The 56963-nt window shown below is 69.0% G+C and carries 51 protein-coding genes, 2 pseudogenes and 1 riboswitch (2 of these 54 cut by a window edge); of the genes and pseudogenes, 12 read left to right on the forward strand and 41 right to left on the reverse strand.

All coding sequences use genetic code 11. The features are described from left to right. From ctaD to FNH21_RS08780, 3 genes are all read left to right on the forward strand, one after another. A protein-coding gene (gene ctaD, locus FNH21_RS08770) for an aa3-type cytochrome oxidase subunit I (protein ID WP_152814419.1) crosses the window boundary here: on the forward strand, positions 1 to 445 show its 3' end. Its footprint begins 1283 nt before the window's first position; the window shows 445 of its 1728 coding nt (coding positions 1284-1728); the start codon falls outside the window, past its left edge; the stop codon is at positions 443 to 445. Further along, positions 442 to 843, forward strand: a complete 402-nt coding sequence (locus FNH21_RS08775; RefSeq protein WP_055771172.1) for a cytochrome c oxidase subunit 4 — start codon at positions 442 to 444, stop codon at positions 841 to 843. Before ctaD ends, FNH21_RS08775 begins: the two co-directional genes overlap by 4 nt. 126 nt (positions 844 to 969) lie before the next feature. Continuing rightward, positions 970 to 1761, forward strand: a complete 792-nt coding sequence (locus FNH21_RS08780) for a GntR family transcriptional regulator (RefSeq protein WP_152815056.1) — start codon at positions 970 to 972, stop codon at positions 1759 to 1761. Positions 1762 to 1885: 124 nt separating this feature from the next. On the opposite strand, the gene FNH21_RS08785 is transcribed toward FNH21_RS08780, so the two are convergent. The 5 genes from FNH21_RS08785 to ctaE all read right to left on the reverse strand — a co-directional run bounded on the left by FNH21_RS08785 (position 1886) and on the right by ctaE (position 6938). Then, positions 1886 to 2530 carry a phosphatase PAP2 family protein gene (locus FNH21_RS08785; RefSeq protein WP_241743142.1) on the reverse strand — a complete coding sequence of 215 codons (645 nt, stop codon included), beginning with the start codon at positions 2528 to 2530 and terminating at the stop codon, positions 1886 to 1888. 109 nt (positions 2531 to 2639) lie between these two features. Continuing rightward, positions 2640 to 4325: a cytochrome bc1 complex cytochrome b subunit gene (gene qcrB / locus FNH21_RS08790; protein WP_152814422.1), complete on the reverse strand. Its 1686-nt coding sequence runs from the start codon at positions 4323 to 4325 to the stop codon at positions 2640 to 2642. Position 4326: 1 nt separating this feature from the next. Further along, entirely contained in the window at positions 4327 to 5349 is a 1023-nt protein-coding gene (qcrA, locus tag FNH21_RS08795; protein ID WP_152814424.1) for a cytochrome bc1 complex Rieske iron-sulfur subunit, read from the reverse strand. Between the two features lie 72 nt (positions 5350 to 5421). Then, positions 5422 to 6213 (reverse strand): cytochrome bc1 complex diheme cytochrome c subunit, encoded by a 792-nt coding sequence (gene qcrC / locus FNH21_RS08800; RefSeq protein WP_191931786.1) that lies wholly within the window; start codon positions 6211 to 6213, stop codon positions 5422 to 5424. A gap of 86 nt (positions 6214 to 6299) precedes the next feature. Next, positions 6300 to 6938 carry an aa3-type cytochrome oxidase subunit III gene (ctaE, locus tag FNH21_RS08805; RefSeq protein ID WP_338403215.1) on the reverse strand — a complete coding sequence of 213 codons (639 nt, stop codon included), beginning with the start codon at positions 6936 to 6938 and terminating at the stop codon, positions 6300 to 6302. 148 nt (positions 6939 to 7086) lie between these two features. Here ctaE and trpD point away from each other — a divergent pair, with 148 nt between their 5' ends. Next, complete coding sequence (gene trpD / locus FNH21_RS08810) at positions 7087 to 8148, forward strand: anthranilate phosphoribosyltransferase (RefSeq protein ID WP_191931787.1); 1062 nt, start codon at positions 7087 to 7089, stop codon at positions 8146 to 8148. 50 nt (positions 8149 to 8198) lie between these two features. Here the strand turns inward: trpD and FNH21_RS08815 are convergent, their stop codons facing one another. Together FNH21_RS08815 and FNH21_RS08820 are read right to left on the reverse strand one after the other, a co-directional pair. Then, positions 8199 to 8480 carry an Lrp/AsnC family transcriptional regulator gene (locus tag FNH21_RS08815; protein ID WP_055771154.1) on the reverse strand — a complete coding sequence of 94 codons (282 nt, stop codon included), beginning with the start codon at positions 8478 to 8480 and terminating at the stop codon, positions 8199 to 8201. Between the two features lie 32 nt (positions 8481 to 8512). After that, a complete protein-coding gene (locus FNH21_RS08820) occupies positions 8513 to 8968 on the reverse strand; it encodes a DUF3054 domain-containing protein (RefSeq protein WP_152814428.1) in 456 nt (151 codons plus the stop codon). A gap of 104 nt (positions 8969 to 9072) precedes the next feature. On the opposite strand from FNH21_RS08820, the gene FNH21_RS08825 reads away from it, so the two are divergent. Next, positions 9073 to 9537: a VOC family protein gene (locus tag FNH21_RS08825; RefSeq protein ID WP_152814429.1), complete on the forward strand. Its 465-nt coding sequence runs from the start codon at positions 9073 to 9075 to the stop codon at positions 9535 to 9537. Between the two features lie 122 nt (positions 9538 to 9659). Here the strand turns inward: FNH21_RS08825 and FNH21_RS08830 are convergent, their stop codons facing one another. Beyond that, positions 9660 to 10097, reverse strand: a complete 438-nt coding sequence (locus FNH21_RS08830; RefSeq protein ID WP_152814431.1) for a VOC family protein — start codon at positions 10095 to 10097, stop codon at positions 9660 to 9662. A 176-nt stretch (positions 10098 to 10273) separates the two neighbouring features. On the opposite strand from FNH21_RS08830, the gene FNH21_RS08835 reads away from it, so the two are divergent. Continuing rightward, positions 10274 to 10828, forward strand: coding sequence for a cysteine hydrolase family protein (locus tag FNH21_RS08835; RefSeq protein ID WP_152814433.1), 555 nt, complete (start codon positions 10274 to 10276; stop codon positions 10826 to 10828). A gap of 195 nt (positions 10829 to 11023) precedes the next feature. On the opposite strand, the gene FNH21_RS08840 is transcribed toward FNH21_RS08835, so the two are convergent. From FNH21_RS08840 to FNH21_RS08890, 11 genes are all read right to left on the reverse strand, one after another. Continuing rightward, on the reverse strand, positions 11024 to 11593 hold the full coding sequence (locus FNH21_RS08840; protein ID WP_152814436.1) for an MOSC domain-containing protein: 570 nt from the start codon (positions 11591 to 11593) through the stop codon (positions 11024 to 11026). Positions 11594 to 11630: 37 nt separating this feature from the next. Then, entirely contained in the window at positions 11631 to 13061 is a 1431-nt protein-coding gene (locus tag FNH21_RS08845; RefSeq protein WP_338403216.1) for an acyl-CoA dehydrogenase family protein, read from the reverse strand. 2 nt (positions 13062 to 13063) lie between these two features. Then, entirely contained in the window at positions 13064 to 14644 is a 1581-nt protein-coding gene (locus FNH21_RS08850) for an LLM class flavin-dependent oxidoreductase (protein WP_152814439.1), read from the reverse strand. Then, a complete protein-coding gene (locus tag FNH21_RS08855; protein WP_191931788.1) occupies positions 14641 to 16380 on the reverse strand; it encodes a dipeptide ABC transporter ATP-binding protein in 1740 nt (579 codons plus the stop codon). The genes FNH21_RS08850 and FNH21_RS08855 overlap by 4 nt, the downstream gene beginning before the upstream one ends. Next, positions 16377 to 17294, reverse strand: a complete 918-nt coding sequence (locus tag FNH21_RS08860; protein ID WP_152814441.1) for an ABC transporter permease — start codon at positions 17292 to 17294, stop codon at positions 16377 to 16379. Before FNH21_RS08860 ends, FNH21_RS08855 begins: the two co-directional genes overlap by 4 nt. Then, positions 17291 to 18223, reverse strand: a complete 933-nt coding sequence (locus tag FNH21_RS17415) for an ABC transporter permease subunit (RefSeq protein WP_191931789.1) — start codon at positions 18221 to 18223, stop codon at positions 17291 to 17293. The genes FNH21_RS08860 and FNH21_RS17415 overlap by 4 nt, the downstream gene beginning before the upstream one ends. Beyond that, positions 18224 to 19915, reverse strand: a complete 1692-nt coding sequence (locus FNH21_RS08870; RefSeq protein WP_152814443.1) for an ABC transporter substrate-binding protein — start codon at positions 19913 to 19915, stop codon at positions 18224 to 18226. Positions 19916 to 20066: 151 nt separating this feature from the next. Further along, a riboswitch (SAM riboswitch) is annotated at positions 20067 to 20195 on the reverse strand. Between the two features lie 225 nt (positions 20196 to 20420). Next, positions 20421 to 21185 carry an SDR family oxidoreductase gene (locus tag FNH21_RS08875; RefSeq protein WP_191931790.1) on the reverse strand — a complete coding sequence of 255 codons (765 nt, stop codon included), beginning with the start codon at positions 21183 to 21185 and terminating at the stop codon, positions 20421 to 20423. Then, a complete protein-coding gene (locus tag FNH21_RS08880; RefSeq protein WP_152814445.1) occupies positions 21182 to 21904 on the reverse strand; it encodes a FadR/GntR family transcriptional regulator in 723 nt (240 codons plus the stop codon). The genes FNH21_RS08875 and FNH21_RS08880 overlap by 4 nt, the downstream gene beginning before the upstream one ends. After that, positions 21882 to 22820 (reverse strand): NAD(P)-dependent oxidoreductase, encoded by a 939-nt coding sequence (locus tag FNH21_RS08885; protein WP_338403217.1) that lies wholly within the window; start codon positions 22818 to 22820, stop codon positions 21882 to 21884. Before FNH21_RS08885 ends, FNH21_RS08880 begins: the two co-directional genes overlap by 23 nt. Beyond that, complete coding sequence (locus FNH21_RS08890) at positions 22810 to 24288, reverse strand: four-carbon acid sugar kinase family protein (RefSeq protein WP_191931791.1); 1479 nt, start codon at positions 24286 to 24288, stop codon at positions 22810 to 22812. The genes FNH21_RS08885 and FNH21_RS08890 overlap by 11 nt, the downstream gene beginning before the upstream one ends. A gap of 162 nt (positions 24289 to 24450) precedes the next feature. On the opposite strand from FNH21_RS08890, the gene FNH21_RS08895 reads away from it, so the two are divergent. After that, positions 24451 to 25956 carry a GntP family permease gene (locus tag FNH21_RS08895; RefSeq protein ID WP_152814447.1) on the forward strand — a complete coding sequence of 502 codons (1506 nt, stop codon included), beginning with the start codon at positions 24451 to 24453 and terminating at the stop codon, positions 25954 to 25956. Positions 25957 to 26028: 72 nt separating this feature from the next. Here FNH21_RS08895 and FNH21_RS08900 read toward each other — a convergent pair. From FNH21_RS08900 to FNH21_RS08910, 3 genes and pseudogenes are all read right to left on the reverse strand, one after another. Further along, positions 26029 to 27738 (reverse strand): annotated as a pseudogene (locus FNH21_RS08900) (amidase); the annotation flags it as partial. Next, positions 27738 to 28844 (reverse strand): agmatine deiminase family protein, encoded by a 1107-nt coding sequence (locus FNH21_RS08905; protein ID WP_422108762.1) that lies wholly within the window; start codon positions 28842 to 28844, stop codon positions 27738 to 27740. The pseudogene FNH21_RS08900 and the gene FNH21_RS08905, both read right to left, overlap by 1 nt. 52 nt (positions 28845 to 28896) lie before the next feature. Continuing rightward, positions 28897 to 30446 (reverse strand): annotated as a pseudogene (locus FNH21_RS08910) (APC family permease). Positions 30447 to 31028: 582 nt separating this feature from the next. On the opposite strand from FNH21_RS08910, the gene FNH21_RS08915 reads away from it, so the two are divergent. Continuing rightward, positions 31029 to 31868, forward strand: coding sequence for a helix-turn-helix transcriptional regulator (locus FNH21_RS08915; RefSeq protein WP_152814449.1), 840 nt, complete (start codon positions 31029 to 31031; stop codon positions 31866 to 31868). Between the two features lie 132 nt (positions 31869 to 32000). Further along, positions 32001 to 32930, forward strand: coding sequence for an SDR family oxidoreductase (locus tag FNH21_RS08920; protein ID WP_152814451.1), 930 nt, complete (start codon positions 32001 to 32003; stop codon positions 32928 to 32930). 409 nt (positions 32931 to 33339) lie between these two features. Here the strand turns inward: FNH21_RS08920 and FNH21_RS08925 are convergent, their stop codons facing one another. The 7 genes from FNH21_RS08925 to FNH21_RS08950 all read right to left on the reverse strand — a co-directional run bounded on the left by FNH21_RS08925 (position 33340) and on the right by FNH21_RS08950 (position 39424). Further along, positions 33340 to 33897 carry a carboxymuconolactone decarboxylase family protein gene (locus FNH21_RS08925; RefSeq protein WP_191931792.1) on the reverse strand — a complete coding sequence of 186 codons (558 nt, stop codon included), beginning with the start codon at positions 33895 to 33897 and terminating at the stop codon, positions 33340 to 33342. A 109-nt stretch (positions 33898 to 34006) separates the two neighbouring features. Next, positions 34007 to 34657 (reverse strand): nucleoside/nucleotide kinase family protein, encoded by a 651-nt coding sequence (locus FNH21_RS08930; protein ID WP_152814453.1) that lies wholly within the window; start codon positions 34655 to 34657, stop codon positions 34007 to 34009. A 73-nt stretch (positions 34658 to 34730) separates the two neighbouring features. Continuing rightward, entirely contained in the window at positions 34731 to 34853 is a 123-nt protein-coding gene (locus FNH21_RS17295; protein WP_277819741.1) for a hypothetical protein, read from the reverse strand. Positions 34854 to 34928: 75 nt separating this feature from the next. Continuing rightward, positions 34929 to 35696, reverse strand: coding sequence for an SCO1664 family protein (locus FNH21_RS08935; protein ID WP_152814455.1), 768 nt, complete (start codon positions 35694 to 35696; stop codon positions 34929 to 34931). After that, the gene (locus tag FNH21_RS08940; RefSeq protein ID WP_152814456.1) at positions 35696 to 36250 is read right to left on the reverse strand and encodes a DUF3090 domain-containing protein; all 555 of its coding nucleotides are present in this window, start codon (positions 36248 to 36250) and stop codon (positions 35696 to 35698) included. The genes FNH21_RS08935 and FNH21_RS08940 overlap by 1 nt, the downstream gene beginning before the upstream one ends. A 9-nt stretch (positions 36251 to 36259) precedes the next feature. Further along, on the reverse strand, positions 36260 to 36967 hold the full coding sequence (locus tag FNH21_RS08945; protein WP_152814458.1) for a histidine phosphatase family protein: 708 nt from the start codon (positions 36965 to 36967) through the stop codon (positions 36260 to 36262). Between the two features lie 57 nt (positions 36968 to 37024). After that, positions 37025 to 39424 (reverse strand): ATP-binding cassette domain-containing protein, encoded by a 2400-nt coding sequence (locus tag FNH21_RS08950; protein WP_152814460.1) that lies wholly within the window; start codon positions 39422 to 39424, stop codon positions 37025 to 37027. Between the two features lie 146 nt (positions 39425 to 39570). Between FNH21_RS08950 and FNH21_RS08955 the strand changes: the two genes are divergently transcribed. Then, positions 39571 to 40236: a peptide deformylase gene (locus tag FNH21_RS08955; RefSeq protein WP_206687050.1), complete on the forward strand. Its 666-nt coding sequence runs from the start codon at positions 39571 to 39573 to the stop codon at positions 40234 to 40236. Positions 40237 to 40267: 31 nt separating this feature from the next. Here FNH21_RS08955 and FNH21_RS08960 read toward each other — a convergent pair whose 3' ends face one another. Next, positions 40268 to 42310 carry a prolyl oligopeptidase family serine peptidase gene (locus tag FNH21_RS08960; protein WP_191931793.1) on the reverse strand — a complete coding sequence of 681 codons (2043 nt, stop codon included), beginning with the start codon at positions 42308 to 42310 and terminating at the stop codon, positions 40268 to 40270. An 80-nt stretch (positions 42311 to 42390) separates the two neighbouring features. On the opposite strand from FNH21_RS08960, the gene FNH21_RS08965 reads away from it, so the two are divergent. Both FNH21_RS08965 and FNH21_RS08970 read left to right on the forward strand, forming a co-directional pair. Next, entirely contained in the window at positions 42391 to 43248 is an 858-nt protein-coding gene (locus FNH21_RS08965; protein WP_152814462.1) for a putative RNA methyltransferase, read from the forward strand. 209 nt (positions 43249 to 43457) lie between these two features. Further along, on the forward strand, positions 43458 to 43805 hold the full coding sequence (locus tag FNH21_RS08970) for an RNA polymerase-binding protein RbpA (RefSeq protein WP_043445375.1): 348 nt from the start codon (positions 43458 to 43460) through the stop codon (positions 43803 to 43805). Between the two features lie 106 nt (positions 43806 to 43911). On the opposite strand, the gene FNH21_RS08975 is transcribed toward FNH21_RS08970, so the two are convergent. The 11 genes from FNH21_RS08975 to pafA form a co-directional block, all read right to left on the reverse strand. Next, positions 43912 to 44637, reverse strand: coding sequence for a glycosyltransferase (locus tag FNH21_RS08975; RefSeq protein ID WP_191931794.1), 726 nt, complete (start codon positions 44635 to 44637; stop codon positions 43912 to 43914). A 427-nt stretch (positions 44638 to 45064) separates the two neighbouring features. Next, entirely contained in the window at positions 45065 to 46705 is a 1641-nt protein-coding gene (locus FNH21_RS08980; protein ID WP_152814466.1) for an amidohydrolase, read from the reverse strand. A 59-nt stretch (positions 46706 to 46764) separates the two neighbouring features. Continuing rightward, the gene (locus tag FNH21_RS08985) at positions 46765 to 49587 is read right to left on the reverse strand and encodes a DEAD/DEAH box helicase (protein WP_152814468.1); all 2823 of its coding nucleotides are present in this window, start codon (positions 49585 to 49587) and stop codon (positions 46765 to 46767) included. A 216-nt stretch (positions 49588 to 49803) separates the two neighbouring features. Beyond that, positions 49804 to 50286 (reverse strand): AAA family ATPase, encoded by a 483-nt coding sequence (locus FNH21_RS08990; RefSeq protein WP_152814470.1) that lies wholly within the window; start codon positions 50284 to 50286, stop codon positions 49804 to 49806. A 111-nt stretch (positions 50287 to 50397) separates the two neighbouring features. Beyond that, the gene (tatC, locus tag FNH21_RS08995; RefSeq protein ID WP_152814472.1) at positions 50398 to 51183 is read right to left on the reverse strand and encodes a twin-arginine translocase subunit TatC; all 786 of its coding nucleotides are present in this window, start codon (positions 51181 to 51183) and stop codon (positions 50398 to 50400) included. Positions 51184 to 51252: 69 nt separating this feature from the next. Beyond that, a complete protein-coding gene (gene tatA, locus FNH21_RS09000; RefSeq protein WP_191931795.1) occupies positions 51253 to 51630 on the reverse strand; it encodes a Sec-independent protein translocase subunit TatA in 378 nt (125 codons plus the stop codon). A gap of 37 nt (positions 51631 to 51667) precedes the next feature. Then, entirely contained in the window at positions 51668 to 52018 is a 351-nt protein-coding gene (locus FNH21_RS09005; RefSeq protein WP_152814474.1) for a hypothetical protein, read from the reverse strand. A gap of 10 nt (positions 52019 to 52028) precedes the next feature. Further along, the gene (locus FNH21_RS09010; RefSeq protein ID WP_152814476.1) at positions 52029 to 54017 is read right to left on the reverse strand and encodes a WYL domain-containing protein; all 1989 of its coding nucleotides are present in this window, start codon (positions 54015 to 54017) and stop codon (positions 52029 to 52031) included. 122 nt (positions 54018 to 54139) lie between these two features. Beyond that, entirely contained in the window at positions 54140 to 54535 is a 396-nt protein-coding gene (locus FNH21_RS09015; RefSeq protein WP_152814478.1) for an FKBP-type peptidyl-prolyl cis-trans isomerase, read from the reverse strand. 45 nt (positions 54536 to 54580) lie between these two features. Next, complete coding sequence (locus FNH21_RS09020; RefSeq protein WP_152814480.1) at positions 54581 to 55543, reverse strand: FKBP-type peptidyl-prolyl cis-trans isomerase; 963 nt, start codon at positions 55541 to 55543, stop codon at positions 54581 to 54583. A 132-nt stretch (positions 55544 to 55675) separates the two neighbouring features. Beyond that, positions 55676 to 56963 carry the 3' portion of a Pup--protein ligase gene (gene pafA, locus FNH21_RS09025; protein ID WP_152814482.1) on the reverse strand. Its footprint extends 74 nt past the window's final position, so the window shows 1288 of its 1362 coding nt (coding positions 75-1362); its start codon lies off the right edge, out of view; it ends in the stop codon at positions 55676 to 55678.

Raw genomic sequence — 56963 nt, forward strand, 5'->3', positions numbered from 1 at the left:
CGAGCGGCTCGGGAAGATCCACTTCTGGATGCTGTTCCTCGGCTTCCACGCCACGTTCCTGATCCAGCACTGGCTCGGTGTCGAGGGTATGCCGCGGCGCTACGCGGACTATCTGCCCGAGGACGGCTACACGGCGATGAACCAGTTCTCCACCGTCGGGTCCTTCGTGCTCGGTGCGTCGCTGATCCCCTTCTTCTGGAACGTCTACATCACCTGGCGGACCGGGAAGAAGGTCGAGGTCGATGATCCGTGGGGCTTCGGTGCCTCGCTGGAGTGGGCGACCTCCTGCCCGCCGCCGCGCCACAACTTCACCTCCCTGCCCCGGATCCGGTCCGAGCGACCCGCGCTCGACCTGCACCACCCGGAGCTGCAGCAGACGCACACGCCGGACGACAGTGCCGCGAGCTTCATGGGCTCGGCGGACCGACAGGATGCCAAGTCATGAGGATCGAGAAGAACCTTTTCCTGATCGGCGTCCCGATCTTCGTCCCCATCGCCCTCGTCTACGGCTGGCTGACCGAATGGTCCGAATGGGTCGGATTCCTCGGGATCCTGCTGGTCGGCGGTCTCGCCGGGATGATCGGGTTCTACCTGGCGTTCACCGGCAAGCGGGTCGGCCAGCGACCGGAAGATCGTCTGGACGCAGAGATCCACGAGGGATCTGGCGAGCAGGGGCACTTCAGTCCCTGGAGCTGGTGGCCCCTGGTCCTCGGTCTGTCCGCAGCGACAGGATTCCTCGGCATCGCCATCGGGTTCTGGATCCTCTACATCGGCATGGGACTCGCCGTGATCGCTCTCGTGGGCTGGGTCTTCGAATACAGCCGCGGGTACCACGCCCACTAGGGCAGAACGATTGCATCACCGCTTCACAGGGAGCCCGCCACGAGCGGGCTCCCTTCGCGTTAACCCCGGTCGACCGTCGCAAGCCGGGCCGACGGGTCGCGCCCGGGAGGACAGGAGATGGACGGTATGACGATCCACCCGCGTCCCTTCGACGCCGAGCCGCTGGACCCGGCGTCGCAGGAGGCGAAGCACGTACAGGTCCGCGAGAGCCTGCGGCGATACCTGGAGACCTACGGCGACCCGGGGGCCGCCATCCCCTCCGAGCGGCAGCTGAGCGAGTACTTCGGCGTCGCGAGGATGACTGTCCGGCAGGCCATCGACGCTCTGGTCGCCGAGGAGGTGCTCGAGAGGATCGTGGGGCTCGGGACCTTCGTGGCCCGGAGCAAGATGGACCTCCACATGAAGATGACGTCCTACACCGAGGAGATGATCCGCCGTGGCATGGTGCCGGACGCGCGGGTCCTCGCCTTCGAACAGCAGGGTGCCTCGCCGCTCGTGGCACGGGAGCTGCAGATCGAGATCGGTCAGCCCGTGGTGCGGTTCCGACGGCAGCTCCTTGCCGATGGGGAACCGATGAGCGTCGATGAGAACTTCATCCCCGCGCATCGGGTCACCGGCATCCTCGACGACCCTCCACCGACGTCGCTGTACAACGTGCTGAGTGAGAAGTACGGACTGGTCATGGAATGGGGTGAGGACACCATCGAGGCGACGGCGGCCTCACCGTCGATCGCACGCCTGCTCAACGTCGAGCTGAATGCACCCCTGCTCAAGATCCAGCGACACGCCTACGTGGCCCGCTCGATGATCGACTATTCGGTGTCCTACTACCGGGCCGACCGCTACAAGCTGTGGGTTCCGCTGCAACGCCCAGGAGTGCGTACACCGCGCGCGTACAGCTCCAAGCGGCTCGGGTGACCGGCGTCCCGTCCCGGGCGTCAGGAGGGCCCCTGGTGGCCGCGGACGACTGTTCCGCCCCGGACAGCGTCGCGCACCGTGAACCCGTGTACGCCTGTCCCGCCTCCTGCGGGAGCGCGGTGTCCTAACCGCTGATAGCGAGGACGAAGGCGCTACCGATGACGGCGCCGACGACGTAGCCGGCGAGGACCTGTCCGGGCGTGTGGGCAGCGAGCGTGACGCGGGACCAGCCCACGACGAGAGGCACCACGAGAAGGGCGGCGAACCATCCGCCGGCGAATCCCATGGCACCGACGACGACGAAGACCGCCACGGCGGAGTGGGCTGACAGCTTCCACGCCAGGTTGACGACCAGGACAGCCACCACGCCACCGACGGTGCACAGCACACCGGCGACCAGCTCCTGCGGTGCACCGATCGTCGGTAGCAGCGCGAGACCCAGAGCGATGGATATCAGGGTCCCGGTGAGGATCGGCGCACGCTGCCGCCGGTCGCTGACGTGGTGGTCGGTGATCGTGCCCCACGCGACGAGCGTGATCACACCGGCCACGGGGAGCGCAGTGGTGAACCCCACGGCGACCAGCGCCGAGGGCAGCCCGGCGGGCCACCCGGCGAAGCGGACGGCCAGGACCACGAGGAACAACGAGACGAGAACGGCCGGTGCGAAGACCTCGCTCACGATCGTCGCGGCCCTGCGCAGCCTAGTGCGCCGGTGGAGACCGGAGAGCCGGGAATAGGACGTCGGGGGGAGGTCGTGGTGGCGGTGCATGGAAGCACCTCCGGTCGGGACGGCATGTACCACCCTCCGTGGACATGACGAAGGGCCCGGACGGTGACGTCCGGGCCCTTCGGTCGATCAGGTCGGGATCAGCAGCCGATCAGTGGCTGGCGATGGACTCGCGGTCCTTCGTGCCGGCGATCTCGCCATGGTGGTCGCCATGCGAGGCTGCGAGCTCCTTCGGGGTGACCGGTGCGACGCGGTCCTCGAAGAAGAAGCGCGACACGCGCCCGTGGACCTTGTCGACCAGACCGATCTTGCCATTCTCGTCCGGCGTCGGGACCATGACCTCGGGCGACTCGAAGGCGGTCAGCTTGTACCGCTTGTAGTCGTCGACCTGCTCGTGGACCTCGATGAACTCGCCGTGGGGGAGTCGGACGATGCGACCGGTCTCGCGACCGTGGAGGGCGATCTCGCGGTCCTTGCGCTGCAGCGCGAGGGAGATGCGCCGCGAGACCATGAAGGCGAGGATCGGACCGAAGATCACGAGGAACCGCAGCCAGTAGAGCACGTCGTTCAGCGACACCAGGAAGTGCGTGGCGATGAGGTCCGAGCTCGCAGCGGCCCACATGACGCAGTAGAACGTGATACCGGCGACGCCGATGGCCGTACGGGTAGGAGCATTGCGCGGCCGGTTCAGCAGGTGGTGCTCACGCTTGTCCTTCGTGACCCAGGCTTCGATCCAGGGCCACAGGAACATCGCCGTGAAGACGATGATCGCCGGGACCAGCGCGGGGATGAGCACGTTCAGCGAGAGCGCGTTGACGCCCCAGGGGAACGGGATCATGAACTCGAAGTCGAAGTTGTCACCGATGGTCCCGGGCATGAGCCGCAGCGCGCCGTCGACCCAGCCGATGTACCAGTCCGGCTGTGTACCGGCCGACACGGGGGAGGGGTCGTAGGGGCCGTAGTTCCAGATCGGGTTGATCGTGAACGCTGCGGCGATCGCTGCGAGGACACCGAAGACGATGAAGAAGAATCCGCCGGCCTTCGCTGCGTAGACGGGACCCACGGGGTAGCCGACCACGTTGGTGTTCGTTCGTCCCGGGCCGGGGAACTGGGAGTGCTTGTGCAGCACCACCATGAACAGGTGGATACCGATCATCAGCAGGATGACCGCGGGGATCAGCAGGATGTGCAGCACGTAGAGACGGCCGATGATCATGGTGCCCGGGAACTCGCCGCCGAAGAGGAAGAAGCTCAGGTAGGTACCCACCACGGGGATGGCCTTCATGACGCCGTCGATGATCCGCAGGCCGTTTCCGGAGAGCAGGTCGTCGGGGAGCGAGTAGCCGGTGAAGCCGGCAGCCAGGCTCAGGATGAGGAGGACGCAGCCGACGACCCAGTTGAACTCGCGGGGGCGGCGGAACGCGCCCGTGAAGAAGACGCGCAGCATGTGCACGGCGACCGAGGCGACGAACAGCAGCGCAGCCCAGTGATGGATCTGGCGCATGAACAGTCCGCCACGGATGTCGAAGGAGATGTCCAGCGACGATGCGTAGGCGACGGACATCTCGACGCCACGGAGCGGCAGGTAGCTGCCCTCGTAGTGCGTCTCCGCCATGGAGGGGTCGTAGAAGAAGGTGAGGAAGGTACCGGAGATCAGCAGGATGACGAAGGTGTACAGTGCCACCTCACCGAACATGAACGTCCAGTGGTCGGGGAAGATCTTGCGGCCGAATTCCTTGACGATTCCCGAACCGCCGACCCGGGAGTCGACGTAGTCGGTGACCTTGCCCACACGCGTCTTCGGCGTGTAGGTATGTGTCGCGGTTGAGCTGCTCATGTCAGCCTCGCTCCCAGAAACTAGGTCCTACGGGTTCTTGGAAATCGCTCGATGCGACGAGGTAGCCCTCGTCGTCGATCTCGATGGGTAGCTGTGGTAGCGGACGTGCTGCCGGTCCGAAGATCACCTTGCACTCTTGCTCGAGGTCGAAGGTGGATTGGTGGCAGGGGCACAGCAGGTGGTGCGTCTGCTGTTCGTAGAGTGCTACCGGGCAGCCGACGTGCGTGCAGATCTTGGAATACGCAACAATTCCGTCGTAGCCCCAATTCTCCCGGCCTGGGGAGGGATTGAGTTCCTCGGGGTCGAGGCGCATGAGCAGGACGACTGCCTTGGCCTTCTCCTCGAGCTTGTTCTCGACCTCGTTGAGTCCCTCGGGGATGACGTGGAACGCCGATCCGACGGTTACGTCCGAGGCACGGATGGGGGTGCCGCTGGGATCGCGGGTGAGGCGGACGCCGGTGTCCCACATGGTCTGCTTCAGCGTGTTGCCGGGCAGGGGGCCGAGGTCCCGGAAGATGGCGATCGCCGGCAGGGGAGCGAGGATCGCTGCACCGAGCAGGGTGTTGCGGATGAGGGGACGGCGCTTGATGCCGGATTCCTCGAGGATGTCGTTGACGATCTTCTCGGCATCCTGGCGGTCCTGCTCGGAGCGGACCTCGTGGCGGCTCTCCGTCACCTCGTGGTCCGGCATCAGCGTCTTGGCCCAGTGCACGATCCCGACGCCGATGCCGAGCATGGCGAAGGCTGTGCCGAGGCCCAGCATGAGGTTCTGCAGGCGGAGGCGCTCGATGGTCTGGTCGAGCGGGATGAAGAAGTATCCGACGAAGAAGAGCAGGGTCCCGACGACGGAGATCGCGAACAGCAGCGCCACCTGGCGCTCGGCACGCTTCTCCGCCTTCGGATCGCGGTCGGCCAGGCGCGGCCGGTGCGGGGGCAGGCCCGGGTTCTGGAACTCGTCGAGCTCTGCGCCCGGTGCGGCTACGGTGACCGACGTGCCGGGAGCGCCGTGACTAGAGTCGGCCATGATCCCTCTCATCCTTCTTTGGCTGGTGCATGCGCACTGTCTGTGATTCGTTGGCGGTGTTCCGTCGGATGGTCACGAGGACCTTGACGTGAGCCACACCGTGAAGGCGATGATGACGCCGAGACCGGCGACCCAGATGAACAGGCCCTCGGACACCGGTCCGAGCGAGCCGAGATCCGCTCCACCGGGGGAGCCCTGCTCCTCGATGGTCTTGAGGAAGGCGATGATGTCCTGCTTGTCATCCGGGGAGATGTTCGCGTCGCTGAAGACCGGCATGTTCTGGGGGCCGGTGACCATGGCCTCGTAGATGTGCTTCTCGCTGGTGCCGTCGATCGACGGGGCGAACTTCCCCCGGGTCAGGGCGCCACCGGCTGCGGCGGCGTTGTGGCACATGGCGCAGTTCACGCGGAACAGCTCACCGCCGTTGGAGGAATCGCCCTCCGAGGCGTTCAGGATCTCTTCGCCCGGGATGGCCGGGCCGGCACCGAGCGAGGCGACGTAGGCGGCCATCTGGCGGATCTGCTCATCGGTGAACTGGACCGGCTTGGCCTGGGCCTGGGGTCCGTCCATCTGCATGGGCATGCGGCCCGTGCCGACCTGGAAGTCCACGGAGGCAGCACCGACACCGACGAGGGAGGGAGCGGCGTCCGAGCCCGTGGCACCCATGCCATGGCAGGAGGCGCAGTTGGCGGAGAACAACTTGCTGCCCTCTTCGACGTCGTTCGCCGTGAACGTGGTGGTCTGCGCCTGCGCCTCGTTCGCGGTGCTGGCTGCGGCGTAGATCCCGCCGGTGACGAGGAGCGCCATCAGGAGCAGGGCGAACGCTGCTAGTGGGTGACGCCGCCTCTGGGAAAGTGCCTTCACGGAGTGTTTCCTACCTGTCGTGGTGCCAGAGCTGCTGGTGTTCTGCATTGAATTCTACCTCTAGTAGAAGAGTCTAGCGGAGGGAATCACTGAAGGAAGTAGATGATGATGAAGAGGCCGATCCAGACGACGTCGACGAAGTGCCAGTAGTAGGACGTGACGATCGCGGAGGTGGCTTCGAAGTGTCCGAACTGCCGTGCGATGAAGGCGCGGCCGATGATGAACAGGAACGCGATCAGCCCACCGACCACGTGGATGCCGTGGAAGCCCGTGGTGATGTAGAAGGCGGACCCGAAGGCGTTGGAGGAGAGTGCGACGCCCTCAGCGACGAGTTCGGCGTACTCGTAGGCCTGCACCGATACGAAGATCGCGCCCATCACGAAGGTGAGGAGGAACCACTCGACCATGCCCCAGCGGGCCAGCTGGAAGACCCCGCCGGTGCGGCGGGGTTGGAGGCGCTCGGCGGCGAAGACACCGAACTGGCAGCTGAAGGAGCTCGACACCAGGATGATGGTGTTCACGAGGGCGAACGGGACGTTCAGCTTCTCGGTCTCCATCGCCCAGAGCTCACTCGAGGTGGAGCGGAGGGTGAAGTACATGGCAAAGAGGCCGGCGAAGAACATCAGCTCGCTGGACAGCCACACAACGGTTCCGACGGAGACCATGTTGGGGCGGTTCAGGGCGGGATGCGGAGCGGCGCTGGGGGCTTGGGTCGCAGATGTCACAGACTCATTATGTCCCCAAGATCAGCGTGATCACCAACGCGAAACGGGCCCCGCAGCGCCGTCACCGCGCCGAAGTGGGCACCGACGCCCGTGTTTACGCGGAAGTTCCCCGTGATGACTTTCTACAATTCGTAGATAATCTGTGGGAGTGAGCCTGACAACCAGCCCTGACGCGGTGTACCCCACCTGGCCCTCGATCTTCTCCTCTCTCCTGGGTCGGAAGGATCTGAGCACCGGACAGAGCCGCTGGGCGATGGACGCGATCATGTCCGGTGAGGCCAGCAACGTCCAGATCGCCGGTTTCCTCGTGGCCCTGCGCGCGAAGGGGGAATCGGTCGACGAGCTCGTCGGCCTGGTGCAGGCGATGCTGGGCCGGGCCCACCGGATCCAGGTGTCCGGGCCGACCCTCGACATCGTCGGCACGGGCGGCGACGGACTGAACACCCTGAACATCTCGACCATGTCCTCCCTCGTGGCCGTAGGTGCCGGCGCGAAGGTTGTCAAGCACGGGAATCGCGGAGCCTCCTCCGCCTCGGGGGCCGCCGATGTCATCGAGGAGCTCGGCGTGCGCCTGGACCTCGCGCCTGCGGAGGTGGCCCTGACGGCCGAGCGGGCGGGGATCACCTTCTGCTTCGCGCAGGTGTTCCATCCCTCGATGAAACACGTGGCGGTCCCGCGGCGTGAGCTCGGCATCCCCACCACCTTCAACTTCCTCGGGCCGCTCAGCAACCCTGCCGGCGTCAGCGCCCAGGCGCTCGGCTGCGCGGACGCGCGGATGGCGCCGCTGATGGCCGGGGTGCTCGCGGCTCGCGGCATCCGCGCCCTCGTCTTCCGGGGCGACGACGGCCGGGACAAGATGACGACGAGCGGCTCCTCCACCGTGTGGGAGGTACGGGACGGCCGGGTCGAGGCCCAGGTGGTCCACCCCGGCGACGTCGGGCTCGAGGTGGTGCCCGTCGACGCCCTCCGCGGGACCGACGCGACAGGGAACGCCGCTGTCGTGCGATCCGTCCTGGCCGGCCACCCGGGTCCGGTGCGCGACGCCGTCGTGCTCAACGCAGCCGCAGGGCTGGTCGCCCTCGACGACGCGGCGGAGGGATCACTCGTGGAGCGCCTCCGGGCCGCCATGGTCCGCGCCCGCGCGTCCATCGATTCCGGTGCCGCCGAGAACGCCCTCACCCGCTGGATCGACGTCAGCCGGGCACTCTGACCCGACAGTCGCCACGGGCCCCGCGGGTGGCTTTCCCGGCGGCGTGGACGTCAGCTGTCGAACCCGAGGGAGAACGCGGCGTCGAGGTCGTGCTGGGAATAGGAACGGAAGGCGATCTGCGTCGTCGTCGAGCGGATGCCCTCGATCTTGGACAGTCTGTCCGCGATGACGTCGGCGAGATCCTCGTGACGACTGACGCGGGCGATCGCGATGAGGTCCCACTCGCCGGTGACGGAGTAGACCTCGCTGATGCCCTCGATCTCCGAGATGGCCTGCGCGCTCTCGGGGATGCGTGAGGCATCGGTCTGGATGAGGACGAATGCGGTGATCATGGAGTGCCTTTCGGGTGGGACGGGATCTGCTCCTACGCTACCGGCAGGCGGCGCCGCCGGACGGCGTGCAGGACGGCGCGGGGAAGGACCAGGAAGGTGCCGAGCACCAGCAGCGTGACGATCTGGAAACTGACCGCCACCCCTTCACCCGACGCCGCGCGCAGAAGGAGCCCGCCGACCACGGTCGCCAGCCAGAGCGCGACGGCGGTGGGCCACGGCGTCGATGGCGAGCGCCAGGCGCGCAGGGCCAGGCTCGCCAGGGCATAGGCGGTGAGGAAGGGCCACGCCGTGTCGAGCACGCCGAGGAAGGTCACCCCGTGCTCGTGGGTCCGGCGACCGGACACCGCGAAGGCGAGGATCAGGACGGTGTCGATGCCGGCCCAGACGAGCGCCGGCAGGGCCGGGGAGGTGCGGAGCCGCCCGGAGCGGTTCCTCGAGGGGCTGGTCATGGGGCGGGTCGTCGGGCTGGTCGTGGGGCGGCTCGGCATGGGGTCACCCTACTGCTTGTCGCCCCCGGTCTCCTGGACTAGGTTCGAGCCACGCACCACACGAAGCCGTGCACCGCCGCACGGCCAGACGAAGGGTACCCACCATGGGATCGATCACGCCGTGCCTCTGGTTCGACGGCCAGGCCGAGGAGGCTGCCGCGCTGTACACCTCCGTGGTGCGGAACTCGCGCATCCTCGATGTCTCCCGCACCGGCCCCTCCGAGAGCGACCCGGCCCTCACGGTGTCCTTCGAGCTCGACGGGCAGCCCTTCGTCGGGCTGAACGGCGGTCCGCAGTACTCCTTCACCGAAGCCGTGTCCTTCCAGATCTCCAGCGACGACCAGGAGGAGGTCGACAGGTACTGGGCGGCGCTGACCGAGGGCGGCGAGGAGAGCCGGTGCGGGTGGCTGAAGGACCGCTACGGCCTGTCCTGGCAGATCATCCCCGCCGTCCTGCCGTCGCTCATCGGCGGACCCGACCCCGACGGCGCCCAGCGCGCAGTCGCCGCGATGCTGACGATGCAGAAACTCGACATCGCCGCCCTGCAGACGGCCTACAGCGGCACCTGAGCAGGACAGCCGGCCAAGGGCCCCACTCCGGGGCCGCGTCGGACAGGTTCCGATCCAGGGCTCGGCCAGCCGGCCTCACGCGAGGTACGCCGGCTCCCGGTCCGGGGCCGCTCGAGCCGGCCTCACGCCAGACGGACGTTCCCGATCTGGTCGACGCGCCAGCCGGGGTTGTGGGCGATCTCCCAGATGATGCCATTGGGATCGGCGACGAGGCCATGGTGGATCCCGCCGAATTCGCCGTCCTGGGGGTCCTTCAGGACGGTGCCGCCGGCGTGGACGAGGCGTCCGATGGTCAGCGCGACCTCCTCCCGTGAGCCGACGTTGTGGGACAGGCTCATGCCGTGCGCACCAGCGGGAGCGCCCGAAGCACTGCCGCCGGTATCGCGGCGGAAGGACTCCGCGTCGAACAGCCCGAGGAGGACGCCGGGGGCTACCTGGAAGAAGATGATCTCGCCGGGGACGTCCATGAGGGGTGTCCAGCCAAGGCCCGCGGTGTAGAACTGCCGTGCCGCGTCGAGGTCGGGGGTGGCCAGCGTGACGAAGTGCACCTGTTGGTCCATGACAGGAGTATCGCCGACGGCGCGGTGGTGGCGGCTTCCCGACACTGCGGAACCTCCCTGTCCGCATGCCTCCTTCGGGCAGGCGCCGCCGTCGTACTGTTGTGGCAGCCGCTGAGGGCTCCCGCTTCACCGACGGGCGCGCAGGCACGGACATCCGGTACCGACGAGGAGTAGCCATGACGACACTCGAGCACCGTCCCTCCACAGCACTGCTGGTCATCGACGTGCAGAACGGGGTCGTCGCGTCAGCCCACGACCGGGATGCGGTGGTCGCGAACATCGATGCACTCGTCCGGCGCGCGCGTGCCGAGGCGGCCCCGGTGGTCTGGGTGCAGCACTCCGACGAGGAACTCGAGCGCGACTCGCACGCGTGGCAGGTCGTGCCCGAGCTGCGTCCCCTCGACGGCGAGCGCCTGGTGTACAAGGCGCACGGCGATGCGTTCGAGGGCACGGACCTCGAGGACGTCCTCGAGGCGGCAGGGGTGGGACGGCTCGTGGTCACGGGCGCCCAGTCGGACGCCTGCATCCGCTCGACCATCCACGGGGCCTTCGTCCGCGGGTACGACGTGACCCTCGTGGGCGACGCCCACACGACGGAGGACCTCAGCGCGTGGGGCGCGCCGACGCCGGACAAGGTCATCGCGCACACCAACCTGTACTGGCAGAACCAGACCGCGCCCGGCAGGAAGGCCGCGGTGGCAACGACCCGGGCGGTGGCCTTCTCGGACTGAGCAGGTGGTGGACGCCGTGGAGGCGTCGGCCGACCGGTCGAGCGATGGCGGGCGTACGCGGGGGCAGCGTGTGCATCCTTCCGGCGGGCTCGCAGGCGTCGCCGTCCTGCTGGGAACGGCGACGCCTGCGGCTCACCCCGGAAGGGTGATGGAGGTCGGGGGAAGGGCTCCTGGAGGTCGGGGGAAGGGCTCCTGTCAGGGCAAGCGGCCCGGTCGCAGCACCGAGGCGATGTGCGCCCTGCCGGGGTCGAGCAGGACCGGGCTGACCAGCACGGCGGGACCGCGCTGCAGCGTCCCGCTGGTCAGCGGGCGGCAGCGGACCCCGCCCCGGCCCCGCATGGCCTTGTGCGCACCCGGCGCCAGCACACGGTCCATCCAGGCGCACGGGTGCGCGTGGCGTCCGCCGTGGAACGCCACGGTTCCCGCCGGCGTCCCGAGGGTGAAGTCCTGGCCGATGAGCGGCGTCAGCTCGGCACCGCGCAGGATGATGTTGCGGCGGGGGAGGAGCGCGTCGAAGGGCTTCGCACCGAGGTCCGCGGCGATGGCGTCGAGTGACTCCACGGCCATCAGGGTCACCGCTGCGTCCATGTGGGCGGCTTTCCCGAAGAAGCGGTCACCGACGATCCCCTTGCCGGCCACCACGTCGACGCTGCGGGCATCCTGCGTCGGCACGTCTGCCGCCCCGTCCTTCGCGCGCCCGAAGTACGCGTGCCCGGGCGAGACCAGCAGATGGAGGATCTCGACGTCGTACCTGTACTCGGCCATGCGCCCACGCTACCCGCACAGCCGGACCCGCCGCGGGTCAGGGGACGTGCTCGCGCTCGCCGTGCACCAGCCAGTGGCCCACCGAGCGCGCCTTGTACACGGCCGGATTGTGGGAGGCGATGGTGCGCGCGTTGCGCCAATGCCGGTCCAGCGCCCTGCCTGCCTCTGTTGCGGAGGCTCCGCCGACCTCGAAGAGGTCTGTCGCCGCCCTCAGCGACTGCTCGACCGCGACGAGCTGAGCCTGGTTCACCGCGACCTCGGCGGCGTCCACTGCAGCCCGTACAGCCGTGTCGGGACCTGTGACGTAATGATCCGCCGCCGTGCCGGTCGCCGACCGGGTGTCCGGGCCGTCGTCGGCGGGCCGGACACCGGCCGGACCCGCCCGGAGGAGTCCGACGGCGGCGTCCAGGGCGTCGGCGGCTGCGAGCACCACGGCCTCGGCCGCGAAGGCACGCCCAGCCACCTCTCCGACCACCTGGAGCACCTGCGGGTCCTCCCGGGGGAGCGCCGCCGCCGCCGTGATGTAGGAGCGCGTGCGCGGACGCACGAAGTCCGCTGCGTCGCGGGCCGCCGCGCGGGCGACACCCGCGAGTGCTGCGACCAGGACGAGCTGGAAGAAGCCGTGCACATGGCTCGGGGCGTCCGGCGAGTAGGTCCGGACATGCGCGGGGTCCACACGGACATCGGTGAAGTGGGTGGTCCCGCTGCCCGTCAACCGCTGCCCGAAGCCGTCCCAGTCGTCCACGCGCTCCACGCCGGCAGCTGTGGCGCGGACGGCGTAGCCCACGCGCTCGCCGTCGCGCACCGCGCTGCCCGCGATCCAGTCCGCGTAGAGGCTCCCGGTGCTGTAGTACTTCGACCCGGTGAGGGTGAGGGCGCCGTCCTGCCCGTCCGCCTCGGTGAGGGCAGTCCGGATGTCGCGCAGCGAGGTTCCCGTCAGCTCGCTCGACGCATTCCCGATCATCGCTCCTGCCGCGATGTCGAAGAGCCAGCGGTCGCGATGCGCCGACGGCGGCTGCAGCAGGAGCCCCTCGACGTACGCGAAGTGGCCGCGCCACAGCTGCGTGAGGTTGGAATCGGCGGTTGCCAGTTCGGTGAGCAGCGAGAACAGCTGCCGGAGCGTGGCGCCGGAGCCGCCGTACTCGACCGGCACCCGCAGGGCCCCGAAGCCAACCTCCTTGAGGGCTGCCACCTCCCTGAAGGGCAGCCCGCGCTGCTGCTCGCGGTCCACGGCGCCCTCGGCGATGGCGGCGAAGAGCGGGCGGAACCGGTCGATGAGCGCAGCGGTCGGTGATGGATCCGCTGTGCCGGGCCAGCGGCCGGCTGCACCTGCCGCACCGACCGCACCGACCGCCCTGTCGGCGTCGGACGTTCCGGATGTCCGCCCGGCCGGCCCGGCGGTGGTCGCTTCGGCACGGACAGGTGTCCCTTCGGCCCGGGCGGTCGACGGTTCCCGATCGGCGGCCACGCTCATCGCCTGCCTCCGGCGAAAGCCGGCGGAGCGGCGGACGCGTCGGACGCGTCGGGCACTGCGGGCCCCGGCGCTGCGGGCGCTGCGGCGACGGATGGCGCAGCCGCGCTGCGGTCAGCGGGGGACGGGCCGCCAACGGACGGGCCGCCACCGTGCCCGACGTCGGACGCCTCCGTCCGGGCGAGGACGCCCGCATCGTCGCCGAGGTGCGCACCGTTGCGGTAGCGGGCTCCTGGATGTTCGGGGAAGAGGCGCCTGTTGCCGGGCCCGAAGAGGCGTTCGCGCAGCGTGGACTCCTCGTAGGAGCGCCGGTAGAGACCCCGTTTCTGCAGCTCCGGAACGACGAACTCGACGAAGTCCTCGGCGGTCCCTGGCGTGAGGAACTGCCGGAGGTTGAAGCCGTCGAGATCCGTGGCCTCCACCCACCGCTCGATCTCGTCCGCGACCTCTCCAGGCGTGCCGATGGCCACGAAGGGGCCGCGGTCGAACCTCGTGATGCGCTCGAGGGCCTCGCCGACGGTCGTTCCCGCCGGATGCCGTCGGTTGCTGGGCTGCCGGTCACGACCCGGGCGGTTCTCGCGCGCGAGGATGTCGTCGATCACCTCGTGGGCACGGTACGCCGCGAGATCGATCCCGCCACCGCCGGCGTGGGCGAGGTAGCCCTCCGCGCTGGACAGCCGCCGGAACTCCTCGGCCTTGCGCTGGGCCTCCTTGTGGGTCCGCCCGACGATCACCACGGCACCGGCAAAGGCCTTGATGTGGTGCGCTGCCCTGCCGTTCGTGACGGCGAGCCGGCGGAGGTCCGCGACGTTGTCGCGGTAGGCGGCCGCGTCACGCCCTCCGACAAAGACCCCTTCCGCATGCCTCGCCGCGAAGGCCTTGCCGGCCGTCGAACTGCCGGCCTGGAAGAGCACCGGCGTGCGCTGCAGCGAGGGAGCACTGAGGTGGGGACCCGCGACCGAGAAGTGGGGGCCGCGGTGGTCGATGTAGCGGACCTTCGACGGATCGGTGTACACGCGGCGCTCGCGGTCCTCGATCACCGCGTCGTCGTCCCACGACCCCTCCCACAGCTTGTAGAGGACATCCAGGTACTCGTCGGCGATCGCGTACCGCTGATCGTGTTCGACCTCGTCGGGCAGGCCGAAGTTGCGGGCGGCGTTGGGCAGGTAGGAAGTCACGATGTTCCAGCCGAAACGGCCCTTGGTCAGGTGATCGAGGGTCGACGCCCTCCTCGCGAAGGCGAACGGCGGCTCGTAGGTCGTCGAGAACGTCGCAGCGAACCCGAGGTGCTCGGTCACCGCGGCCATGGCGGGGATGATCAGGAGCGGATCGTTGCTCGGGATCTGCACTGCTTCCCGGAGTGCTGTCTCCGGCCCGGCACGATAGCCGTCGTAGGTGCCGATGACGTCGGCGAGGAAGATGCTGTCGAAGAGACCGGCCTCGAGCAGCTTCGCCGTCTCCACCCAGAAGTCGAGGTCGTTGAAGCGGTGGCGGTTGTTCTCCGGGTGGACCCAGAGACCGTGGGAGATGTGTCCCACGCAGTTCATCTCGAAGAGATTGAAGGAGATCTGGCGTGTCATGAGCGGACGGTGTCCTTCCGGAGGGCGGGAAGCGCGGGGATGGCATGGATGAGGTCCTGCGTGTACGCGTGGCGTGGGTGCTCGAAGATGTCCTCGACCGGGCCGTGCTCCAGCACCACGCCATCGCGGAGGACCAGGACGTCGCGGCTCACGTGCTGGATCACGCCGAGGTCGTGCGAGATGAAGAGGTAGCTGAGACCGAACCGTTCCTGGAGGTCCGCCAGGAGGTCGAGGATGCGCGCCTGCACGGTGACGTCGAGGGCGGACACCGGCTCGTCGCAGACGATCACCTCCGGCTCGGCGGCGAGGGCGCGGGCGATGGCGACGCGCTGGCGCTGACCCCCGGAGAGATCGATCGGCCGGGCCCGTGCGCGGTCCGCCGGCAGATCCACGAGCCCGAGGAGCTCGAGGACGCGCGTGGCCCGAGCCCTCGGCGGAACCCCTGCCGCGGCGACGGCCTGACCGATGATCTGCCGCACGGTCCTGCGCGGGTCGAAGGACTGCAGGGGATCCTGGTAGATCATCTGCACCGAGCGCCGTACGAAGGTGTCCCGAGCCGCCCGGTGCTCGTCCCACGTGCGTCCGTGGACCAGGACGGTGCCCGCGTCGGGCTGCTCGACCCCGAGGACGATCCGGGCGACAGTGCTCTTGCCCGAACCGGATTCGCCGACGATCCCGAGGGTCGTCCCCCGTTCGAGGGTGAAGGAGACATCCTGCACCGCGGTGCGCGTGGTGCGGGCCGGGCCGGGATAGTCCTTCCGGAGCCCGCCGACCGTCAGGATCGGAGTATCGCCGGCCGGGGGCCGGCGGATGGATCCGTGGAGGTCACGTACCGCCGGGGCGGGCGTGCCCGACGGCGGCCGGTCCGGTGTCCCCGCGGCGTCGTCGGCCGAAGGTGCGATGAGGCGGCGACCTCGGGACGCGCGGGACGGTACGGCCGCAAGGAGCCCTCGGGTGTAGGGGTGGCGGGGGTCCTGCAGGACGGCCTCGACAGAACCCTCCTCGACGATCTCCCCGTCCCGCATGACTGCCACGCGATCGGCGAGGTCGGCGACGACGGCGAGGTCATGGCTCACCACGAGCATGCCGGTCCGTGATCCCTTGAGGCCGCCGAGGAGCCGGAGGACCTGCGCCGCGATCGTCGCGTCCAGCGCCGTCGTCGGTTCGTCCGCGATGAGGAGGGCCGGGCCCGCTGCGATGGCGGAGGCGATGAGCGCCCGCTGCCGCAGACCACCGGAGAGCTCGTGCGGGTACTGGTCCGCGCGCAGCTCGGGATCCGGCACGCCCACGGAGGCCAGGAGCTCCGCGACGCGACGCCGTCGTCCTGGCCGGTCCAGCTCGGTGTGGAGCCGCAGGACCTCGCCGACCTCGGCGCCGACGGTACGGAGCGGGTCGAGGGAGGACAGTGCGTCCTGCAGGACGAACCCGGCGCGGCGCCCGCGGACGCGGGACCACTGCCGTTCGGACCACTGCCCGGCATTCACGCCGCCGAACCGCTGGACGTCCGACCGGACCTCCGCGGACGGACCGGTCAGGCCCACGAGGGTGCGGGCGGTGACCGATTTCCCGGATCCCGATTCACCCACGAGAGCCAGGCACTCACCGGACCGGACGGACAGGCTGACGCCGCGCACCACCTCGCGGCGCCGGGCGCCGTGCCCGAAGGCGACGGTCAGGTTCTGGAGCTCGACGAGGGGGGACATGGGGGACACGGGGGACGGGGGGAGCGAGGTCATGGGAGTCTTCCTTCGGACCGCCGGCGCAGCTCGCGCCCGACGACGGTGATGGACAGGACGGTGGCGACGAGGAAGGCCGCGGGGAGCGTGATCAGCCAGGGTGCATTGGAGATGAAGTTGCGCCCGGCCGAGAGCATGGCGCCCCATTCGGGCGCGGGGGGAGGGGTGCCGAGGCCGAGGAAGCTGAGGGAGGCACCTGCTCCGATGGCGGACCCGACGCCGATCGTCGCCAGCACGAGGACCGGCTTGATGACGTTCGGCAGGATGTGCGCGAGGAGTACGCGCCAGCCGGGCAGCCCGAGGGTACGCGCCGCCTCGACGTACCCGGAACGGCGGACCAGGTGGGTCTGAGCACGGGTGATCCTCGCGTAGTAGGCGATGCTGCCGGCGCCGATCGCCAGGATGGCGTTCCCCGTCCCGCCGCCGATGATGCCGATCACCACGAGCGCCAGGAGGATCTCCGGGATGGCGAGGGTCACGTCGAGCACCCGCATGACCGATGCCTCGACGAACCGTCCGTTGAGGCCTGCCAGCAAACCGATCGCCGTGCCGCCGACCACCCCGATCGCGGTCGCGCCGAGACCGATGGAGAGCGATGTCGCTGCACCGTGGACGATCCGCGTGTAGGCGTCGGCGCCGGAGTCGTCCGTGCCGAACCATGCCTGCGGCCCGGGTGCCTCGAAACTCCTCGCCGGCTCGACGGCGTAGGGGTCGCCGGGAGCGAGGAGTCCAGGAACGAGGACCGCCGCGGCGAGCCACAGGAGGAACGCGGAGGCCAGGACGAGCCCCGGGCGGAAGCCGCGCCGTCGTCGTCCCGCTCGTTTGACCGGCCTCGGCGCCCCGGGCGTGGGGAGCGTACCGGTCGGGGCGGCCTGCACCGCGACCGGCGGGAACGTGCGGTCGGTGATGCTCATGCGGTCACCACTTTCGGATCGATGAGGGTGTACAGGAGGTCGATCACGAGGTTCACCACGACGTAGACCGCGGCAGCGAGGAGCACGATCCCGATGATGACGGGCAGGTCCTTGTTGTACACAGATGCCAGGGTGAGGGAGCCGATGCCCTGTCGGCTGAACAGCGTCTCCACGACCACCGAACCGCCGAGCAGCGCAGCGACCACGAAGCCGGACATCGTCAGCACGGGGATGACGGCGTGCCGCAGGGCGTGGCGGACGCGGACAGCGAGGTCCCGCAGGCCCCTGGAACGTGCCGTGAGGATGAAGGGCTGCTCCAGGACGTCCTCGAGTTCGTTGCGGAGGACCTGCGACAGTGTGCCGAAGACAGCCAGGGCCAGGGTGAGGGCTGGCAGGACGAGCGCGGCAGGGCCCTGGTTGCCGCCGATGGGGAACCAGTGGAGCGTGAAGGAGAAGAGGATCAGGAGGGCGAACCCGATGATGAAGGTGGGGGTCGCAGCGAGGACCACCTCGATCCCGGAGACGATCTCGCGGATCCACGGGGCGCGCTGCGCCGAGAGGATCGCCACCGCGAACGTGAGGGGCAGCGCCAGGGCGACGGCGGCGGCGGACAGGGCCGCCGTCGCCCCGATCTGCTGTCCGATGGCCTCCGACACGGGGATGCGCAGCCGATAGGACTGACCGAGGTCACCCTGCAGCAGGTTGCCCAGGTAGCTGCCGTACTGCACGACGAACGGCTGGTCGAGCAGATAGTCGGCGCGGACCTGCGCGATGGCCTCGTCGGTGGGCCGCGCGTCCGGCCCACCGAGGATCAGCAGGGCCGTGTCCCCCGGTACCAGATGGATCGCAAGGAAGGTGAGGGACGCCGCGCCCCACAGGACGCCGACGCCGATCAGCAGGCGGGTGACGACGCGGCGGAGGACGGCCACCTACTCCGCCTTCCAGGCATAGGTGAGGACGGGCACGGGGTGGGAGGTGTCCACGGCGACGCCCTGCACGGTCCTCGAGTAGGCGAACTGGCTCGGGTTCTCGTACAGCGGTACGCCGGGAACGATCTCCAGCAGGCGGTGCTGGGCCTTCGCGTAGGCCTCCGCCGCTTCCGGCCCGTCATCCGACTCCCGCGCGGTGGCCAGCAGCGCGTCCAGGGCGGGGTCATCCACCGAGGAGGAGTTCTGGCCGATCCGTTCCCCCGTGATCTCCGAGGAGTGGTACCGGATGAAGAGGACGTCGGTGGTGTTGGTGTGCCACACGCCGGCCAGGGCGTCGTAGTCGCCGGCGTAGCGGAGTTCCGTGAGCTGGGCCTGGGGTACCTGGATGATCCGGAGATCGAAGCCCACCTTCCGTGCCTCACCCTGGAGCTGCACGAGCAGTGGACTCGGCGTGGAGCTCTCGACGGTCGGCACCTCGACGGTGAGCCGCGCACCGTCCTTGGTGCGGAAGCCATCGGCGTCCCGCCCCGTCCAGCCGGCCTCGTCGAGGAGCGCGTCCGCCCGTTCCGGATCGTAGGTCAGCACGCCCTCGACGGTCGGGTCGTAGTACTTGCTCTCCTTCGAGAGGAAACCGTCGATCGGCGTGTAGGTGCCGAACCCGAGGCTCTCGGTCACCGCCTGGGTGTCGACGGCGGCGGCGAAGGCCTGGCGGACGGCGAGATCGTCGAACGGAGCACGCGCCAGGTTGAAGCCGAGTACGTAGGGACTGCCCGTCCTCGGCAGGTTCTCGTACACGAAGTTCGGGTCCGCCTGCACCGCCGCGGCGTTCTGGGGTGCCAAGTTCTCGGTGAGGTCGTACTGTCCCGAGACCAGGGACTGGTGCCGGATCACCGGTTCCGCGACAAGGGTGACCTCGACGCCGTCGAGGTGGGCCGCGCCCTCACCGTCGAGCCACGCGGGTGCCCAGTCGTAGTCCTCGCGCTTCGCGTAGCTGATGCTCTGCCCGGGCCGGTAGTCCTCCACGGTGAAGGGGCCCGTGCCGATGGGGTTCTGGCAGAGGGTCTCCGGGGACTCGGAGATGGCCTTGCCCGAGTTCATGCCGAGCCAGGACTGCGCGAGTGCGTAGAGGAACGGGGTGTAGGGGTAGGCGAGGTGTGCTTCGAAGGTGTACTCGTCCACGATTGTTCCGTCCACGTACGGGGCGATGTAGGCAGCGGCGAGGGGAGACTTGGTGGCCGGGTCCCGCATGTGTTCCAGGTTCTGCCCGAACACCTCCGCGTTCCAGGGTGACCCGTCGCTGAACGTGACCCCTTCGCGCAGGCGGAAGGTGTACGTCTTCCCGTCCTCGGAGATCTCCCAGGACTCGGCGAGGTAGGGCGCGATCTCCCCGTCCTTATCCAGCGTCACGACGTTGTCGTAGATGAGGCGCCCGAGGAACTGCTGCTGCGTGGCAGAGATCCCGTGTCCGTCGAGGCAGCCCGGCTCTGCGGAGATGGAGACGTCGAGGATGCCGCCGGACACCGGCTCGGTGCCCGCCGGCGCGGTGGATCCCGTGGGTCCGGCGCATCCGGCGAGGACGGCGATCAGTGCGACGGCGCCGAGAGCCGTACGCGAGAGCGGTGTGCGGAAGGGTCGGGCGGATGTGAATGCACCGGATGAATTCCGGGCGGGATGGATCGACAATTCAGGCATGGTGAATTCCCTCGTCAGAAAAGGACGTCCTGGAGCGGTGAGCGTCCGGAGAAAGGTGGAAGCAGTCCCTCGTCAGCAGCGCAGGGCACGATGTGGGGACAAGGCGAGAAATGCTAGGGGAGTGCTGGACAGCTCACGGCGAAGCCCTTTCGGAGTGCTCTTGCCCGCACCGGTCCGGCGCGCATGCGCCGGGGTGAAGGCCGCTTCGTCATCCGAACCACCCAGGAACATGGGGTTGGTGCGCGGTCCAGTCGGAGCTTTCCGACCGCGTCTCTTGAAGCTGGCTCAACTATAAGCAGAGTGCTGATGTGGTCGGGGAAACAAAGAAGTAATGTGACGCGAAGATGGAATCATCTGTCGACAGTGCGGGGAATTCGGCGAAGGCGCATTCGAGGTTCTCCGTAGGACACGCCGAATTCCCTGCATTGCCGACATGCGCGTAGGTGAGGATACCGGCGGTACCGCTCATCGTCGCCGACAGCGCGTCTCGGCAACCCGCGAGTGCCTAGGAGATCTGCAGGCCACCGTTGACGTCATAGGTGGCCGCGGTGATGTACCCGGCGTCGGGTCCCACCAGGAAGCAGATCAGCGCGGCGATGTCGTCGACGGTGCCCACACGTCCCATCAGGATGTCCCTGGACATGTCCTGCTTGCGATCCTCGGTGAGTGTGCCGCCCATGATGTCGGTATCGACAGGGCCGGGTGCAACGGCGTTGACGGTGATGCCATGTTCACCCATCTCGCGCGCAAGGGCGCGTGTGAAGCCGATGATGCCCGCCTTCGACGCGCTGTAGGCCACCTTCGAGTACGTGCCGCCGCCGCGCTGAGCGGAGATGGAGGAGATGCTGACCACACGTCCGAGCTTTCGTTCGATCATCCCGCGAAGGGCGCGCTGCGTGACGAGGAAGGTGCCGGTCATGTTGACGGCGAAGACCCTGTCCCAGGCCGCCCTGGTCTCCTGCATGAACTCGGTGGGGGAGCTGATGCCGGCCAGGTTGATGACGGCGACGATCGGTGGCACCGACGCCTCGACCGTGCTGATCGCGGCGTCCACCGAGGCCTCGTCGGACACGTCGGCGGCAACGCCGACGGCACGAACGCCGTGGCGGTCCGCGATGGCTGCTGCGGCTTCCTCGGCCGCGGCGCCGTCGATGTCGAGGATGGCGACGGACCAGCCGTCGCGGGCCAGCCGGTCGGCCGTCGCACGGCCGATGCCCCGGGCCGAGGCCGCGCCGGTCAGGACTGCGGTGCGTTCTGTCGGGAAGGTCACGTGATCTCCTGGTGTCGTTGCTGCTGGTGGATGAAGTGCTCGTAGTCGTCGTAGGTCTGGTTGATGTGGGCCTGCATCGCCTTGCGCGCGATCTCCGGGTTGCGGGTGCGGATCGCCTCGAGGACCACCTGGTGGTGTTCGATGGCGTGTTCCTGCACCTGGGGAAAGGACGAGGTCGCGCGTCGCATGGTGTAGAGCAGCTGGCTGAGCGGACCGAGGATCACCGGGAGGAACGGGTTCGCCGAGGCCCGGAAGATCGCGTCGTGAAAGGCGATGTCCGAGGCGGTCACAGCATCGAGGTCGCCCACCTCGTGGGCGGCCCGCAACGCGATGTTCGCCTCCTCCATCCGTGCGAGGTCCTCGTCCGTTGCGTGGAGTGCCGCCAGCTCGGCGGCACCGGTCTCCACCATCCGGCGGATCTCCAGCAGGCGCAGCGCCACGTCGGGGGAGTCGGCCGTGGTGGACGCGTACCTGAGGATGGCCTGCAGATCGGTCCACTGGGCCGCCGGATTCACATACGTTCCGAGGCCCCGCCTGATCTGCACGATGTTCTGCGCCTGCAGTCGCTTGAGCGCTTCCCGCACCGTCAGACGGCTCACGTCGCTCGACGCCGCGAGGTCGTGCTCGGGCGGGAGGGCCGAGCCGGGTGCGTAGGTGCCGTCGATGACCCGTTCGAGCAGGTCGTCGAACACCGACTCAGCGAGGGGTTTGCGGGCCATCCGTGTCCTCCTCGGTCGTGCGTCGTCGGGGAGCGATCACCTTGATGACGGCTGAGTCGTCGGCAGTGCCCAGGCCCTGCACCTGGCCGAGGAGGAACAGCTGTTCGGCCGCGGCGGCCACAGGGGCGGCGAGTCCCGCCGCGCGGGAAGCATTGCCGACGATGCCCAGGTCCTTCACGAAGATGTCCAGGCGGCTCAGCACCGCGACGTCGTCGTCGTATCCCTCCAGCATGCGCGGCCCACGGTTGGACAGCATGAACGACGACGCTGCCCCCGCCTCCAGCGCGGCAAGCGTCTGCCGCCGGTCGAGCCCCAGAGCATCCGCGAGGGCGAGTGCCTCGGCTGCCGCCGCGATGTGCACGCCGCAGAGGAGTTGGTTGACGGTCTTCATGGCCTGACCGTCACCTGCCTTCGTCCCGACCACGGTCAGGGTCGAGGCGAGCCGCTCCAGGACGGGCCGTGCGGTGTCGAGGGCACGCGGTTCGGCGCCCACGACGATCAGCAGGTCGCCGTCGCCGGCTCGCACAGGGCCACCGGACAGGGGGGCGTCGACCAGGGCCACGCCCTGCTCGGTGAGCCGCGCGGTCCATGATGCGACGGCATCCAGGCCCACGGTGCTGGTCATCAGGACGACGGCGCCCGGTGCGAGTGCGGCGGCGACGCCGTGCTCACCGAAGAGGACGCTCTCCACCTGGGCGGCATCACGGACCGCGAGGAGCACGATCCCGGCGTCGGCCACCGCGCCGGTGGCCGACGCCGCGCACCTGATGCCGGTCTGCTCGGCTTTCTCCCGGGAGGCCGGTAACGGGTCGTAGCCGGTGATCGTGAAGGCACCGGCCAGCCGGCTTGCCATCGGCAGGCCCATGGCGCCGAGGCCCAGGACGGCGACATGCGGGCGGGCGGCGTCAGGCGTCACGGGTGGACACCGCCGATCCTGCGCAGTCCGTCGCGGGAGAGCGGAGGATGTCCACGACGTCGGCGAGGGAGTCGTCCGTGCCGACGTTCCCGGCGAAGACCACGAACGGGACGGAGCGGGCGGGGCCGTCCGCCGGTTGCCAGAGGGAGACGATGCCCGGGAGCATCGGTCCGCGCACCATTGCATGGCGGATGGAGAGGCCGTGAGCGGCGACGTCGGAGGAGGTGATGCCGCCCTTGGCGACGACGAAGCGGACACGTGCCGCGGCGAGGGTGGAGCGGACGACGTCGACCACCGAGCGGGAGATGGTGCGGGCGACCTCGAGGCTTCGCTCCGGATCGTCCGTGCGGATCAGGCGGCGGCTCGTGTGCAGGATCACGTCGCCCGTGGGGAGGCCGTCGAGGACGGCCTGCACCGCATCGGCCACCGCGGTCTGCCGGCGACCCGGGTCGAGGACGGCTTCGACGTCGAGCTCGACCATCTCCGCCTCGGGTCGCCGGGCCACCAGGGCGTCCAGCTGCCGGGTGGTCAGTCCCACGTGAGAGCCCACCACGACCAGTCCGCCCGACGTGGGGGCGTCCACGTCGGCGAAGACGTCCTCGGCCGTGAGCGGCGCGCGCTCGCTCTGGCCGATCCGGGCACGGACGAAGGGCGGACCCACCCGGTAGAGCAGCTTCTTGCCGCGGCCTTCGGACTCCTCGAGGCCCAGGGCGAGGGCCCGGAGGTCGTCCTCGGTGACGGCGTCCACCACGATGGGCACGGCGTCGGTCACGCGGTCCAGCGCGTCAGCGATCCCCTGCGCTCCCGAGCGGATGATCGAGAGGTCGAGCCGGACGACGGCGCCGGCCGTCCCACCACTCTTCTCCGACACGTAGTCACCGAGGTCCGAGGACGTGAACCCGAAGGTGGCGTCCCTGGCGAATTCGGTGTGCCCGACCGGGACGACCGTGCCCCCGTCTCCCCGCAGGTAGTGGGTGCCGCCGATAGTGATCCGGCCGGCGTCGGGAAAGGCCGGGACGATGACGACGCCGTCGGTCCTGATGCCCGCGAGGGAGCGAAGGGTCTCGCCGATGACGTCGGTCTCGAGCGGGAAGTGGCCCCGGAGGGTCGAATCGCCTCTGCTGACGAACCCGACGGTGACGCCGGCATCCTGGGCGGCCTGGAGCGAGTTCGCCACGATCTCCCGGTTGCGCGACGCAGCGGTCTCCCGGTCGAGGCTGCGGGTGTTGGACAGGACATAGACCGCCGGTGCGGCCGTTCCGTCGATCCGCTGGGCGAAGGCCCACGCGAAGTCGACCGGCTCCCAGGAGGTGAGGACCGGCAGATCGGCGACGGACTGGGTGCCGGTCGGGTCGTCGTCGAGCACCACGAGGATCCGCCCGGATACCTCGACGGCGGTGGCGATGGTCGCCGGGTCCACGGGCCGGACCGCCGGGTAGGGGCCGAGCAACTCTTCCTCGAGTATCACTGATCCGCACCTTCACTCCTGGTCACTGCCCCAGGGCCCTTGTCAGATGTCATATGTCCAGTGCTAGTGTGACAGGCAGCAAATTGCCCGTCAAAGTATCGGCCAGGTCGGTGCTACCCCTGGGATGGCAACGAGGCCCGCCCAGTGATCGAGGAGCAGTACATGGACATCCAACTTCTTCTGGCGCTCGTCCTGGGCATCGCCACCATCATCGTGCTGGTGCTGAGGACCCGGCTCGATGCCTTCGTCGCCCTCCTGATCGCCGCGCTCGTGACCGGCATCGTCGCAGGTCAGGCGCCACTGGACATCGTCACGTCGATCACGACGGGCTTCGGCAACACCCTGGCGTCGATCGGCATCGTGATCGGCCTGGGGGTCGGCATCGGCAAGATCCTCGAGGTATCGGGTGCTGCCAATTCGCTGGCGATGGCCTTCCTCAAACTCTTCGGCAAGGGACGAGAGCCCTGGGCGCTCGGGAGTGTGGGCGCGCTGGTGTCCATCCCGGTGTTCTGCGACTCCGGCTACGTGATCATGAATCCGCTGGCCCGTTCGATCGCCCGGGTCAAGCGCGCCGGCTACATCACCCTTGCGCTGGCCCTCGGGTGCGGCATGACGCTGACCCATCACCTGGTACCACCGACCCCTGGCCCACTGGCGGTCGCCGGGATCCTCGGTGCGGATCTCGGTGCGCTGATCCTCGCGGGTCTCGTGTTCACCGTCCTGCTGCTGCCGATCGTCATCGTCTACGCCAAGTGGATCGGTCCGAAGATCGAGCCGTCCATGAACGAGGGCGTGCGCGAGGTCGTCTACGGCACGGCGCAGGCACAATCGGGGCACCGAGGAGCCACCGCTGTTGCGGATCGTGAGAGCCGCACCGGAAGCGGCGCCGTCGCAGGTGCCGGTGGGGATGCCCCGTCGATGGACGTCGACAACACCACCCTCGGCACCCCTCCGGAGGGCGCCGCACCGCACCGGGTCGGCGCCTTCGTCGCATCGCTGCCGCTGCTGGTCCCGTTGCTCCTGATCATCCTCAACACGGTCAGCGGCGCGATCGACCAGAACAACCAGGGCGTCGTCGGTACGGGGGAGTACGTCCCGTCGTCATGGGCCGTTCCGCTGGCTTTCGTCGGCAACCCCGTCGTCGCTCTGGTGATCGGTGTCATCCTGGCCGTCTACATCCTGCTGCCGCGCTGGACCCCGCGGTCGAAGGTGCAGGGCTGGTTCGCCGAGGCTGCGGGGTCCGCCGGCCTGATCCTCCTCATCACCGGTGCCGGTGGGGCGCTCGGTCAGGTGCTGCGGAGCTCAGGTGTGGGTGACGCCCTGGCGGAGGCCATCGCCGGCACCAGCCTGCCGGCGTTCCTCGTGCCGTTCCTCATCGCCACGCTGGTGCGCCTTGCCCAGGGCTCCGGGACGGTCGCGATGATCACCGCAGCATCGGTGACCGCGCCGCTGGTCGGTTCACTCGGTATCGACCCGATCGTGGCAGCGATGGCCTGCACCGCCGGATCCATGGTGTTCAGCTACTTCAACGACTCCTACTTCTGGGTCGTGACCCGCTTCGCCGGGCTCGACGGCGTCGCGGCCCTCAAGGGATGGTCGGGCATCACCACGGCGGTGTGGGCCGGTTCCATCCCGCTCCTGTTCATCGCCGACGCGGTTCTGGGCTGATCCGCGAGGCGCACCGTCGGCCACCACCCACGCCTCGCCGCCGCTCGCCTGGCTCGGCCTGACCTCCGGTTCGAGGCGCGGGGTGCGGGCGGGAACCCTCCTCGGCGTCGGGTCCACCGCCTCGAAGGCGGCTCCGATACGCAGCAGTTCGGCGTCGTCGTAGGCGGTGCCGGCGAAGGTGAGCCCAACGGGCATCTGCAGGTCCGCCGTGATGCCCATGGGGACGGTGACGGTGGGCAGCCCCAGATGGCGGGGGACGAGGTTCCCGTTGGAGACCCATACGCCGTTCCGCCAGGCGATGTCCGCGGACGCGGGGTTCCTGTCGCTGTCCGCGGGTCCGACGTCGGCTGCCGCGGGGAAGACGACGGCGTCCAGGCCGAGCCGGTCCATCCACTGGTCCAGATCGATGTGCCTCGTCTGCTCGAGACCGCGCAGCCCCTCCTCGACGTGCGGGATGCTCGTCATGCCGACCCCGCCGTTGCGACGGATGTGCTCGGGATATGCCGCGATGTCGTCATCGAAGCCGCTGTAGCGGTCCAGTGCGCCGTCGGGCGAGGGGAAGATCAGGGTTCCGTCGACGTCGGCCAGTGACGAGAGCCGTGGGTCGTTGTTGGCCTGCAGGAAATCGTGCCAGGCCCATGCCGACAGGTCGAGGATCTCGTGACGCAGGTACTCCGGGCTGACGAGCCCTCTGGTCGCGATCGTCGGAGCGCCGGGCCGGTCGCCCTCGTAGTTGGAGACGACGGGGAAATCGACCTCGACGACCTCGGCGCCTGCCTGCTCGAGGATCCGTCGCGCCCGCTTCCACAGCTCGATGATCGAACCGCGGGTCGCGATGCGCTGACCCGTGGGTCCTCCGATACCGGGTTCGGGACCGGTGCCGGCGTCGGGATCGGCGTTGATGTACATGCGGGGGACACCGAACCGTTTGCCGGCGAGGACGTGCCGTGCCGCTTCGGGAGTCCCGGGATGGAGGTCCGGGTAACTGGGGGGACGGAGTTCGGAAGCCGGCGGGATGGGGATCCAGGGCTGTACGCGCCAGAAGTCACCCCGGGTCTCGTCGTCGTCGGCGACGATCACCTCGAGGACGTCGAGCATGTCGGCCATGGTGCGGGTGTGGGGGACGACGACGTCCATGGTCGGCACGAGCGGCCAGTTGCCGCGGACGGAGATGAGGCCGCGGGATGGCGTGTAGGCGCACAGTGCGTTGTTGGAAGCGGGGGCGCGCCCTGACGACCAGGTCTCCTCGGCGAGGCCGAAGGCGGCGAAGCTCGCAGCGGTGGCAGTCCCGGATCCGTTGGACGATCCGGAGGCGAACGCAGCAGTGAGGTAGTCGGCGTTGTAGGGGCTTTCGGCGCGACCGTAGACGCCACGCTGCATGCCGCCGTTGGCCATCGGCGGCATGTTGGTGAGTCCGATCAGCACGGCTCCGCCGGCTCGGAGCCGTCCGATGGTGAAGGCGTCCTGCTGCGCCACGAGGTCCTCGAAGGCGGGAGATCCGGCGGCGACGGTGAGCCCCTGCACCTTGTAGCTGTCCTTGGCGGTGTAGGGGATGCCGTCGAGCGGACCGAGGGCCCCGGTACGTGCCCTGCGTCGATCTGACGCACGAGCGTCGTCGAGGGCCGTGGGATTCATCACGACGACCGAGTTCAGGCGGATGCCGTCCCGGTCGTACGCCTCGATCCGGCGGAGGTAGGCGCTGACGAGTTCCTCACTCGTCGTCCTGCCGGTGGTGAGTGCGTCCCTGAGCTCGGCGATGCTGGCTTCCACGACGTCGAACATCAGGGCACCGCGCGCGGGTGGGGAGCGGGCTGCTGCTGGGTGATGCAGTGGATGCCACCGCCGAAGGCGAAGATGTCGCGGGCATCGACCAGTTCCACGGTGCGGTCGGGATAGGCCGCCTGGAGGATCCGTCGTGCTTCTGCATCGTTGGGGTCGTCGAAGGCACAGAGGACGACGACGCCGTTGGCGACATAGTGGTTGATGTACGACCAGTCGACGAAGCCGTCCTCCTCCTCGATGACGGTAGGAGCGGGAACGTCGACGATCGTCAGGGGTGATCCGTCCGCGTCGACAGCCGCTTCGAGGACGGAGCGCAGGAATCGGGTGACGGGGTGGTCGGGGTGGTCGGGGTCGTCCTGGCGGTGCAGCAGGAGTGTGCCGGTCGGCGTGAAGCTCGCGACGATGTCGACATGCCCCCGCGTGCCGAACTCCTCGTAGTCGCGGCTGAGGCCCCGTGGGAGCCAGATCGCGTGCCGTATTCCGAGCTGGGCATGGACCTCGGCTTCCACGCTCGCCCGGGTGGCGTCGGGGTTCCGTCCGGGGTCGAGCTGCACCGTCTCGGTGAGCAGGACGGTACCGCGGCCGTCGATGTGGAAGCCACCTCCTTCGTTGACCAGGACGCTGCTGGTCGATCCCACGCCGGCGAGCTCGGTGACGCGCCGTCCGACCTGTTCGTCCTTGCCCCACTCGGCCCAGGACTGCGCTCCCCAGCCGTTGAAGATCCAGTCGATACCGTGGACCGATCCGTCGGGCCTGTGGGCGAAGGTGGGTCCGGAGTCCCGGAGCCAGGCGTCATCGAGCGGAACCGCGTGCACGGCGATGGCGTGGCCGAGCATGGTCCGTGCGGTGTCGACGTCTGCCGGGTCGGCCAGGACGGCGACGGGTTCGTAGCGGGCGATGGTGCGGGCGACGCGGGTCCACGCTGCGCGGGCGCGGCCCAGGGTCTGTGATCCGGCCCGCCCGAAGGTGTCGTTCGAGGGCGGGAAAGCCATCCAGGTCCGTTCGTGCGGTGCCCACTCCGGGGGCATCGTCGTCGTGGGCGCGCCCGCCCGATCAGGCCATGCGTCCGTCGCCGTGTCGGGGGCGGCGGTTCCTGAGCTGTTCATGATTCCTTGCTTCCGTGGTGTGGGTCGGTGGTCGTCGCCGTCGGGTGCGCGGTCACTCGGGGATGACGAGCGCCGACGACTCCTCGGTCAAGGTGCGCCCGTTGAAGAACTCCGGATTCCGGCCCGGAAGATCAGCATGATGACGGCGCCGGCAACGAGGATGCCGATGCCGATCACGAAGACGAGACCCACGCCGAAGAGCTCTGATCCGCTGCCGAAAGCGGGGTCCCAGCTGTCGATGGCGGTCTGCAGGAACACGACGATTAGGCCCAGTCCGCCGAGGAGTGGGGCGAGGAACCTGAAGAGGATGTTCCTCGTGCTGGTGAACAGGGAGGCCCGGAAGTACCAGACGCATGCCAGCGCCGTCAGGCCGTAGTAGAAGCAGATCATCAGCCCGAGAGCCTGGATCGTGTCGTTGAGGACGTTCTCGCTGATGATGCGCATCAGGACGTAGAAGCCGCCGGACAGGACGCCGGCGAAGATCGTGGCGTACACGGGGGAATTCGTGGTCGGGCTGACCGATCCGAACCTCGCAGGAAGGGCCTTGTAGTAGCCCATGGCGAGCAGGGTGCGCGCGGGGGACACGAAGGTCGACTGCAGCGACGCGCCGCAGCTCGAGAGGACGGCCAGTGAGAGCAGGATCGCGAAGGGACCCATGACGGGTGCCGCGAGGGACGTGAAGACGTTCTCGGAGTTGTCCGGGTTGTTGAGGCCGAGGCCTGTGTCCCCGGTCCCGGCGAACATGATCGTGGCGATGGAGCCGATCAGGTAGATCGCGAGGATGACGGCCGCAGCGATCGTCGCGGCCAGCCCCGAGGTGCGCCGCCCATTGGTGGCTTCCTCACTGACGGTCAGGCAGACGTCCCACCCCCAGAAGGCGAAGATCGACAGGGACAGACCGGCCGCGAACGCGGAGAAGCTCTCGATACCGAGCGGGTTGAACCATTCCCAGCTGAAAGCCAGTCCTGAGGCCTGACCGGCAGCGATGCGGCCGAAGGCCTGGATGGTGTACCAGGCAAGGACGAGGAGCTGGAATCCCACGAGGACGTACTGCACGGACTTCGTGGTGCGGATGCCACGGCAGGACACCCAGACGGCGATGGCCATGAACGCCAGGCACGTGACGATGTTGACGGCCTTGTTGGTCGTCAGGTCGGCGAGGGACGCACTGCCCGTGAGCTGTGCGAGGAACAGATAGAAGAAATCGACGGCGACGCCCGCGAGATTGGAGAGCACGATGATGTTGGCAGCGAGCAGGCCCCAACCACCCATCCACCCCACGAACGGCCCGAAGGCCTTCGTGACCCAGGTGAAGGTGGTGCCGCTGTCGGGGGAGTCGGCGTTGAGTTCCTTGTAGGCGAGGGCGACCAGGAACATCGGGATGAACCCGACGATGAAGATCGCGGGGAGGTGGACGCCGATCTCGGCCACGGTGAGACCTAGCGTGCTGGTGAGGACATAGGCGGGAGCGATCGTCGAGATCCCGATGACGACGATCGCGAGCAGGCCGAGCTGGCCCCGGGCCAGACCCTTGGGGGACAGGGATGGGGTGTCTCTCGACGTGGGTACGGTGCTGGTCGCTCCGGTGCCGGGCATTCTCATGGTGTGCCTCTTCTGACGGGCGGAGGGTCGTCGTTGACCCGTCCGCGGGAGGTGATGGATGCTGCATCCCTGAGGCGCGGTGACGAGCCTCGGAGGTCGGGGACAGAGCAGATCGTGCTTCGTCGTCGACCGGACCGTGCGGTCAGGCGTGTGCGCCGACTGCCCGGGAGGACAGCGCGCCCACAACGTGGTCGATGGTGCACATGGTGCACATGGTGTCCTCGGTGGTCATGACGAACGCCACAAAATGAATGATGTTCATTATTTCTGGATCACTGTAGAGGACCTGGTCGATCCGGCACAAGCCCTCCGGCAAGACACGGCCGATGTCCTGCTCGCCGTGGGCATCACGCAGGGCACGGCGAGACCGTCGAGAGAGGGACAGTGCCGGCTCGGGGGAGCAGGTGCCCGGCTCGGATTCTTGATGGTCGGCACGCGAGGGGCCGGTGGTCGAGGGGAGCACCCCGAGCGTTGCTGCTCGTGGAGCCTGGTGCGAACTTCACTCAGGGGTGGTCTGACAGGCCATGGATAACCGGCGGTCCACAGGATAGACAGAAGGCTCACCCACAACGGAGGTACAGCATGATCGATCGTGACGGTCTGGGCTCGTTCCTGAGACATCGGCGTGAATCCCTCCAGCCGGAGGACGTGGGACTCATCCGGGGTCAGCGGCGGAGGACCACCGGCCTGCGGAGGGAGGAAGTGGCCGGACTGTGCCACATGTCCACCGACTACTACGCCCGCCTCGAACGCGGCACCGGCCCGCACCCCTCCGAGCAGATGGTGACCTCCATTGCGCAGGGTCTCCACCTGACCCTTGGAGAGCGGGATCACCTGTTCCGCCTCGCCGGGTACACCCCACCTCAGCGTGGCACCACCAGTGAGTTCGTCAGTCCGGGACTGCTACGGATACTCGACCGCCTCGCGGACACTCCCGCCGAGATCATCACCGAGGTAGGGGACACCCTCCGGCAGACGCCGCTCGGCCTGGCGCTGTTCGGTGACGCGTCGCACCGCACAGGTCCCGACCGGAGCATCGGCTACCGGTGGTTCACCGACCCTACGGCCAGGGAAGCCTACCCGCCGGAGGAACGCGAGCAGCTGTCCCGCGTCTACGCTTCGGGTCTGCGCCAACTCGTCGCCCTCCGCGGACCGGGCTCGCGGGCAGCCGAGCTTGCCGCGCTTCTCCAGCACAACGCAGACTTCCGGAGCATCTGGGACACCCAGGAAGTCGGGGTGCAGCCACCCGAGGTCAAACGCTTCCTCCATCCGACGGTCGGCCGGCTGGCTCTGAACTGCCAGACCCTGCTCGATCCGGACCAGTCCCATCGCCTCCTCGTCTACACCGCGGTTCCCGGCAGTGACAGCCACCAGAAGCTGCACCTGCTCTCTGTCATCGGGACGCAGACCATCAGCTCCTGACCATGGCCAGTCCACCAGCCACTGTTTCCAGATCCACGGATCGACAGGTCCTCGATGTCACGGAGCAACCGGTGAACCATGGGAACAGGCACCGCATCCGGCGACCACGAACCCCGAACGAAGGAACACCCCATGCCGCACAGCTACGACCTCACCATCCCCGATCTGACCGGCAGACTCGCGATCGTCACCGGTGCGAGCGACGGTATCGGCGCCGTCATCGCATCGCGGCTGGCCGCCGCTGGAGCGGAGGTCATCATGCCCGTCCGCAACCAGGCCAAAGGCGATGCGGCAGCGCTGCGCATCCGGGCCGCCGTCGACGGCGCCAGGGTCAGCACCCGGCCCCTGGACCTGTCATCCCTGAGCTCCGTCATGTCCCTGACGGCCGCACTCGTGGCAGAGGGCCGCGCGATCAACATCCTGATCAACAATGCCGGTGTCATGCAGCCACCCACCCGGCAGGTGACGCGCGACGGATTCGAGCTGCAGTGGGGCACCAACCACCTCGGCCACTTCGCCCTGACCCTGGGCCTGCTGCCGCTTCTGCGCGAAGGCCGGGCCCGTGTCACCCACCAGACGAGCGTGGCCGCCCGGAAGGGCGACATGAACTGGGGAGACCTGAACTACGAGCAGAGTTACGACGTCATGAAGGCGTACTCCGGTTCGAAGATCGCCGTCGGGCTGTTCGCGCGCGAGCTCGATGCCAGGAGCCGCGCGAACGGGTGGGGTATCAGCAGCAACCTCTCGCACCCCGGCATCTCGCCGACGAACCTCCTGGCCGCACAGCCCGCGATGGGCCGCGACCGGATGCCCGCGGCGCGTCGTCTCATCGGGATCCTCTCCCGGATCGGACTTGCGGGCACCCCGGACAGTGCCGCACTGCCGGCACTGATGGCGGCGACCGACCCTGACTACGGGGGAGATCAGTTCTTCGGGCCCAAGCGCACCGCCGGGGGACCGCCGGCCCTGCAGGGGTTCTGGGCACCCCTGCGCGACATGGACGACGCACGCCGCCTCTGGGAAGCATCGGAACAGCTCGTCGGGACACGAGCGAACTCCTGAGCGCGGTCCCGGCAACGCTGCCTGATCAGTAGGCACATCATCCTCGGCCGACATCACTGGGCTGATCATGAACCCTGACGGATCGCACGGTGCACTGCTTTCGACCTCGAGTCGGCGACGCGTGAACCCTGATCGCACCACGACTGAGCAACTCGCCGGGGATGGGGCGGCAGGAGCTGCGTCCTGTGAGCTCGCTGCAGATCCACTGCTGTACGACGGGGGGTCCGGACAGTCTCGAAGAGGGGTGATCGGGAACTCTAGTTGACATAATGTAGATTATCGGCAAATTAGTAGTTGTTCTGAGACGGGATCATCCGGTTCCTGAAAGTCTTGCCCGCACCGGTGCGAGACCTGCGGGCTACGGCATCATCGGTCGTTGACCGTGGGCTCTGGAAGCGCCACAAATGATCTACGGAAGCGGATCGAGAAGTGCAGAGGTCAGGGTCGCGCTCAGGCCGGGCGGAACATCCACGTCCGCGCCCAGCGCCTGCAGGACGCGGCTGAGGTAGTTACGGGCGGCCGCCGCAAGAGCGATCTCCACGATCTCCGGGTCCGTGAACCCCTCGGCGCGCAGGGCGAGTGCGTCGGCGTCGGTCATCGACGCCGACTCGGTGCTCATCTTCTCGGCGAAGATCATCATCGCCACCTCAGGAGACGACAGGCCCGCCGTGCGGTAGTCGCGGGCAATGGCCGTCAGTTCCTCCTCGCCGATGTAGGGCAACGCCTTCCGGCCGTGCGCGAGCCGACAATGCCTGCTTCCGATACCCAGAGCCGCAGCGAGCGTCACCAGCTCGTATCTCCGGGGGTCCATCGAACCGGCGATGGCGCGGATCAGTCCCTCCCACGCACGGTAGGCAAGGACCTTGGTGTGCGCCGCGACGTAGCCGAGGGAACCGGCATCCTCGCCATAGATGGCAGCGATCTCGCCCGTCGCCTCGCTCTCGGACACCTGCTCGAGAATGCTCACTGTCGGACCTCCTGCAGTACGTCGGGCTTCCAGTATCGGGCGTCGGAGAACGGCAGACCAGAGCAGGCGGCACCGGTGAGCGCTTCCCGCGCCGTCGCCGACTCCCCGATCAAGGTCGGGCGGGTTGCCAGCCGGAGAGGTCGAGGACCCGGTCCGCACGGTCACGGGTCGCAGCGACGAGGTCGGCATTGGGTTCATCGACGCGGCGCACCCATTCCTCGGCAGCCGCGGGCGTCTTGCCGAACAGGACGTGGCGGGCGATGAGCCGCGCACGGCGTACGTCGGGGTCGACGTCGATGAACCAGACCTCGTCGAGGCGGTCCCGAGCCTCCCGCCAGCCGGGGGCATCGAGCAGCAGGTAGTTCCCCTCGGTGACGATCAGGGTCGACGACGGCGGTACCGGCAGTGCGTTCGCCAGGGGCTGCTCGAGGGTGCGCTCGAAAGCCGGTGCATACAGGACGTGGTCCGGGCGTCCGTGCAGCCGGGAGAGAAGCGCTGCGTAGCCGTGGGCGTCGAAGGTCTCGGGCGTGCCCTTCCGGTCGAGCAACCCGAGGGTGCGCAGAGCCTGATCGGCGAGGTGGAACCCGTCCATGGGTACCGAGGCGTATGCGGCGGTGTCGAGGCCGACAACGGCCTCTGCCACGGTCGACTTCCCGGCGCCCGGCGCCCCGACGATGCCGAGCAGGAAGCGACTGCCGTCGGTGGCCCGCGGAAGCAGTGCCGCCAGCTGGCGGGGGTCCGAGACAGGCGTGACGATCATCGTGCGCAGCGTCGCGGGATGAGGCGCGGGATGAGGCGCGGGATGGTCGGACCTAGCCGGTCAGCATCGATGGTCATGACAGGAGATTCTGCACCACGTGCGCCTGGACGCCCTCCGGCTGCACGGGGTCGACCGGCGATTCCGGTTCGTCGTGGTCGGCCAAAGGGCGGAAGGGCCGGCGGTCGGCCACGACCATCAGCGTCCTGGACAGCGCCTGACGCCTCCCCCTGTCCAGGTCCCGGCAGCGGTCGGACCAACGGTCGGAACGGGCTCAGAACAGGGGCCAGGGCACAGCGGGCATCCCGCCGCGGGGCCCGGGGAACCGCGCGGCGGATCGCAGCCGGGTGCAACGGGCCGCGAGGGCCACGAGTTCGTCGGGCGTGATGAGGGCCGCGAGGGCGCGGCCCAGTTCGCCATCGAGCGCTTCGCCGACACGGGCGACGCCGTCGAGTTCGTCGGCGGTCAGCGGATCCCCCACCCAGCCCCACAGGACGGTGCGGAGCTTGTGCTCGGTATGGAAGGTCAGTCCGTGGTCCACGCCGTGCCGGTGCCCATCGGCCATCGCGAGGATGTGGTCCCCTTTGCGGTCGGCGTTGTTGACGACGACGTCGAACACCGCCATGCGCCGCAACGCCGTCGTGTCCTCGTGGATGAGCGCGACGGTCCGGCCGGTCTCGTCCTGACCTTCGAGGACGTGCTTCCAGCCGGTGTCGGGAACCTCGTCGACTCCGACGAGGTCGACGGCATCCTGCTCCGGATCGGCGTCCTGCCACAGCTGCACCATGCCGTCGCCCAACGGTCCGGCGCGCAGCCAGGTCCGCGGGACGACGTTCCAGCCGAACGCCTCGGAGACCAGGAATGCGGCCACCTCGCGGTGCGCGAGGCTGCCGTCGGGGAAGTCCCAAAGCGGATTCTCCCCCGCAATCGGCTTGTAGACGACCACCGCACCGTCGACGCTGCCGAGGAACGTCGCATTGGACGCCGTCCTGATGCGGCCGGTGAGCGTCAGTTCGGCGCCCACGAGGTCGGGTGCCGGCATCAGGCCTCGGGCATGGCGCAGGTGTGCCCGTCGGCATCGATCGGCTGGCCGCAGATCACGCAGATCGGACGGCCGGCACCGACGACCTCCCTGGTCCGCTTGGCGAAGGCCCGTGCGGTGCCGACCGGCATCCGCACCAGCAGCATCTCGGACGCATCCGTCTCCTCGTCCTCGAGAGCATCGAGGTCGTCGTCGCTGTCGGCGTCGACGAGCGGGTAGGCCTCGACGACGATCTGCGCGGTGGTGGGATCCCACCCGAGGCTCATGGTCCCGGTACGGAACTGCTCCTGCACCGAGTCGAGCTGGTCGTTGTCCACGAGTTCGATCGGTGTGCCCGTGGGGACGCTGAAGGGGTTGCCCTCGAGGGTGATGAGCTGGTCGAGGATCTCGTCGATCTTCTCGGCGAGTTGCGCCGACTGCTGCTTCTCCAGCGCGATGCTGACGATCTGCTTCCCGGTGCGCACCTGCAGGTAGAACGTGCGCTCCCCCGGTACTCCGATGGTGCCGACGACGACCCGGTCAGGCCAGGTGAACTCGTGAACGATGGTAGGCATGATCCTATTTTAGGCGCTCGGGGACGGTGGTGACGGATGACCTGCGCCACCACCGACGGGCGCATCGGCTGCCGCCGCGGCGGCCTTCAGCCAGGACAGGTCGCCCGCATCGGAATTGGTCAGATGCACCGTCGGGCGCATGCTGCCGTACTGCACGATCGACACCGAGGCGGGACCCACGGTGATGCGCTGGAACAGGTCGAGGTGCATCCCGTAGGCGTCGGCGAGGACGGACTTGATGATGTCCCCGTGGCTGACCGCCACCCAGACCGCGCCGGCACCGTGTTCCGCTTCGAAGGCCGCGTCCTGTCTCCGGATCGCCGCCACGGCCCGCGCCTGCATGCCGGCCATCGACTCCCCACCGGGGAAGATGACGGCGGAGGGCTGGGACTGCACTGTCGACCAGAGCCCTTCGGTCGCGAGATCCTTCAGGGACCGGCCCTGCCACCGGCCGTAGTCGCATTCCGTGAGATCGGCGTCGACGGGGGTCTGCGGGGTACCGGATTGGCGGTCGAGGATGAACTGCGCCGTCTCGCGGCACCGTTCGAGGGGACTCGACACCACCCCGACCAGGGGCACCACGGACAGCCGGTCCGCCGCCGCCGCCGCCTGCCCGCGCCCGGTCTCGTCGAGGCTGACGCCGGGGGTCCGGCCGGCGAGCAGGCCGGTGGCGTTCGCTGTGGTGCGTCCGTGCCGCACGAGGATGACTGTGGCCATGACCCCAGCCTAACCACCGGCACGACCGCGGTCGGACACAGCGGTCCGCCGGGCGGCTCAGGCGCCCACGTACGCGGCGAGGTGCCGACCCGTGAGCGTCGCACGGCTCGCCACCAGTTCCGCCGGTGTCCCCGCGAAGACGATCTTCCCGCCGTCGTGGCCGGCACCCGGTCCGACGTCGACGAGCCAGTCGGCGTGCGCCATGACCGCCTGGTGGTGCTCGATGACGATGACCGACTTCCCTGCGTCCACCAGACGGTCCAGCAGTCCCAGGAGGTTCTCGACGTCCGCGAGGTGCAGGCCGGCCGTCGGCTCGTCGAGGACCAGGATGCCGCCCTTCTCCCCCATGTGGGTGGCGAGCTTGAGGCGCTGGCGCTCGCCACCGGACAGCGTGGTCAGCGGCTGGCCGAGGCTCACGTAGCCGAGTCCGACGTCGGCCAGCCGGCGGAGGACAGCGAGGGCGGCCGGGACCTTCGCGTCCCCCGCGGCGAAGAACTGGACCGCCTCGCTCACCGGCATCGAGAGCACCTCGCTGATGTTCTTCCCGCCCAGCGTGTACTCGAGCACCTCGGCCATGAAGCGCTTGCCACCGCAGACCTCGCACGTGGTGGCGACCCCGGCCATCATCGCGAGATCCGTGAAGATGACGCCCGCGCCGTTGCAGGTGGGGCACGCACCCTCGGAGTTGGCGCTGAAGAGGGCGGGCTTCACCCCGTTGGCCTTCGCGAAGGCCTTGCGGATGGGCTCCAGCATGCCCGTGTACGTCGCGGGGTTGCTGCGCCGTGATCCCTTGATCGCCGTCTGGTCCACCGCCACCACACCGTCACGGCCGGAGACCGAGCCGTGGATCAGCGAGCTCTTCCCGGAGCCGGCCACCCCGGTGACGACGCACAGCACCCCGAGGGGGATGTCGACGTCGACGTCCTGGACGTTGTGCGCGGTCGCACCCCTGACCTCGAGGACACCCTTCGGCGAGCGCAGGCCGTCCTTGAGGGCGGCACGGTCGTCGAGGTGCCGGCCCGTGAGCGTCCCGCTGGCGCGCAGGCCCTCGACCGTCCCCTCGAAGCACACCGTCCCGCCGGCGGTCCCGGCCCCGGGACCGAGGTCGACCACGTGGTCGGCGATCGCGATCATCTCGGGTTTGTGCTCCACCACCAGCACCGTGTTGCCCTTGTCGCGCAGGCGCAGCAGGAGATCGTTCATGCGCTGGATGTCGTGCGGGTGGAGGCCGATCGTCGGCTCGTCGAAGACGTAGGTGATATCGGTGAGGGAGGAGCCGAGGTGCCGGATCATCTTGGTGCGCTGGGACTCGCCGCCGGAGAGGGTGCCCGACGGCCGATCGAGGCTGAGGTAGCCCAGACCGATCTCCACGAAGGAGTCCAGCGTCTCCCCCAGTGCCTTCAGGAGCGGCGCGACCGACGGCTCGTGGAGGCCCCGCACCCAGACGGCGAGGTCGCTGATCTGCATCCGGCAGGCGTCGGCGATGCTGACGCCGTCGATCGTCGAGGAGCGCGCCGCCTCGCTGAGGCGGGTGCCGTCGCACTCCGGACAGGTGGTGAACGTGACGGCCCGGTCCACGAAGGCCCGGATGTGCGGCTGCATGGACTCGCGGTCCTTGGCGAGCATGGACTTCTGGATCTTGGGGACGAGGCCCTCGTAGGTGATGTTGATGCCGTCGACCTTGATCTTGGTCGGCTCCTTGTAGAGCAGGTCCTGCAGCTCGCGCTCCGTGAAGTCCCGGATCGGCGTGTCCGCGTCGAAGAACCCGCACCCGCCGAAGATCCGGCCGTACCAGCCCTCCATGCTGTAGCCGGGGATGGTCAGTGCTCCCCCGTTCAGGGACTTCGTCTCGTCGTAGAGCTGCGTCAGGTCGATGTCGGTCACCGAACCCATGCCCTCGCACCGCGGGCACATCCCGCCGGTGATCGTGAAGCTGCGCCGTTCCTTGACCGTGGTGCCGCCGCGCTCGATGGTCACCGCGCCCGCACCGCTGATGGACGCCACGTTGAAGGAAAACGCCTGCGGTGACCCGATGTGCGGCCGGCCGAGGCGGGAGAAGACGATCCTCAGCATCGCGTTGACGTCGGTCGCCGTGCCGACGGTGGAGCGGGGGTTGGCACCCATGCGCTCCTGGTCCACGATGATCGCCGTCGTCAGTCCCTCCAGCACGTCGACGTCGGGCCGCGCGAGCGTGGGCATGAAGCCCTGCAGGAAGGCGCTGTAGGTCTCGTTGATCATCCGCTGGGATTCCGCGGCGATGGTGTCGAACACCAGGGAGCTCTTGCCCGAGCCCGAGACACCGGTGAACACCGACAGCCGCCGTTTCGGGATGTCGATCGTCACGTCGTTCAGGTTGTTCTCCCGTGCGCCCTGCACCCTGATCAGGTCATGGGTGTCCGCCGCGTGTCCGGTCCTTCCGTCCGATGCCTGCTGCCCGTCCGCCGTGGCCGTGGTCATGGTGTCCCCTCGAAGCTCCTGCTCGGCGGTCGGCACCGCCTGCCACCGCCCCGCGCGGTTCGGCTCGTCCGATTGTCCTGTGCCGCGGCGGAACCGGCAATGGCCTCGTGACCCGGAACTGTCCGCGATTGTGATTGGCTGAGGGAATGAGCACCTCCGACCCCAGTCCCGATCCGGCGCCCTCCGGCGACGCCCTGACGGCGGCGGCGATGACCGAGCTGGTCGGGTCCGTCCTCGCGCACGAGCTCCCGCCCATCGTCGTCGCCGGTCATCCGGTGCTGCGCCATCCCGCAGAGGAGGTCCAGGGCCGGCTCGACGACGAACTCCTCGGCCGGCTGATCGCCACCATGAGGAGGGTGATGCATGCCGCGCCGGGGGTGGGCCTCGCGGCGCCGCAGATCGGCATCCCCCTGCGCATCGCCGTGCTCGAGGATCGCGGCGTTCCCGACGAGGCCGTGGCTACGGCCCGCTCCCGCACGCCCCTTCCCTTCACCGTGATGATCGATCCGCGCTACACGGCGGTCGGCGACGCGATGGACAGCTTCTACGAGGGGTGTCTCTCCGTCCCCGGCTACCAGGCGGTCGTCGATCGCCACCACGCCGTGGAGGCGACCTACACGCGGCCGGACGGCACCCGCACCACGGAGGTCTTCGAGGGCTGGCCGGCGCGGATCGTCCAGCACGAGACGGACCACCTGGACGGACGGCTCTACCTGGACCGGGCGCATGTGCGCTCGCTCTCGTCCGACCGGGAACACGCACGCTGGGCGCAGCCGACCGTCGAGGACGCGCGCCGCGGTCTGCGCTTCTGACCACGGCGCGCCTCCTGCCGGCAGGAGGCCGCTACTGGACGGCGGTGTCCGAGGGGTTCGCCGCCGTCGGGAGGTAGCGCGCCCACCAGCGCAGGATGTGCTCGAACCGCTGCCTGCGGTGCCACGGGGACCCGGAGCGTGAAAGTTCGTGCGTCTCGCCCGGGAAGACCAGCATCTCGGTCTCGACGCCCTGCTTCTTGAGGGCCGTGTAGTACCGCTGGGCCTGCTCGATGGGGCAGCGCAGGTCCTCCTCCGAGTGGATCACGAAGGCCGGTGTCCGCACCTCGCCGATCTTCGCGAAGGGGTTCTGTGTCTCGACGTGCGCAGGATCCGTGCCGGTGTACTCCTCCGAGAAGAACCACCCGATGTCGGAGGAACCCACGAACGACGGCGGATCGAGGTAGCCGCGCTCCACGATCGCCGCCTGGAAACGGTGGTCGTGCGCGATGGTCCACGCCGTCAGGTAGCCGCCGTAGGAACCACCCATGACGCCCAGGCGCTCGCCGTCCATGGCGTCGAACTCGGCGACGGCGCCGTCCAGGTACGCCAGCACGTCGTCGAGGTCCACCGTCCCCATGGCCTCCTTGATGACGCGCCCGTGGGCCTGGCCGTACCCGGCGGCACCGCGCGGATTGCACAGCAGCACGGCGTACCCCGCAGCGGCGTACACCTGGGCCTCGTCGAAGTACCCCCAGCCGTATTGCGCGAACGGCCCGCCGTGAATGACGAGGAGCACGGGGTGCGGGCCGTCCCCCTCGGGCAGCACCACCCATCCGTGGACGGGCGCCCCGTCCGGGGCGATGTAGGTGCGCTCCTGCGGTGCGCCGACGCGGGTGTCCGCGCGGAGCCCCGCCGAGAAGTCGGTGAGCGTCCGGAGCCCTGCGCCCTCGACCACGGCGACGTCGCCGGAGGTGGTGGGATCCGTGTAGGACACGACGACGGCGTCACCCGCCGCGTCCGCCCCGGTCACGACGGTGGGGCCTGTGACGAGGGACTCGGTCTCCCCCGTGGCGGAGATCCTCAGCAGTTCGCCCGCGCCCCGGGTCCGGTTGAAGGCGAGAACCGCATCCCGCCCGGCGGCCACGAGGTCCTGCACGTCGCCGAAGTCGACCGTCTCGGGGTCGCTGAGCCGCCGGACGCCGGTCGGATCGTCGACATCAAGCACGTAGAGGGCGGTGTTCCGCGCCACGAAGTCGAGGCCCGACGGCGAGAGGTCCGAGGCCAGGAAGAAGATCGAGCCACCGTCCGCGCTGGGGCGCGGTGCTCCGCAGCCGAGCAGCGTGTCGCCGCCCAGGTTGGTGAGCTGCCGACGGTCGCCGCCGTCGAGCGCGATGGAGTGGATGTCGGAGACCAGCGTCGAATCGGCGTCGTCGCCCAGCGCTGCGGTGAAGAGGATCCGGTGTCCGTCGGCGGAGAAGACCGGTTCGAGGTGGTCCGCGTCCGCACCCGTCAGCTGCGTGGCCGCCGGCACCGCCCCCTGCTCCTCGAGGGCGCCCGGGCCCTCCACGGGCTTCTGCCCGAGCCGCCCCACGGCCGTGACGTACGGCTCGTCGTCGAGGTCCGGGAGGGTGACGGAGAAGAGCTGCGACCGCTTGTCCGTCGTGTAGCCGAGGCCGTTCATCCGGTACTTGTACTGCGTCACGAGCCGTGGGTCCTCGAGGCCGGCGCCGATGCCGTCGACGGTCCCGTAGCGACCGTGCTCGGGGACGCGGGCGGCGAAGACGACGGTCGCCGAATCCGGGGAGATGTCGAACCGGCCGACGCCGAGCGGCTGGTCGGTCAGCTGGACGGGTTCCCCGCCGGTGGCACGCACGGCGAACAGCTGCGGTTTCCCGCCGGCCGACGCGCGCAGGAAGACGAGGACGGTCCCGTCCGGTGCGAAGCGGGGCGAGGTGTCGCGGAAGCCGCGCGTGAGCCGGCGACGTCCGCCGTCGAGCGTGATCTCCCACAGTTGGCCGACATAGCTGTCGGCGCGGAAGTCGGGGCGGGTGGCAGCGACGACCAGACGGGAGCCGTCCGGGTGGAGGGTCGGTGCGCCCGTGGTGGTCAGGAGTTCGATCTGGTCTGGTTTCACCCTCCCGATCAGACCCGAAATAGTGGCCTGAGTCAACGGTGGGCGGGGGGAAGATCGGCGGGGATCCCTAGGATGGGACGATGCCCGCGCTGCCCCACGACGTCCTCACCTGTCCCGTCTGCTCGTCCGCGCTTGCCCCGGACGGCCGGGCGCTGGTGTGCGCTCGGGGGCACCGGTTCGATGCGGCCCGCCAGGGCTACGTGAACCTCCTGACCGGCAAGGGCTCGCCGTTCGAGGGCGACACCCCGGAGATGGTCGACGCCAGGGAGGCTTTCCTCGGCTCCGGGCACTACGCGCCGCTCAGGGATGCGGTGATCGCCGCGAGCCTCCGCCATGCTGCGCGGGGCGGGATCGCGCTGGACGCCGGGGCGGGGACGGGATACTACCTCCAGGGCGTGTCGGAGGCCCTGCCGTCCCACGTCCCGATCGCTCTCGATGTCTCCAAGGCCGCGCTCCGGCGTGCCGCCCGCCGCCTGCCGCACGGTATCAGCCTCGTCTGGGACGTGTGGCGGCGGCTCCCGCTGGCCGACGCCTCGGTGGACGTCCTGCTCAACGTCTTCGCCCCGCGCAACGCCGCCGAGTTCGTGCGGGTGCTCGCTCCGAACGGATGTCTCGTGGTCGTCACCCCGCGGCCCGGGCACCTCGCCGGGCTCGACGCCGTCGGGCCCCTCCTCTCGGTACCGCCGCAGAAGGCCGACGATGTCGCCGCCTCCTTCGCCGGGGTCCTCGCCGAAGCCGAGCGGACGGACATCGACTACACGATGGTTCTCCCCCGGGACCTCGCACGATCGGCGCTGGTGATGGGACCCGCGGCGCGGCATGCGGACCGGCGCGTCCCCGGGGCCACCGGAGGAGCCACCGCCGATCGGGGGCTCGACCCCGGATCGCTGGACGTCGATGCGCGCTTCACGCTGCAGGTCCTGACCCGACCGGTGTAGCTCCGCGCCCCCGGCGACGATCCGGCCGCCGCAGGGGTCCGCTGCCCACCCTGTACACTTAGGTGTTTACCCGGGCCGGCGCAGGAACATCCGCGCGCCCGCCGGTGTTATACACATGACTTCCCCCGCACCGGCAGGTGGTGGGTGGCACGGCACGCAAGCGGTAACGATCCCCGTCCTGCGGGGATCACGGTGACAAGGAGAACGACATGAGCGATCGCAGCCTGCGGGGTATGCGCCTCGGAGCACAATCGATGGAGACGGAGTCCGGCGTCGAGCCCGCTCCCCGCCAGCGGGTCGAGTACCGCTGCGAGGACGGCGAGCGGGTCTTCGTGACCTTCTCGTCCGAAGCCGACATCCCGGCGACCTGGGTCTCCAAGACCGGCAAGGAAGCCCTCCTGGTGGACGGCGAGAAGCCGGACACGTCGAACGACAAGCCGGTGCGTACGCACTGGGACATGCTGCTGGAGCGCCGCTCGGTGGAGGAACTCGAGCAGATCCTCCAGGACCGGCTCACCATCCTGCGTGAGCGCCGCGGAGAGCGCCGCTCCGCCTAGGACGGGGGCCTGCAGATGCAGGCCCTGTCGCACAGATGAGAAGGCACCCGCCGTTCGGCGGGTGCCTTCAGTGCGTCGGGCCCGGGGTGGACTCGTCGACGGATGCTCAGGAGCGGCCGGTCAGGGTGTTCCAGCGCGCCGCAAGGCCCCATCGGGTGACGTTGGCGATGGCTTCGAGCACGATGTTGCCGCTCATCTTCGAGTCGCCGAGTTCCCGCTCGACGAACGTGATGGGGACCTCGACGATCGTCATCCCGAGGCGCGCGACGCGGAACGTCATGTCCACCTGGAAGCCGTAACCGACCGACTCCACGGCGGAGAGGTCCAGTGTCTCGAGGGTGGAGCGGCGGAAGGCCCGGAATCCGGCGGTGATGTCATGGACCGGCAAGCCCAGCATGAGCCGCGAGTAGGTGCTTCCCGCGCGGGAGAGCAGCTTGCGGTGGAGGGGCCAGTTGACCACGCTGCCGCCGGTCACCCAGCGGCTGCCGATCACGAGATCGGCGCGATCGACCGCGTCCAGGAGTCCCTGCAGCTGTTCCGGGCGATGCGACCCGTCCGCATCCATCTCCACCAGGACGTCGTAGTCCCGCGCGAGGCCCCAGCGGAACCCGGCGATGTACGCAGCACCCAGACCCTCCTTGCCGGTCCGGTGCAGCACGTGCACCTGGTCGTCCTCGGCAGCGGCGCGGTCGGCGAGCTCCCCTGTCCCGTCGGGGCTGTTGTCGTCCACGATCAGGACGTCGGAGGCCGGGACCGCCGCGCGGAGCCGGGCGAGGGTCAGCGGGAGGGACTCGATCTCGTTGTAGGTGGGGATGATCGTGACGACTCGCACGCAGGTGGGCCTTTCCATCGAGGATGCGCATCGCGCGGGGACTGCTCCGCACGCAGAGCCAGTCAGCAAGTATAGGCGACCGGAATCAGGCGTCGGAGATCCGGTACCACTCCTCGGGCAGGCCCACGCGTCTTCGTACCGGTCCCGGCACGCGTGCCGACATCGTTTTCTACTGACGTGTGAACCTGCCCTTGTGAGTGCCGGCTCCAGCCGAAGGGGCAACACGCGCCATGGAAGAAGGCCGATGCGTTGCGCTCGTGGAGACCAGCCAGGTTTCCTCCCGCAGGAGTTCCTCTAACCCGTAGGGCAAAAGCTTACGTGCTGTGGAGGAGGTGTCAACAGCCCGCTGACCTGCGGAAACGTCTTTCGGCGCAGGTCAGGCGGGGGTGATTCCCCGGCCGGGGAACGACGTCGGACGATGTGCGGATCAGTCCGCGGCGAAGCCGTCGACGGCGTACAGGCGCGTGCCGTCGTGCACCGTCTCGAGGCACAGCGGAGCGTTCTCGGTGTCCAGCGCCGGCAGGAGCGGGGTACCGGCGCGCGGGTCGGTACTCCAGGACTGGACGCGGTTGTCGGGCGTCTGGACCATGAGTTCGTCGACCTTCCAGACGGCGAAGGATGCGGGGGTACCCGGAGCCAGCTGGCCCATCATCGGGCTGCGGCCCGAGAGCCGCCAGCTCGCCCTCGAGTGGGCGATGAACGCCGCCCTCGCCGAGATGGTCTCCGCCGCGGAGGTGTGTTCCAGGCAGGCCCGCACCGAGGCCCACGGATCCAGCGGGGTCACGGGGCTGTCCGAGCCGAGGGCAACGAGCACCCCGGCCGACAGGAGGGACGCGAAACGGTTCATGGTGCCGCTGCGGTGTCCGAGGCGCTGCGCGTAGAGGCCCCCCTCCACGCCCCACAGCGCGTCGAACAAGGGCTGGCCGCTGACCGCGACGCCGTAGTGCACCAGCGCGGCGATCGCGGCGTCGTCGGCCATCTCGACGTGCTCGAGGCGATGTCTCGCCCGGCGGACCTCCTCCACGCCGAGCTCCTGGGCTGTGCGCTCCAGGGCGCGCAGCACGAGATCCAGGCCCGCGTCCCCGATGACGTGGAAGCCGGCCTGCACCTGATCGGCGGTGGTCGCGACCAGGTGGGCGGCGGCGTCGTCCTCCGTGAGGTAGAGCGTCCCGCTCGATCCGGCGTCGTCGCTGTACGGCTCACGCAGCGCGGCCGTCCGGGACCCGATCGACCCGTCGGCGTTGAGGTCTCCGGCGAGGCCCGCGAGCCTGCCCCCGAAACCCCGCATGAGCTCCCCGACCTCCTCGCGGGACGAGGTCAGCTGCGCCCAGTAGGGGATCACCTCGGGGAGCGGCAGGTCGTGGCCGGGTCCGTCGATCGACAGCAGCGTCTCGAGGTCCTCCCTCGGCGCGATGTGCGGTGCAGCCATCTCGGTGACCGCGACATAGCCGCGGGAGGCGGCATGGAGCAGCGCAGCCTGCTGGTAGCTGCGGCGCTGGTCCACCGTCAGGCGCCGGGTGGCACGCCGGGCGGCCTCGTGGGCGGCGCGCACCACGAAACCGTCGTCCCACCCGTCCACCGCGGCAAGTCCGAGACCCGCTGCCAGCGTCCCCGAGACCACGGCGGAGTGGATGTCCGCGCGGACGAGGTACACCAGCGCTCCTCCTCCGGCGCGGTCGAGCTCCGACGCCGTCGGGACGCGCCGCTCCGGCCAGGAGGACTCGTCCCACCCGTAGCCGAGGATGGTCGTCGCGCCCGTGGCCGCCGCGGATTCGACGGCGGCGAGGAGCTCGGCCAGCGATCGGCACGCTGTCAGGTCGATCGAGCCGAGGGCGATACCCGTCTCGGTGGTGTGGGTGTGCGCATCCACGAAGCCGGGCGTGACCAGGGCGCCGTCGAGGTCCACGGTCCGGACGTCCGGACCCTCGAGGTTCGTGGCTGCGTGTTCGGTTCCCACCCATGCGACGGTCCCGCCGTCGACGAGCATCGCCGTCGCGAACGGATCGGCGGGGCTGTAGACGGAGCCGTTGCGGTAGAGGACGGGGCGGGGGCGCTGGGACGTGGGCATCGCTGTGCTGGGCTGCTTTCCGTGGAGGGGTCGGGTCAGGACGCGGGCTGCAGCCGGTCCTACTCACTGATGTTCGAGTATGCCACCACGCCCCGGCGCACCAGCCTGATGGCCCGCACGCAGGTCTGCTGGAGTCCGCCCGGCAGGTCGGGGACCTTGGCCAGCTGGTCGAGCAGGTCGATCACCTGCTTCGACCACCGCACGAAGTCCCCCGCGGCGAGTTCCGTGCCGCTGAGGGCCGCCTGCAGGGAACGCCCCTGCGCCCACTTGAACATGGGCCAGACCAGGGAGAGTTCGGGCTCGCTGGTCACCGGCAGCCGGTGCTGCTCCTCGACGTCGTTCAGCTGGGACCACTGGCGGATGATCGTCTCGACCGAGCCCTCCAGTGCGACGCTCGGCATCACCGGCCGCACACCGCGTTCCTCCCGCTTCGCCTGGTACACCAGCACCGTGGTCACGGCGGCGAGCTCGGCCGCGTCGAGGTCGCCGAAGGCGCCCGCCTCGATGCACAGCGCGATCAGGAGGTCCTTCTCCCCATAGATGCGGCGGAGCTTCTGGCCGGCCGCGCTGACCCGCACGGCGTCATCGGTGTACTCGAGGTAGCCGTAGTGCCCGAGGACCTCGGACACGCGGTCGAAGGTCTTCGCGATGGTGTTCGTGCGGCCGCGGATCTGGCCGGCGAGCTTGTCGGTCTCCCGGCGCAGCTTCCACCACCGCTCGGCCCAGCGGGCGTGCTGCTCCCGCTCGCTGCAGCCGTGGCAGGGGTGCGCGCGCAGGCGGCGGCGCAGGTCGGTGATGGCCCGCTCCTCCGCTGCCGCCGATGCCGAGTAGCCTGCGGCCACGCGGTCCGCGCCGCGCCGCGGCGGTCGCCGGTCCTGCAGCGCGTTGCGGAGCGAGGACGTGAGGTCCCGCCGGTCCTTCGGGCTGCGGGCGCTGAAGTGCTTGGGGATCCGGATGCGGGACAGGACCTCCACGGGGCCGTCCAGGTCCTGCACGCCCACCCGGCGGATCTGCGTCTCGAGCGTCAGGACGGTCGGTCGCGGTTCCCGGGACGTGTCGCTGTCGAGGACGACGGCGAAGCCTTGGCTGAGCCCTCCCGGCACGTCGATGACGTCTCCCGGTCGCAGTGACTCCAGCGAGGACTCCGCGGCGGACCGGAGCGTGCGCGAGCGGTCGCGGGACGCATTCGATTCGAGGTCGGACAGTTCGCGTCGGAGGTTCGCGTACTCGCGGAAGTCACCGAGATGGCAGGTCATCGACTTCTCGTAGCCCTTGAGGGACTCCTCACGGCTGCGGACCTGCTTGGCGAGGCCGACGACGGACCGGTCCGCCTGGAACTGCGCGAAGGAGGTCTCGAGGATCTCCCGGGACCGCTCCTGCCCGAACTGGGCCATGAGGTTGATGCTCATGTTGTAGGTGGGCCGGAAGCTCGAGTTCAGCGGGTAGGTCCGCCGGGAGGCGAGTCCGGCCACCGCGCCCGGGTCCGTCCCGGGCTGCCATAGCACCACGGCGTGGCCCTCGACGTCGATCCCTCGGCGGCCGGCACGGCCCGTCAGCTGCGTGTACTCCCCCGCCGTCACGTTGACGTGCGCCTCGCCGTTGAACTTGTCCAGCTTCTCGAGGACCACCGTGCGTGCCGGCATGTTCACGCCCAGTGCGAGCGTCTCGGTCGCGAAGACGGCCTTGACCAGCCCCGCCGCGAAGAGGCGCTCGACGACCTCCTTGAAGGTGGGGAGCATCCCGGCGTGGTGGGCCGTGAAGCCCCTGATCAGGCCCTCCCGCCAGGTCCAGAATCCGAGGATCTCGAGGTCGTCCCGCGGGATGTCCGTCGTCGCGGCGTCGATCGTCTCGCTGATCTCGTCCCGTTCGTCCTCCGTGGTGAGCCACAGACCGGCGTGGAGGCACTGCGTCACCGCCGCCTCGCAGCCAGCCCGGGAGAAGATGAAGGTGATGGCCGGCAGCAGGTCCGAACGGTCCAGTGCGCTGATCACCTGGGGTCGCGTGGCACGCCGCACGATGGTCTGCTGGGGTGGACCGCCGCGGCCTGCACGGGACTTCCCACGCCGCCCGCCGGCACCCCAGTTGGCGCGCTGGTTCAGGCGGATCTCGTTGCTCGCGAGATCGAGCAGCTCCGGGTTGACGTCGTACTGGTCCCGAGCGCCGGCCTCGGCACCAGCGGGAGCGGCCTCGTCGAAGGCGACGTCGCCGGCGAACAGGTCGATCAGGTTCTGACCGACCATGACGTGCTGCCAGAGCGGCACCGGCCGGTGTTCGGACACGACGACGTCGGTGTCCCCGCGCACGGTGTCGAGCCAGGCCCCGAACTCCTCGGCGTTGGACACCGTGGCGCTGAGCGAGACGAGCTTGACCTCGGTGGGGAGATGGATGATGACCTCCTCCCACACGGCTCCGCGGAAACGGTCCGCGAGGTAGTGGACCTCGTCCATCACCACGTAGCCGAGGTTGTCGAGGGCGTCGGAGTTGGCGTAGAGCATGTTCCGCAGCACTTCGGTGGTCATGACGATGACGTCGGCGTCGGCATTGATGCTCGTGTCGCCGGTCAGGAGCCCCACACGCTCGCTGCCGTGGACCGCCGCCAGCTCCGAGTACTTCTGGTTGCTCAGCGCCTTGATGGGGGTGGTGTAGAAAGCCTTCAGCCCATGCTGCAGGGCCATGAAGACGGCGAACTCGCCCACCACGGTCTTACCCGCACCGGTGGGCGCGGCCACCAGGACGCCCCGGCCCGCCTCGAGAGCCGTACACGCCTCCCGCTGGAACGGATCGAGCTCGAACTCGAGGGTCTGCTCGAAGTGGGACAGTTGCGTCCGCGCGTGCTGCGTCCGGGCCTTCGCAGCTGCGTATCTCTCAGCGGGAGTGCTCATCTTTCCACCCTAGACGCATCGCCGGGGCGGGGTGCGCCCTGTACGCGCAGAGCGTTCGGGCACCGGTCCTGCCCGCGGTGCTAGTAGGAGGCGGAACCGTCCGCAGGTTCGCGCCACACCTACTGCCCGACCCTGCCGTCGATGCACTCCCGGAGCAGATGGGCGTGCCCGCAGTGGCGGGCATATCTCCTCGGCACCGGGTTCTTGACTCCGGCACTACCTCGAAGCGGCATCTCCTCGATCACCCGGCGTGCTGACCGCGGCGATGAGATGGTCGATGTCGTCTGCCAGTTCCACGACCGGTCGGCGGCTGTCGAGCTCGAGGGTAGAGCCGGCTCGGAGGAGGGGCTCGACGTCCCGGACGTGCCGACGGATCACCGCCTGGTCTTCGAAGGACGTGCCGTACGGATTGTTCGTCCGGGTCGCGACGCGGCGGATGAGGACCTCCATCGGTGCGCTCAGGAGGATGACGGCCTCGAACCGGTCGTAGAAGCGGCCCTGGTTCTCCACGGTCCCCGAGACGATGAGGGCCGGGGTCGACGCGAGCAGTTCAGACATGCGGCGTTCATCCCACGTGCCGTCGGGCAGTACCCACCCGTCGTCGTCGGTGTCGATCGTTCGGCGACCTCGCAGGGACAGCTCGTGGAGCACTGCCGTCTTCCCGGCTCCCGACATACCGGTGATCAGGACGTGGGCCATGGCAGTCAGCGTACTGATCAGGCTGATGGCCGGCCAGGCGGCGCACCATGGCGACGCACCGATCAGCCGACCGCTTCGGCAGGTAGGCGGGGACGACGGCCGGGATGTGGGCTAGAGGTCGTTCAGGGGTGTCGCCCGGTCGGCGTGTGCTTCCACGTCCGCGTCCCGGGCCGCGTTCCGGCGGGCCCGGCGCTTGTCGTTGAGCAGGCACAGACCGATCGCGACGAAGAACAGCACCAGCATCGGCACCGCCAGGTAGAACATGCTCAGCGCGTCCCCACCCGGTGCGGCCATCGCCGCGAACAGGCACACCAGGAACACCGTGATCCGCCACGCCTTCAGGATCTGCTTCCCCGAGACCAGGCCCACCATGTTCAGCCCGAACAGCACCACCGGCAGCAGGAACGCGATACCGAACGCCAGCATCAACCGCAGCACGAACGCGAAATACACGGTCACGCTGATCAGGTTCGAGAACTGGTCCGGCGTGAAATCCGTCAGGACGCGCACCGCGTTCGGCAGGATCAGCCACGCCAGATAGATCCCGGTCAGGAACAGCGGGACCGCGACCACGATGAACCCCAGCGCCGTCCGGCGCTCCTTGGTCTTCAGCCCCGGCGTGATGAACGCCCACAACTGGTACAGCCAGACCGGGCTGGAGAGCACCACGCCCAGGAAGATCGACACCTGGATGAGCAGGTCGAACGGTGACGCCGCGGTGTCGAAGTTCAGCGACGCCGTCCGGCCGTCCTGCTCGTTGATGGCCACGATGGGCGCACCCAACGCCTCCAGGACCGGCTCGTACAGGAAGAACCCCGCCACGGTCCCCGCCAGGACCGCCAACGCCGACTTGAACAGCCGGTTACGCGCCTCGCGGAGGTGTTCCTTCAAGGCCATCCGGCCCTCGGGATTCGCTTTCCTGCCGCGCGCAGGAACCTTCTCGGTCGTCACAGGATCAAGGACCGGCTACTGGCTGGTGTGCGAGGAACCACTCTGCCGGGACGGCCCCGCCGGGGACTGGCCCTCCACGGAACCCTCGCCGTACTGCTGGACCGGCTGCCCGGGCTGGTGGAACTGACCCGGCTGCTGACCGGGCTGCGAGTGCTGAACGGGAGCCTGGTACGTCGGGGTGTACGTCTGGGGAGCCGGGTCGACCACACGGCCCTCGACCGGGTCCGTGCCGGCCTCACCGGTGTTGTTCTCGTCCTTCATCTGCTTCACCTCGGACTTGAAGATCCGCAGCGACTGACCGACGCTGCGCGCCAGACCGGGAAGCTTCGGTGCACCGAACAGAACGATCGCAAGAACAATGATGATGACGATGTGCCAGCCTTCGAGCCTCATGCCCAATTCCTCTCGTTGATCCCCACCACAGTTTAGGTCACAGGTGGGGCAGGTCCCGCAGGAGCTGCGGCTGTCCACGGCGGTCACGCTTCAGGACACGCCTGCTGCGTCGGTCGTCGAGCCGGCGCGTCCGGGCCACTTCACGGGCGGCTCGGACGTCCTCGGGCGCCGAGAACACGGCGGGGACGGCGATACCCGGGACACCCGCGGCGCGAGGAGGACCCGCGGCATCCGTCGGGGCGTTCACCTCGAAGCGATCCATGGCTTCCCCGAATTCACCGAGAGTTCGCATTCCGCGACGGAAGACGCCGAAGCCCACCGCCACGAGGAAGATCGCGCTGACGGCCACCAGCGCGACCCAGAGCACAATCCACATCCACCAGAGCATGAGGCCCAGTCTAGGCCAGAGCCTGATGGGCACGGGCGGCGGCGAGCCACTGCAGGGTCTCCTGCCGCAGTTCCTCGGGCGCGACGACGGCGGCTGATCCGCCGAGACCCGCGACCAGGCCTGGGATCCATGTGCTCGAGGCGACGCGCAGCCTCGCCGCCAGGCGGTCGTCGCCGAGCTCCTGCACGGCCTCGGCGTTGTACTGAGCGGCGATCCACCGCGCCCTGGGCTCGAGCACCAGGGTCACCGTGCGGTCCTTCGCGCCCGAGCGGTAGGGCGAGACGGCCTTCCTCCCGCGGGCGAGGGACTCCTCGTCGATGTTCGCCGTCGCCGGCTGGTCCGTGAGCGTGGCGCGCTGGATCCGATCCAGGCGGAAGTTCCTGAGCCCGTCGGAGTCGACGCTCCACGCCTCCAGGTACCAGGTGTCCTGGTGCAGGAAGATGCGGATCGGCTCGAGCAGGCGATGCGTGATCTCGTCCCGCGTCGGGACGAAGTAGTCCACCTCCACCCGCACGCCCGAGTGGAGCGCGGCCTGCAGCACCTCCAGGGTGGGATCGATGTCGTCCTCGGTCAGTTTCGTGGCCACCGCCGTGCCGATGCGCGCCGCATCGCCGGCAGCGGCCGTGAGCTTCGTCTGGGCGCTCACGATCGCCCCGTTGTTCCGCATGCCCGGCAGCTCCCGCAGCGCCTGCAGGCCCACGATCAGCGAGCAGGCCTCGTCCATGCTGAGCTTCACGGGTTCGGCGAGGTCGCGGGCATTCGTGAGGTAGATCCGCCCGTCCTCGATGTTCACGTCCATCAGCCCGTCCGGGTAGTGGCGCGGACCGCTGACGAAGAGGAGGTCGAGATCCTTGGTGAGCTGGCTCTCGCTCACGTCGAACCTCCTGGCGGTCTCGCCCACCTCGGAGCCCGGGTGCGCGAGGAGGTAGGGCACCAGGTCGAGCAGCCGGAGGAGGTGGTCCTGCGACGAGGACTTGCGTCGCGGAGCCGGACGCACACCGTCCGTGATCTCGAGGCCCTGCGGAGCCGCCAGGGCGGCGTCGTACGCCTTCTCGAGCAGCCGTCCCACCTCGACCGCGAGTTCCTGCGGTTCCTCGACGCGCGCATTGGTGCCCAGTCCGGTGATCGTCGCCGCCATGGGGCTGGACGCGGCGTAGGGGACGCGCAGGATGTCCCACTCCTCCCCCGTCTGCAGGACCTCGGCATCCTTGCGGACGCGCAGCACCTGGCACGAACCGGGGCGGACGGCGACGACGGCGGTGCGGTCCGGCTCGCTGCGGGACAGCGAGGAGAGCGTCTGGTTCATGTCGAAGGAGTCGGGGACGTCGAAGGTCCCGCTCAGCACCACGGGCTCACCGGTCATGCGGGAGAGCCGGAAGAAGCGCTCGGCCTTGCGCGTCGTGTCATACCCCACCACGTACCAGTGGCCGAACCGGGCCCCCATGCCCCATGGATGCACGGTGCGGACCTCCTCGCGCCCGGTACTGGCGGCGCGGTAGGGGAAGCGGAGCGGCGTCCGCGTGGTCAGGGCCTGCCACACGATGTCCCAGTAGGGGGCGTCGGTGGTGATGCGCGGCTGGATGAGGGGCGTGAGTTCGGTGCCGCCGTCGGTGCTCCGCGAACTGAGCTTGCGCAGGGCCCGCGACGCCGCCGAGTCGAGCGACCCCTGGTCCCAGACGCCCGCGGCCAGGTTGAGGACGGCGTACTCCTCCGGCAGGAAGGTCACCCCGCCGAGTCGGTAGTCCTCCGCACTGATCCGGTACCGCTGCACGGTGTTGTCGTTGTCGAAGAGGGTGTCCTCGCTGAAGGACTCGAGCGGGATCCCCTGTTCCCTCAGCGCGGCCTTGTCACGGTCGAAGAGCTTCTCCCGGGCAGCGACGGACGTCGCCTCCCGGTAGAGGTCGATCTCGTCGAACAACTCCTCCTTGGTGAATCCCCGGCGGCTCGAGAGGAGCATGATCACGAGGGTGAGGAGGCGCTCGGTACGTTTTGCGGACACGGTGAAACCCTACCTTCACTACAAGCACGGAAGGGACGCACGCCGACGATCGTCGACCTGCGTCCCTTCCGGACGAAACCGTGGTGCTCTCCTCCGGCCCGACGGGCGGGGCGGAGGTGGTACTAGCGGACCGCCAGGAGGTCGACGACGAAGATCAGTGCCTCGTTGGGTCCGATCGCCGAACCGGCGCCGCTGGGTCCGTAGGCCAGGTGAGAGGGGATCTCCAGCCGACGTCGTCCGCCGACCTTCATGCCGAGCAGTCCCTGGTCCCAGCCCTGGATGACCTGGCCCACGCCGACCTTGAAGTCGAGTGGCGCCCCGCGGTTCCAGGAGGCGTCGAACTCCTCGCCGGTCGAGAAGGCGACGCCGACGTAGTGGGTGGACACGGTGTTGCCGGGCTTCGCCTCGTCACCCTTGCCCTCGATGAGGTCCTCGATGACGAGGTCCGTGGGGACGTCGTGGGAGGGGAAGTCGATCTCCGGCTTCTGCCGGTCGAAGTCACGCTGTCCGAAGGACATGGTTTCCTTTCCTGGAGCTTCGGGGGTGTGGGAGGGCCGGCCGGACTACTCCGCCGCGGCCTTGCTGACGATCTCGACGTAGAACACGAGGGTTCCGGAGGGCTGTCCCTGCTGGGCGTTCGGGTAGGCCCAGGGCTCCGGGATGACGAGCATGACCTTGGAGCCGACCTTCTGTCCGGCCAGGCCCTTGGTCCAGCCGGTGATGACGCCGTTGAGCGGGAACTCCGCGGCCTCACCGCGATCGAAGCTCGAGTCGAACTTCTCGCCGTCGCTGTAGGTCCAGCCCGAGTAGTTCGCGGTGATGGTGTCGGCGTCCGTCAGGACCTCGCCGTCGCCCTCCTCGAGCACCTTGATCACGAGGTTGTCGGAGGGCTCGTTCTCGGGGATGGTGACCGCCGGCACGCCGGCGTCGTCGAACTCGAACGTGGGCAGCTGACCCTCGTCGTCGAGCTTCTGGACGTCCTCGGGCGAGAGCACCTCGGGCTCGGGCGGAGGCTGCTCGGCGGAGAGGACCTTGAGGACGATCAGCTGCTCGGGCAGGGCGGTCTGGCCCTCCGTCGGCTCGGGCGAGGGGCGGGTGTAGGCGATCTGGGCGCCGACCTTCGTACCGACCAGGACGTCGTACAGTTCCGCGTCCTGCTCCTTGAGTGTGTCGTCGACAGGCAGGACCTGGGGCTCGCCCTGGGCGTACGTGTCGCCGAGGACCTCACCGTCCGTGGCATTCAGCGCGACGAGCTGGTACCGGATCCGCTGCCCGGACTCGATTGCGTCGCCCTCGCCCTCCATGACGGTCTTGGCCGCCACGCCCGTGATCTCGAGGGGGGACTCGAACTCGACGGTCGGGGGCTCCTCGTCGGATCCGCCGCTCACCTCGACGGTGTCGAAGACCTCGGCGGCGCCGGCCGAGTTCCCCGTCTCCTCGCCGGTCAGGTTGTCCGTCGTCGGCCCGCCGCAGCCCGTCAGCAGCAACAGCAGCAGCGGGAGGAGGAATGCTAGTACTTTTCGCACAGAACTACTTTCGGGTTGGTGACCGGTTCAGGCTGCCCGCAGAAGAAAGGGCCCTGACAAGCCTAACGGCTGCCGGCCGGCGGTTTCTCCTGTGAAAGTGCTGGCAGACACTCGATCACGGGTGCGGGCGGCTCACAGTTGCTGCAGCAGGGCCTCCACGCGCTCGTCCACCGAGGTGAACGGATCCTTGCAGAGGATGGTCTGCTGGGCGCGGTCGTTGAGCTTGAGGTGCACCCAGTCGACGGTGTAGTCGCGGTTCGCCTCCTTGGCCCGCCGGACGAACTCGCCGCGCAGGCGTGCGCGCGTGGTCTGCGGCGGAAGATCGACCGCCTCCTTCACGGCGGTGTCGTCGACGACGCGGGCGGCCTCCCCCCGCGCCTGCAGCAGGAAGAACAGGCCTCTCGACCGCGAGATGTCGTGGTACGTGAGGTCCAGTTGCGCCGCGCGCGCCGACTCGAGGTCTCCCCCGGACCGTGCGAGGTAGCGGTCGATCAGCTTCTTCTTGATCGCCCAGTCGATCTCGGTGTCGATCCGCGCCGTGTCGCCCGTCTCGACGGCGTCGAGCACCCGCTCCCACAGGTCCAGGATGGTCGGGACGTGCGCGTTGTGCGCGCCGTGGTCCGCCACGAACGCGGTGGCTCGCGCCAGGTACTCCCGCTGCATCTCCAGCGCCGTCATCTGCCGTCCGTTGGCGAGCTTCAGCAGCTGGCGTCCCGTGAGGTCGTGGGAGATCTCGCGGATGCTGCGGATCGGATTCTCCAGGCGGAAGTCACGCATCATCTCGCCTGCCTCGACCATCCGCAGCAGCAGGTCGACGGACCCGACCTTCAGCAGCGTGGTGGTCTCGGACATGTTCGAGTCGCCGGCGATGACATGCAGCCGGCGGTAGTGCTCGGCGTCCGCGTGCGGCTCGTCCCTCGTGTTGATGATCGGCCTGGAGCGCGTCGTGGCGGAGGAGATGCCCTCCCACAGGTGATCGGCCCGCTGCGAGAAGGCGTAGAGGGATCCGGTCTGCGTCTTCAGGACCTTCCCGGCCCCGACGAGCAGCTGCCGGGTGACGAGGAAGGGGATCAGGATGTCGGCGAGGCGCGCGAACTCCAGCTTGCGCGGAATCAGGTAGTTCTCGTGGCTGCCGTAGGAGTTGCCGGCGGAGTCCGTGTTGTTCTTGAACAGGTAGATCTTGCCGTCGTAGCCCTCCTGCGCGAGCTTGCGCTGCGCCTCGGCGACGAGGTCCTCGAGGATCAGTTCACCTGCGCGGTCGTGCGCGATGAGCTGCGCGAGGTCGTCGCACTCCGCCGTGGCGTACTCGGGGTGGGAGCCGACGTCGAGGTACAGGCGGGAGCCGTTGGTGAGGAAGACGTTCGAGGACCTCCCCCAGCTCACAACCTTCCTGAACAGGTACCGCGCCACCTCCTCCGGC

The organism is Arthrobacter bussei (assembly GCF_009377195.2).
GTDB lineage: Bacteria > Actinomycetota > Actinomycetes > Actinomycetales > Micrococcaceae > Arthrobacter_D > Arthrobacter_D bussei.

Excerpts from the sequence above, each read along its gene's own strand:
- FNH21_RS08870 (WP_152814443.1), bottom strand. The coding sequence starts at position 19,915 with ATGCCTGAATTGTCGATCCATCCCGCCCGGAATTCATCCGGTGCATTC.
- FNH21_RS08930 (WP_152814453.1), bottom strand. The coding sequence starts at position 34,657 with ATGATCGTCACGCCTGTCTCGGACCCCCGCCAGCTGGCGGCACTGCTT.
- FNH21_RS08840 (WP_152814436.1), bottom strand. The coding sequence starts at position 11,593 with ATGGCCGAGTACAGGTACGACGTCGAGATCCTCCATCTGCTGGTCTCG.
- FNH21_RS08820 (WP_152814428.1), bottom strand. The coding sequence starts at position 8,968 with ATGCCGAGCCGCCCCACGACCAGCCCGACGACCCGCCCCATGACCAGC.
- FNH21_RS08825 (WP_152814429.1), top strand. The coding sequence starts at position 9,073 with ATGGGATCGATCACGCCGTGCCTCTGGTTCGACGGCCAGGCCGAGGAG.
- FNH21_RS08935 (WP_152814455.1), bottom strand. The coding sequence starts at position 35,696 with ATGCCGGCACCCGACCTCGTGGGCGCCGAACTGACGCTCACCGGCCGC.
- FNH21_RS08955 (WP_206687050.1), top strand. The coding sequence starts at position 39,571 with ATGAGCACCTCCGACCCCAGTCCCGATCCGGCGCCCTCCGGCGACGCC.
- FNH21_RS09005 (WP_152814474.1), bottom strand. The coding sequence starts at position 52,018 with ATGCTCTGGTGGATGTGGATTGTGCTCTGGGTCGCGCTGGTGGCCGTC.
- FNH21_RS08835 (WP_152814433.1), top strand. The coding sequence starts at position 10,274 with ATGACGACACTCGAGCACCGTCCCTCCACAGCACTGCTGGTCATCGAC.
- FNH21_RS08980 (WP_152814466.1), bottom strand. The coding sequence starts at position 46,705 with ATGCCCACGTCCCAGCGCCCCCGCCCCGTCCTCTACCGCAACGGCTCC.
- qcrA (WP_152814424.1), bottom strand. The coding sequence starts at position 5,349 with ATGGCCGACTCTAGTCACGGCGCTCCCGGCACGTCGGTCACCGTAGCC.
- FNH21_RS08965 (WP_152814462.1), top strand. The coding sequence starts at position 42,391 with ATGCCCGCGCTGCCCCACGACGTCCTCACCTGTCCCGTCTGCTCGTCC.
- FNH21_RS08880 (WP_152814445.1), bottom strand. The coding sequence starts at position 21,904 with ATGGCCCGCAAACCCCTCGCTGAGTCGGTGTTCGACGACCTGCTCGAA.
- FNH21_RS08775 (WP_055771172.1), top strand. The coding sequence starts at position 442 with ATGAGGATCGAGAAGAACCTTTTCCTGATCGGCGTCCCGATCTTCGTC.
- FNH21_RS08785 (WP_241743142.1), bottom strand. The coding sequence starts at position 2,530 with ATGCACCGCCACCACGACCTCCCCCCGACGTCCTATTCCCGGCTCTCC.
- FNH21_RS08915 (WP_152814449.1), top strand. The coding sequence starts at position 31,029 with ATGATCGATCGTGACGGTCTGGGCTCGTTCCTGAGACATCGGCGTGAA.
- FNH21_RS08950 (WP_152814460.1), bottom strand. The coding sequence starts at position 39,424 with ATGACCACGGCCACGGCGGACGGGCAGCAGGCATCGGACGGAAGGACC.
- qcrB (WP_152814422.1), bottom strand. The coding sequence starts at position 4,325 with ATGAGCAGCTCAACCGCGACACATACCTACACGCCGAAGACGCGTGTG.
- FNH21_RS08940 (WP_152814456.1), bottom strand. The coding sequence starts at position 36,250 with ATGCCTACCATCGTTCACGAGTTCACCTGGCCTGACCGGGTCGTCGTC.
- FNH21_RS08780 (WP_152815056.1), top strand. The coding sequence starts at position 970 with ATGACGATCCACCCGCGTCCCTTCGACGCCGAGCCGCTGGACCCGGCG.
- FNH21_RS08850 (WP_152814439.1), bottom strand. The coding sequence starts at position 14,644 with ATGACACGCCAGATCTCCTTCAATCTCTTCGAGATGAACTGCGTGGGA.
- FNH21_RS08895 (WP_152814447.1), top strand. The coding sequence starts at position 24,451 with ATGGACATCCAACTTCTTCTGGCGCTCGTCCTGGGCATCGCCACCATC.
- FNH21_RS08990 (WP_152814470.1), bottom strand. The coding sequence starts at position 50,286 with ATGGCCCACGTCCTGATCACCGGTATGTCGGGAGCCGGGAAGACGGCA.
- FNH21_RS08985 (WP_152814468.1), bottom strand. The coding sequence starts at position 49,587 with ATGAGCACTCCCGCTGAGAGATACGCAGCTGCGAAGGCCCGGACGCAG.
- FNH21_RS08970 (WP_043445375.1), top strand. The coding sequence starts at position 43,458 with ATGAGCGATCGCAGCCTGCGGGGTATGCGCCTCGGAGCACAATCGATG.
- FNH21_RS08815 (WP_055771154.1), bottom strand. The coding sequence starts at position 8,480 with ATGATCACCGCATTCGTCCTCATCCAGACCGATGCCTCACGCATCCCC.
- tatA (WP_191931795.1), bottom strand. The coding sequence starts at position 51,630 with ATGAGGCTCGAAGGCTGGCACATCGTCATCATCATTGTTCTTGCGATC.
- tatC (WP_152814472.1), bottom strand. The coding sequence starts at position 51,183 with ATGGCCTTGAAGGAACACCTCCGCGAGGCGCGTAACCGGCTGTTCAAG.
- FNH21_RS09015 (WP_152814478.1), bottom strand. The coding sequence starts at position 54,535 with ATGTCCTTCGGACAGCGTGACTTCGACCGGCAGAAGCCGGAGATCGAC.
- FNH21_RS08860 (WP_152814441.1), bottom strand. The coding sequence starts at position 17,294 with ATGAGCATCACCGACCGCACGTTCCCGCCGGTCGCGGTGCAGGCCGCC.
- FNH21_RS08945 (WP_152814458.1), bottom strand. The coding sequence starts at position 36,967 with ATGGCCACAGTCATCCTCGTGCGGCACGGACGCACCACAGCGAACGCC.
- FNH21_RS08920 (WP_152814451.1), top strand. The coding sequence starts at position 32,001 with ATGCCGCACAGCTACGACCTCACCATCCCCGATCTGACCGGCAGACTC.
- FNH21_RS17295 (WP_277819741.1), bottom strand. The coding sequence starts at position 34,853 with ATGGTCGTGGCCGACCGCCGGCCCTTCCGCCCTTTGGCCGACCACGAC.
- FNH21_RS08855 (WP_191931788.1), bottom strand. The coding sequence starts at position 16,380 with ATGACCTCGCTCCCCCCGTCCCCCGTGTCCCCCATGTCCCCCCTCGTC.
- FNH21_RS08905 (WP_422108762.1), bottom strand. The coding sequence starts at position 28,844 with ATGAACAGCTCAGGAACCGCCGCCCCCGACACGGCGACGGACGCATGG.
- FNH21_RS08830 (WP_152814431.1), bottom strand. The coding sequence starts at position 10,097 with ATGGACCAACAGGTGCACTTCGTCACGCTGGCCACCCCCGACCTCGAC.